Below are 57671 nucleotides of genomic sequence, written 5' to 3'. Positions count from 1 at the left end.
ATCCGTTTGGTAGCAGAAGTCTTGGAATCAAACGGTTCTTCTTCACAAGCCTCTATCTGTGCGGGGACACTTGCCCTTATGGCTGGTGGTGTGCCAATCAAGGCGCCAGTAGCTGGTATTGCTATGGGTCTTATCTCAGATGGAAACAACTATACAGTATTGACAGATATCCAAGGTTTGGAAGACCACTTTGGAGATATGGACTTCAAGGTTGCAGGTACTCGTGATGGGATTACAGCTCTTCAGATGGATATCAAGATCCAAGGAATTACTGCAGAAATCTTGACTGAAGCTCTTGCTCAAGCCAAGAAAGCTCGTTTTGAAATCCTTGATGTCATTGAAGCAACCATTCCAGAAGTTCGTCCAGAATTGGCTCCAACTGCTCCGAAAATTGATACCATCAAGATTGATGTGGACAAGATTAAGATTGTTATTGGTAAGGGTGGGGAAACCATCGATAAGATCATCGCTGAAACAGGCGTTAAGATTGATATCGACGAAGAAGGTAACGTTTCTATCTACTCTAGTGACCAAGCTGCCATTAACCGCGCTAAAGAAATCATTGCTGGTTTGGTTCGTGAAGCGAAAGTGGATGAAGTCTACCATGCCAAAGTTGTGCGTATCGAGAAATTCGGTGCCTTTGTCAACCTCTTTGACAAGACTGACGCTCTCGTTCACATCTCTGAAATGGCTTGGACTCGCACTAACCGTGTCGAAGACTTGGTAGCCATTGGTGATGAAGTGGATGTTAAGATTATCAAGATTGATGAAAAAGGTCGTGTAGATGCTTCGATGAAAGCACTCTTGCCACGTCCACCGAAACCTGAACATTCAGAAGATAAAGGTGAAAAGGGTCATCGTCATGGCGATCGTCCTCGTCACCACCACAAGGACCACAAACCTAAGAAAGAAACTACAGAAACACCAAAAGACTCAGAATAAGAAAAGGAGAATTGTATGGGATGGTGGCGTGAAACCATTGATATCGTAAAAGAAAATGATCCAGCGGCTCGCACCACTTTGGAGGTTCTTTTGACCTATCCTGGTGTCAAAGCCTTAGCTGCCCACCGTCTCTCTCATTTTCTCTGGGAGAATGGCTTTAAGCTCTTAGCTCGTATGCACAGCCAGTTTTGGCGCTTTTGGACACAAATCGAGATTCATCCGGGTGCTCAGATTGACTCAGGTGTCTTCATCGACCACGGTTCTGGTCTTGTGATTGGGGAAACAGCTATCGTTGAAAAAGGGGTTCTTCTCTACCACGGGGTAACTCTTGGTGGGACAGGGAAGGATGTTGGCAAACGCCATCCGACCGTGCGTAAGGGAGCTCTCATATCTGCACATGCCCAAGTTATCGGGCCTGTAGAAATCGGTGAAAATGCCAAAGTCGGTGCTGCAGCAGTTGTTGTGGCAGATGTTCCTAGCGATGTGACGGTTGTCGGTATTCCTGCCAAGATTGTTCGAGTACATGGACAAAAGGATGAACCCACCATTCATGAAGTTGAAGGAAAACGGGAATACTACGTCAATAAACTCGAGCAAGCGAGAGATGCTAGTCATAGATCGTCTGGGCTGTAGAGGATATCTGTATGATTCAAGTAAGAAATAAGTTAAGCCAAGAGGAGTTATTTGAAGCGAAAAAACTAATTAACTGTTGTCAAGCCTATGATGGAACTTATCGTGATCCTTATCTTTCTAACATGCTTAATTTTGACCTAAACATGCCCGCCTTTTTCCTTTTTTACGAAAAAAGCGAACTTGTTGGTTTGTTAACTGTCTATGCTGATGACCAAGATGTGGAAGTGACGATACTGGTTCATCCCAATCATCGCCGTCAGGGAATTGCACGTGCTTTATTTACTAGCTTTGAGAAAGAAACGACTTCTTTCCCTATTCGTTCAGTGACTTTTCAGACAGAACGTATTTTTCTAGACCGTCATCCTGGTTTTGTCAGCAACTGGGGACTAATTGAGGATGAAGAGACAGAAACCTGGTTAGGACGTGATCGAACTGCTTATGCATTAGATTCCCGTTCGGATGTCGATGTGCTCTTGGCAGAACCTTCTTATCTTGAAGCCATTGCCCAGCTCCACCACCAAACCTTTTCAGATGAAGTGGAAGCACCGGAAGTGAGCCACAGATACATTTCGGAGGCCTTGGAGGATCCTGATAGTCTGCTTTACATATTACTCAAAGAAGGTCAAGTGATTGGCGTTTGTACGGTCGATGTGTCTGGAAAATGCAATTACCTTTATGGACTTGCGATTGCTGAAGTCAATCGTGGAAAAGGTTATGGAAGCTATTTAGCAAAATCCCTCGTCAACCAACTGATTGAGCAAAATGATAAGGAATTTCAGATTGCAGTAGAGGACAGCAACGTCGGTGCCAAACGCTTATATGAAAAGATTGGCTTTGTCAAACAAACCCAAGTGGTTTATCTGAATGCGAAAGAGTAATAAATGCTATTAGAAGAATTTGAAAATGTACCTGCTGTTATCGAGCCAACTGATCGAAGCCTCCTTAGTGGTGGAGAAGTTTGTGATACCATTATCTTGTCTTTTAATGGAGAAATCCTTGAACGAGTAAAGCAGATAGATGGTGTCTACGAAGGTGGCTATCTTACCAATCTAAATGGCAAACTACCATGGTATATCTATGAAAAAGGTGGGAGTAAGGTAGCAGTTGCTATGGCTACGATTGGTGCTCCAATGATTGTTGGACTCTTAGAAGAACTCAAAGCAAGAGGATTTAAGAACTTTATTGTTTTGGGATCTTGCGGAGTTCTGGACCAGTCTATTCAAGCAGATAAGATTATCCTACCAAGCTCGGCTTTACGTGATGAAGGTACTAGTTATCACTATGCTCCAGCGAGTGATGAAATAGCTTATGAGCGATCTCTACTCTTAACTATGGAAAAAGCCTTGGATAAAGCTGGTATTGAGCACATTCGTACCAAGTCTTGGACCACAGATGCCTTCTATCGTGAGACAGCCGCTAAGGTCAAACGAAGACTAGCAGCAGGAGCTAGAGTTGTAGATATGGAAGCTTCAGCTATCATGGCCTGGGCCCAATATCGACAAGCCAATGTCTATCAATTTTTCTACACAGCTGACTATGTCGACCATCACAATCACGAATGGGATGCTAGACGCGAGGATAGAAAAGCGGATTCTATGACTTTCTTTGAGATTGCCCTAGTCATTGCTCAAGAGTTAGTTTAGACTAGTCTTTACGATAAATTCGAAACAAGAAAGGAAGGGAGCCTAACGGAAAACATAGCAATAAAACTTCCGTAGTGACTCCCTTCATCTTTTTACTTCATTCTTCTTTTATGTTTAGAAAGGAGCAAGGAAATCCGATTTGTGACAGGTAATCGGACTAAAATTTCGTTGAACAGTTAGTTATGAAAATATCTGTTTATGAATTTTAGCTTTCCTGACTATTATTTTATGATTAAAATCTATGACACTATGTCGCGTGATTTGCGAGAATTTGTGCCCATTGAAGAGGGCAAGGTTCGCATGTATGTCTGTGGGCCGACAGTTTATAACTATATCCACGTGGGGAATGCCCGCTCAACAGTAGCCTTCGATACCATTCGTCGCTACTTTGAGTACCGTGGTTATGAGGTTGCCTACATTTCAAACTTTACCGATGTGGATGATAAGATTATCAACCGTGCCAAGGAAGAAGGTATCACACCTCAGGAAGTAGCGGACAAGTATATCGCTGCCTTTCGTGAAGATGTGACGGCTTTGGGTGTGAAACCTGCGACTCGTCATCCACGTGTTGTAGAGTTTATGGCTGACATCATCCGTTTTGTAGAAGACTTGATTGAAAAGGGCTATGCTTATGAGAGTCAAGGGGATGTCTATTTCCGTGTAGAAAAATCCCACAACTATGCTAAATTGGCCAATAAAACCCTAGAAGACTTGGAACTAGGTGCTTCAGGTCGAACGGATGAAGAAACAGCTCGCAAGGAAAATCCTGTGGACTTTGCCCTTTGGAAAGCTGCCAAACCAGGTGAGATTTCTTGGGAGAGTCCTTGGGGACCAGGTCGTCCAGGCTGGCATATCGAGTGTTCGGTCATGTCAACTGAGATTTTAGGCGATACCATCGATATTCACGGTGGTGGAGCTGACCTTGAGTTTCCACACCACACCAACGAAATTGCCCAGTCAGAAGCTAAAACAGGCAAGACCTTCGCTAACTACTGGATGCACAATGGCTTTGTCAATATCGATAATGTCAAGATGTCTAAGTCCTTGGGTAATTTTATCACTGTACACGATGCCCTCGAAACGATTGATGGGCAAGTGCTACGTTTCTTTTTTGCCACTCAGCACTACCGCAAGCCTATCAATTTTACGGAAAAAGCAGTGCGTGATGCAGAGACTAATCTCAAGTATTTGAAGAACACTTACGAGCAACCATTCTCTGGAACTGTAGATGCTCAAGAGTTACAGGTTTTTAAAGATAAGTTTGTAGCGGCCATGGATGAGGATTTCAATACAGCTAACGGAATCACAGTTGTCTTTGAAATGGCCAAATGGATCAACTCAGGCAACTATGATGAATCTGTTAAGGAAGCCCTTGCAGCCATGTTAGAAGTCTTTGGAGTGGTCTTTGTTGAGGAAGTTTTGGATGAAGAGATTGAAGCCTTGATTCAAAAACGCCAAGAAGCGCGTGCTAATAAAGACTTTGCGACAGCTGACCAAATCCGTGACCAACTAGCTGCACAAGGGATTAAGTTGCTTGATACCAAGGATGGAGTGAGGTGGACTCGTGATTGATGTCAATCTCATTAACGGGATTGCGTTAGCCTTTGAAGGGGATGCGGTGTATTCTATGTATATTCGCCGTCATCTCATTCTCAAAGGTATGACCAAGCCCAATAAACTCCACCAAGAGGCAACCAAGTATGTATCAGCTAAGGCTCAGGCACATTTGATTTCCCTCATGCTGGAAGAAGAAGTCCTAACGGAAAAAGAAGAAGAAATCTATAAACGGGGTCGCAACACCAACAGCCATACCAAGGCTAAGAATGCGGATGTGGTAACCTACCGTATGTCTACTGGTTTTGAAGCGGTCATGGGCTATCTTCATATGACTGAAAATGTGGAACGCCTAGAAACCTTGATTTCTTGGTGCATCCAAAAAGTGGAGGGCTAGAAATGATTGCAAAAGAACTACTGGATTGGTTTCCTGATGGTAAAATCTTAGATCAGCCAGTTGATAAAGAGGGTTATCTAAGTCTACCTCTGTCAAATTATCAGTGGCTTTTGCTTGAGGAAGCTAGTCTTAGCGAGCGTGAAAAACAACTGGTGGCTCTCTTAACCAAACAGGAGCAAACCATTTCCCTCAATCCTTGGTATACTTATCTGATCGAAGGTAAGGGACAGGCACCGCAAAACTTTAAAAAGTTGCAGCTTGTTTATTGCCACCTTTCCTATTTCCAACAGGAGAATTTGACGTCTTGGTTGGAGATGATGGGAACCCTCTTTCCAAATTGTCAAACAGTGCTTCAGGTGGGAGCGCAGGATTACATTTTTGTTCTCCAACAGGACAAATACACCTCTGTTCGTTCTATCTTGATGGATACCTTGGAAGCAGTAGAATATGACTTTGGAGTACGTTTATCCATCATGTTAGGTCAGGTCTGGTCACAGACAGGACATCAGGCTCTGTCAGACCTCATCAAAGCAGAACGTGACTTGTTCAAAAACTGGTGGCGACAAGGGCATCAAGGTTTCCATACTTTTTCTCAACTCTATCTGTGGAGTATGGGTGAAAGAATTGTGGATCTTCGAGTGATCAAGGAATATCTGCATCGGATGATTGTGGACCAGGATCAGATTCAGGAAATCATCCTTTCACTGTGGGAAAACAGTGCAGTCCTGACCAAAACAGCTCAACAACTGTATCTGCATCGCAATTCTCTCCAGTACAAGATTGATAAATGGGAAGAATTGACAGGGCTTCAGTTGAAAGAATTGACTGACCTCACCTTGTGTTATCAGTTGATTTTACCAGGTATAATCTAAAGTTTTGTGCAAGTTGCACAGAACTTTTTTATTTTTTTGGTCACTTTGCCATAGAAAAGTAAAACGTTTTCATCTATAATAAAACTATCAAATGACAAAAGGAGTTCTCCACAATGGTAGAATTAAATCTTAAAAATATTTACAAAAAATATCCAAACAGCGAACACTATTCAGTTGAAGATTTCAACTTGAACATCAAAGACAAAGAGTTTATCGTTTTCGTAGGACCTTCAGGATGTGGTAAATCAACTACTCTTCGTATGATTGCTGGTCTTGAAGACATCACAGAAGGTACTGCATCTATCGATGGCGTGGTTGTCAATGACGTAGCTCCAAAAGACCGTGACATCGCCATGGTATTCCAAAACTACGCTCTTTACCCACACATGACTGTATACGATAACATGGCCTTCGGTTTGAAATTGCGTAAATACAGCAAAGAAGATATTGACAAACGTGTACAAGAAGCAGCAGAAATTCTTGGTTTGAAAGAATTCTTGGATCGTAAACCAGCTGACCTTTCAGGGGGTCAACGTCAACGTGTTGCCATGGGTCGTGCAATCGTCCGTGATGCCAAAGTATTCTTGATGGACGAACCTTTGTCAAACTTGGATGCTAAACTTCGTGTATCAATGCGTGCTGAAATCGCTAAAATCCACCGTCGTATCGGAGCTACAACTATCTACGTAACTCACGACCAAACAGAAGCGATGACACTTGCAGACCGTATCGTTATCATGTCAGCAACTAAGAACCCTGCTGGTACAGGTACTATCGGACGTGTTGAACAAATCGGTACTCCTCAAGAAGTTTACAAAAACCCAGTTAACAAATTTGTAGCAGGATTTATCGGAAGCCCAGCTATGAACTTCATCAACGTTAAATTGAACGGTGATCGCATTGTTGCTGACGGATTTACTTTGAAAGTACCAGAAGGTGCTTTGAAAGTTCTTCGTGAAAAAGGTTACGAAGGTAAAGAATTGATCTTCGGTATCCGTCCAGAAGACGTAAATGCTGAACCTGCTTTCCTTGAAACATTCCCAGAATCAGTTGTGAAAGCAACGATCTCTGTATCAGAATTGCTTGGTTCAGAATCTCACCTATACTGCCAAGTTGGTAAAGATGAGTTCGTTGCAAAAGTTGACGCTCGTGACTACTTGCAAGCAGGTGCAACAGTTGAACTTGGATTTGACTTGAACAAAGCACACTTCTTCGACGTAGAAACTGAAAGAACAGTTTACTAAGATAGATTTTAATCAATGAGCACTACTAGAGTTTTTCTAGTAGTGTTTTTTATCAAGTTTAGCAAACTCTTACAGAATGGGCTTTACTAGTTTTCATATCCTCAAAAAAGTGTTAAAATGGTAGGAAGAATTGGAGAGTATGCATGCCGAAAGAAGTAATTTATTCAGGCGATGAAGTCGTCGCTTTAACGCAAAAATATTTATCGAAAGAAGATGTGGCTTTTGTACACAAGGCCTTGGTTTACGCTGTAGAATGCCATAGTGGCCAATATCGTAAATCAGGTGAGCCTTACATTATCCACCCTATTCAGGTAGCAGGTATCTTGGCTAAACTCAAGCTAGATGCTGTCACTGTTGCCTGTGGTTTTTTGCATGACGTGGTAGAAGACACAGATGCTACTTTAGATGACTTAGAACGCGAATTTGGTCATGATGTCCGAGTGATTGTAGACGGTGTTACCAAGCTTGGTAAGGTTGAGTACAAGTCTATCGAGGAGCAGCTGGCTGAGAATCACCGTAAGATGCTCATGGCTATGTCAGAGGATATCCGTGTTATCTTGGTCAAACTTTCTGACCGTCTGCATAATATGCGCACCCTCAAGCACCTTCGTAAGGACAAGCAGGAGCGTATTTCCAGAGAAACCATGGAAATCTATGCACCACTAGCTCACCGTCTGGGGATTTCAAGTGTGAAGTGGGAACTGGAAGATCTCTCTTTCCGCTATCTCAATCCAACTGAATTTTACAAGATTAGTCACATGATGAAGGAAAAACGTCAAGAGCGTGAAGCCTTGGTTGATGAAGTTGTGACGAAACTCGAGGAATACTCATCTGAGCGCCACCTTACAGGGAAAATCTATGGCCGTCCAAAGCATATCTACTCTATCTATCGCAAGATGCAGGACAAGAAAAAACGCTTTGAAGAGATCTATGACCTGATTGCTATTCGTTGTATCCTAGACACTCAGAGTGATGTCTATGCGATGTTGGGCTACGTTCATGAGCTTTGGAAACCAATGCCGGGACGTTTTAAAGATTATATTGCCAATCGTAAGGCCAATGGTTACCAGTCTATCCATACGACTGTTTATGGACCAAAAGGGCCGATTGAGTTCCAGATTCGTACTAAGGAGATGCACGAGGTTGCTGAGTACGGGGTTGCGGCTCACTGGGCCTACAAAAAAGGAATCAAGGGGCAAGTTAATAGCAAGGAATCTGCTATTGGAATGAACTGGATCAAGGAGATGATGGAACTCCAAGATCAAGCAGATGATGCCAAGGAGTTTGTGGATACGGTCAAAGAAAACTATCTGGCTGAGGAGATTTATGTCTTTACTCCAGATGGGGCGGTTCGTTCACTTCCAAAGGATTCTGGACCGATTGACTTTGCTTATGAAATTCATACAAAGATTGGGGAAAAAGCGACTGGTGCCAAGGTTAATGGTCGTATGGTTCCCTTGACGACCAAGTTAAAAACGGGTGACCAGGTTGAAATCATCACTAATCCAAATTCATTTGGACCAAGCCGTGACTGGCTTAATATGGTCAAGACCAGCAAGGCTCGTAACAAAATTCGTCAGTTCTTTAAAAACCAAGATAAAGAATTGTCTATCAATAAAGGTCGTGAATTGCTGATTAGTCAGCTCCAAGAAAATGGCTATGTGGCCAATAGATTTATGGACAAACGCCACATGGATGAAGTCCTTCAAAAAACCAGCTATAAGACTGAAGAAGCTCTCTTTGCTGCGATTGGTTTTGGAGAAATCGGAGCTATTACTGTCTTTAACCGTTTGACAGAGAAAGAACGTCGTGAAGAAGAGCGTGCCAAGGCTAAGGCAGAAGCAGAAGAACTGGTTAAGGGTGGCGAAGTCAAGGTGGAGAACAAGGACACGCTTAAGGTTAAGCATGAGGGTGGAGTAGTCATCCAAGGTGCTTCTGGGCTCTTGATCCGGATTGCCAAATGTTGTAATCCTGTTCCAGGTGATGATATCGTCGGCTATATTACCAAAGGACGTGGAGTTGCCATCCACCGTGTGGACTGTATGAACCTTCGTTCACAGGAAAATTACGAACAACGTCTACTCGATGTTGAATGGGAAGACCAATTCTCAAGTAAGGAGTATATGGCTCACATCGATATCTACGGGCTCAACCGTTCTGGTCTATTGAATGATATCTTGCAAGTCTTATCAAATACAACTAAAAATATCTCAACAGTTAATGCCCAACCAACCAAGGATATGAAATTTGCCAATATCCATGTTTCCTTTGGAATTTCAAACCTTTCAATGCTGACCACCGTGGTTGATAAGATTAAGAGTGTACCAGAAGTCTACTCAGTCAAACGGACCAATGGTTAAGTTGGCTTGATATCATCAGAAAGGATTGCTATGAGAATTATCGTTCAGCGTGTCAAGAAAGCTCAAGTTTCTATTGAAGGTCAAGTATATGGGAAAATCCAGCAGGGACTCTTACTCTTAGTAGGTGTTGGACCTGAGGATCAGCAGGAAGATTTGGATTATGCAGTCAGAAAACTTGTCAATATGCGAATTTTCTCAGATGCTGAAGGCAAGATGAACCTATCTGTTAAGGATATCCAAGGCGAAATCCTCTCCATCTCTCAGTTTACTCTGTTTGCAGATACCAAAAAGGGAAATCGTCCAGCCTTTATAGGCGCTGCTAAACCGGATATGGCGGAAGCTTTCTATCAAGAATTTAACCAAGAACTAGCCAAGGAAGTTCCTGTTGAGACAGGAGTCTTTGGAGCAGATATGCAGGTGGAACTGGTCAATGATGGCCCAGTAACCATCATCCTTGACACCAAAAATAGATAAGAAAAACCAAGCCCAGTCAGCTTGGTTTTTCTTATCAATCACAAAATATTCCAAAATGAAATGGGTTCTTGATAGGCTTGGGGGAAGTCTCTTTTCAGGCTTTGGCAGGTGCGATAGGAAGAGATGAGATATCTTAGGATGAGGAGACTTCCCTGAAGGAAAGGTGGGATACCACTTAAAAACAGCAAGGAGAGAATTATCAGGTTATCCCATAGGAGGATTTGTAAGGCAAAACGCCAGAATCTCGGTCTAATCTGGGAATAGAGTTGACTAAAGTGGTCACAAAGTTGGTTGGAAAGATAGGTAAACAGCACAGGGTGAAAGAAGATGAGCCAACCGCTGTAAATCAAAATCCAATCCCAGGTAATACTCTTCGAAAATCAAATTCAAACCACGTCAGCTTCACCTTGCCGTACTCAAGTACAGCCTGCGGCTAGCTTCCTAGTTTGCTCTTTGATTTTCATTGAGTATAAGTCCCTCTTTAAATGTCAAAAATGCCAGCATGATTCCATCGATGATGAGGAGTTGAATGGTTTTGATGTAGATGATTTTTTTCATGATAAAACCTTTTTTTCCTTAGAGACACTCCCACAAAGAGATATGTTTGTCATAAAAGTCTGGATAGTTTTCTCTTAGGTGGCTAGCCGTTATATAATAAAAAGTAGAATGACAGGAAGTAAAGACTGGAGTAAGAGAGTAAAAATGTTGAGGGCCAGTGATGGCTAAAAAGACAAATAATAGTAGGTCAGCGGAGAGAATCTCTAAGTAGTAAAGGCGAATTTTTTTGTTCATCTGAGGATAAATCTCAGAGAAATGTTTTTTGAGTCGATTGACCAAGTGAAATAGCAGTAGTCCTTGAGCAAGGATGAAAATGAAGCAAAAAATCAGGCCTCTCTCCAAAGAAAGTTCGTATCGGGGTCTGAAAGTTACCAACAGTAGCAAATCGCTGACTACGATGGCTGTAAAATGGATTCTAAAGAGATTTTTCATAAGATGACCTCCCTCTTTTATCTAGCTTCATTCTACTCCAAAAGAATGGGAGTTACAAGTAAAATGATAAAAAATTTTAGTAAGGAGATTCTATTAAGTCGGCTTGCTTTCTTTATTTGAGTTTCCTTCTATTTTTCCACTTCTTCATCATTCCAGACAAATAAAGCTCCGATTGCATTGAGGATATAAAAGATGTATTTTCCGATATTGGCAAAGTTTCCTTGAATGCCAGCCTTTGTCAGCTGAACGAAATTGTAAATCAACCAAAATCCCCACTGAGTTGTCAGTTTCAATGCATTCAAAGCATTGGCAATGAGAGACAGTGCGAAGGCAATAGTTGTTACGTAGGCAAGGAGATTCATCTTTCCTCCATAGCCGATATAGTTGGTCGCAAAGGCAAAGAGGAAGGCGATGATGGAAATGATGATGGCCGCCAATTTTAGTTGTTTTTGGCTCATTTGGTTGGGTCTGCCTTCTTGCGAAGCTTCCCATTTCTTAATAGCAAAGGTATAAATGAGGAAGGTGACAGGATAGGTGATAATGGCCGCCTTATTTCCAAGTATATAGTCAATGGTGCCGGACAAAATCGTATTGACAATGCCAAAGTAATTTCCCCATTTGCTTAATTTTCCCGTGAAACGAGTGGACAACATGGAAATCCCAACGTTGGTTACGGAAATCAATCCAAAGGGGACAAGGGCAGTCCATGGGCCCCAGTCTACGAATTTATCGAGACGGGAGTTGAAGTAACCAGATGCGATCGCAATTCCAACGACCAGAGCAACCCCAAAGAGGTCAAACCATTTGGATGTCGCAAAAATTTTTAGTGATTTTTTCATAGGTTAAAATATCTTTCTTTTTTTTACAAACATTCTACAACAAAATGAGAGTAACATCAAATGCTAGAAATAAAACCCTGAAAATCAAGCTTTCAGGGTTGGTAGGGGACTTGAGAAATTAGTTCATTTTTTCAACGTAAAGTTGCTTGGCGATTTCTAGGCTGACTTGGAGTTCTTCATTCTTGTGAATCAGAGTGAAGGTATTAGAGAAGCCATCAAACTGCTTGACTTGGAGTTGTTCTCCAATATGGATGGCATGTTTTTCCAAATATTGGAGAAGTTCAAAGCTATCATGAACTCTTGTCAAAAGATAGGTTCCCGCTGTCTTGATATCAGAGAGTGGCAGGTTATTAACCTCAACTAGAAGCTCACCCTTGGCAGGAATGGTTCCACCATGGGGACAGATCTTTGGAAAGCCTAACATAGTTTCTAGTCGCTCCACAAAAAGGTCTGAAACTGTATGCTCTAATACCTCAGCCTCATCGTGAATCTGATTGCTGGTATAGTCTAGATGGTGAACTAGGAAAACCTCAATGAGACGATGTTTACGATAAAGGTCAGAGACCAACTTTAAGCCAATATCCGTTAGTATATAGCCATTTTCTTTATTTTTTAATATAAGATTTTCGGATTGCATGCGCTTGATCATCTCAGTTACAGCTGGAGGTGATACCTGCATCCGAGCAGCGATTTCCTTATTGGTAATCTTAGGAACTTCTATGCCAATCTCATAAATACATTTTAAGTAATCTTCTTTATTTGGTGTCATTCGCATTTCCTTGTTTATTATCTCCATCTAGTATACCAAAAAAAGCTAGATTTCTCTAGCTTTCTGCCCTGTTACAAGTGGGGTTTCTTTTAGTCAAGCGACTTTGCTACTTCAATGGCTGCTTCAAAGTTTGGCTCGGAATTGATATTGTCCACATACTCAACATAACGGATAATATTGTCAGCATCAAGGACAAAGACCGCGCGAGCAAGTAAGTGCCACTCATTGATTAAGAGGGCGTAATCACGTCCAAAGGAATGGTCGAAATAGTCTGAGAGCATGATGGCATTTTCAATGCCTTCAGCACCGCACCAACGTTTTTGGGCAAAAGGTAGGTCCATGGAAACAGTCAAGACAACCGTATTATCCAGTCCAGCCAGTTCTTCATTAAAACGACGCGTTTGAGTTGAGCAGATACCTGTATCGATAGAAGGCACGACACTCAAGACTTTTTTCTTACCGTCAAAATCAGCCAGAGATTTTTTAGAAAGGTCTGTTGTAGTGAGAGAAAAATCAAGTGCCTTGTCGCCCACTTGTAGTTGTTTTCCTGTAAACGTAACAGGGTTTCCAAGGAATGTAGTCATAAGCTACTCCAATCTTTTTTCTTTCATTTTACATTAAATGTTCAGACTCTTCCAATAATTTGACCGGATTTTGAATCAAAAAAAACGCCAATTCAAGGTGACTGACGTTTTTAAAATGATTATTTAGCTAAACCTTCAGCAATCTTGTCAAGGTTGTATTTCATCATGTTGTAATAGCTATCGCCTTCTTTACCTTCTTCAGCGATTGAGTCCGTAAAGATTTGAGCATAGATTGGGATGTTTGTGTCTTTTGAAACAGTCTTCATTGGACGATCATCGACACTGGACTCAACAAATAGTGATGGGACTTTCATTTGGCGAAGTTTTTCAACCAAGGTCTTGATTTGGTCAGGAGTTCCTTCTTCTTCAGTATTGATTTCCCAAATATAGGCACTTGGGACACCGTAGGCTTTAGAGAAGTATTTGAAGCATCCTTCACTGGTTACGATGAGTTTTTTCTCAGCAGGAATATTGTCGAATTTAGCTTTAGCTTCCTTGTCAAGTTTGTCTAGCTTATCAGTATATTCTTTGAGATTTTTTTCGTAAAATTCTTTGTTGCTAGGGTCTTTAGCGATGAGTTGCTTAGCAATATTTTGAGCAAAGATGATCCCATTTTCAAGGTTGAGCCAAGCGTGTGGGTCTTCTTTGCCTTTTTCGTTTTGACCTTCAAGGTAGATAACATCAACGCCTTCGCTGACTGCAAAGTAGTCTTTGTTTTCAGTTTTCTTGGCATTTTCTACCAATTTTGTAAACCAAGCATTTCCACCTGTTTCAAGGTTGATACCGTTATAGAAAATCAAATCAGCTTGAGAAGTTTTCTTGACGTCTTCAGGTAGTGGTTCGTATTCGTGTGGGTCTTGACCAACAGGAACGATACTGTGAAGATCAATCTTGTCACCAGCAATATTTTTAGTAATATCAGCGATGATTGAGTTTGTGGCAACAACTTTTAGTTTTTGACCAGAAGCTGCATCTTTTTTTCCGCTAGCACATGCTACAAGAGCAATTACGGAAAGAAAAAGAACGAACAATGTACCTAATTTTTTCATTAGATCCTCCAATTTATTGGGGCTTTGCCCCTTATTTTAACAAATGTTTATTTTTCAGTTTCAAATATCGTTGTTTTGGAGCGATAAAGAAGCTAATGAGAAAGAAACTAGCAGCTGTAAGCACGATACTAGAACCTGCCGCAACGTTAAAGCTATAGCCGATAAAGAGTCCCAAAACTGAAGCTGTAGCTCCAAAGGTTGAGGAAAGGAAAATCATACTTTTCAGGCTATTAGCATACAGATAAGCAGTTGCAGCTGGGGTAATCAGCATGGCTACAATCAGGATAGTTCCGACACTTTGCATGGCTGTCACAGACACGAGAGTTAGGAGTACCATGAGTAAGTAGTGATAGAAATTGACAGGCATTCCCATGGCTTTAGCCAAGAGTTCATCAAAGGACGTTATCAAGAGTTGCTTGAAGAAAATCCAGATTAACAAGAGAATGGCTGCCCCTACACCCATAGTAATAAACATATCTGTATCTTGAACAGCAAGAATATTACCAAAAAGGATATGGAAAAGGTCAGTCGAGCTTTTAGCCACGCTAATCAAGATGATACCTAGAGCCAAGAAAGATGAAAAGGTAATCCCAATGGCGGTATCGCTTTTGACAATCGAGTTTCCCTTGATGTAGGTAATGATGATAGCAGCTAGCAGTCCAAAGACAATGGCTCCGATAAAGAAGTCAATGCCCAAGATGAAGGAGAGGGCTACACCTGGTAAGACAGCATGTGAAATGGCATCTCCCATGAGTGACATCCCACGTAGAATGATGAAACATCCTACAGCTCCAGCTACGACCCCGATAACAATAGCTGTTATCAAGGCATTTTGTAAGAAATGGAATTTTTGCAATCCATCGATAAATTCTGCAATCATAGGTCACCTCCATTGAAAAAGAGTCGATTACCGTAAGCTTCTTTGAGATTGGCTTGGGTAAAGGTTTCTTTGGTCGGACCAAAAGCAATCACTTCTCGATTGACAAGCAAGACTTGATCGAAGTAGTTGGGAACCTTGCTGAGGTCGTGGTGGACGATGAGAACCGTCTTCCCAGCTTTTTTCAGATCTCTCAGCGTATTCATGATGATTTCCTCACTGACTGAGTCAATCCCAACAAAGGGTTCATCTAAGAGGATATAGTCGGCTTCCTGCACCAAACATCTGGCAATCAAGACCCGCTGGAACTGACCTCCAGACAGTTGACTGATTTGACGTTCAGCGTAGTCAGCTAGGTCGACGATTTCAAGGGCCTCTTGCACTTTCTTCCAATGTTTAGCATTTAAACTTCGAAAGAGAGGAATAGAGGGAAATAGTCCTAACGAGACGCATTCCTTGACCTTGATGGGAAAGTTGTAGTCAATATGAATTTTTTGCTCGACATAGGCAACTCGATGTAAGGATTTTTTAACTTCCTTGTCATCGAGAAATGCCTGACCTTGATGTGGGATAATTCCCAGCATACCTTTTAATAATGTTGATTTCCCAGCGCCGTTTGGACCGATGATTCCGGTAATCGTTGGTCCTTGGAGCACTAGTGAAATATCCTTTAGTGCCAACGTTTCTTTGTAGGAGACACTGAGGTTTTCGATACGTATCATAAAGTTGTATTCCTCCTGGATTTTAATATACCTTAATTTTATTTTTAAGTCAAGTTAATTTTGGTAAAAATTTAAAATATTAATGATGAAATCAAATAGGAGGAGGCGGCATTTTTAATTGCATTCCCCAGGGATTTTTGCTAAGCTAAGAATAAGTGAAATTAGGAAAGCGAGAACAAGATGACACGTTATCAAGATGATTTTTATGATGCCATAAATGGTGAGTGGGAAAAGACTGCTGTTATTCCAGCAGATAAATCGAGAACAGGTGGTTTTATCGACCTTGACGAAGAAATTGAAGAGTTGATGCTAACGACGACAGACAAGTGGTTGGCAGGAGAAGATGTGCCAGAAGATGCTATCTTGGCAAATTTTGTCAAGTACCATAGTATGGTCAGAGATTTCGATAAGCGAGAAGCAGATGGAATTGAACCAGTCCTTCCTTTATTGAAGGAATACCAGAATTTAGAAAGTTTTGCGGATTTCGCAAGTAAACTAGCAGCATTTGAATTAGCTGGTAAACCAAACTTCCTTCCATTTGGAGTATCACCAGACTTTATGGATGCTAGAACCAATGTTCTCTGGGCTAGTGCTCCAGGAACTATCTTGCCTGACACAACCTACTATGCGGAAGACCATCCTCAGCGTGAGGAATTATTGAATCTTTGGAAAGAAAGTACTTCTAATCTCCTCAAAGCCTATAACTTCTCAGATGAAGAAATCGAAGACTTGCTAGAGAAACGATTGGAATTGGACCGCCGTATCGCAGCAGTAGTCCTCTCTAATGAAGAAAGTTCAGAATATGCTAAACTCTACCATCCATATTCTTATGAAGATTTCAAAAAGTTTGCTCCTGCACTTCCTTTAGATGATTTTTTCCAAGCGGTGATTGGACAAACACCAGACAAGATTATCGTAGATGAAGAACGTTTCTGGCAAGCAGCAGAGCAATTCTATAGTGAAGAAGCTTGGCCTTTGCTCAAGGCAGGCTTGATCTTAGGTGTAGTCAATCTTTCAACGAGCTATTTGACAGATGAGATTCGTATCTTGTCAGGTGCCTACGGACGAGCTCTTTCAGGAGTTCCAGAGGCTCAAGACAAACGCAAGGCAGCTTACCACTTAGCTCAAGGACCATTCAAACAAGCCCTTGGTCTTTGGTATGCCCACGAAAAATTCTCTCCAGAAGCCAAGGCAGACGTAGAGAAAAAAGTAGCGACCATGATTGACGTTTATAAGGAACGTTTGGCTAAAAATGACTGGCTGACTCCTGAAACTCGAGAAAAAGCTATCGTCAAACTCAATGTCATCAAGCCTTATATTGGTTATCCAGAAGAACTGCCAGCTCGCTATAAGGACAAGGTAGTGGATGAATCTGCTAGTCTCTTTGAGAATGCTCTAGCCTTTGCGCGTGTTGAAATCAAGCACAGCTGGAGCAAGTGGAACCAGCCAGTTGACTATAAGGAGTGGGGAATGCCTGCTCATATGGTGAATGCCTACTACAATCCACAAAAGAACTTGATTGTCTTCCCAGCTGCTATTTTACAGGCTCCATTCTATGATTTGCACCAGTCATCTTCTGCCAACTATGGTGGGATTGGTGCGGTTATTGCCCATGAAATTTCTCACGCCTTTGATACTAATGGAGCTTCCTTTGATGAAAATGGTAGCCTCAAGGATTGGTGGACTGAGAGCGACTATGCAGCCTTCAAAGAGAAAACTCAGAAGGTTATCGACCAGTTTGACGGCCAAGAATCTTACGGCGCAACGATTAACGGTAAATTGACCGTATCAGAAAATGTTGCTGACCTAGGAGGAATCGCTGCAGCGCTAGAAGCTGCTAAGAGAGAGCCAGACTTCTCAGCTGAAGAATTCTTCCATAACTTTGCGCGTATTTGGCGAATGAAAGGCCGTCCAGAGTTGATGAAACTGATGGCTAGCGTTGATGTGCACGCCCCAGCTAAACTCCGTGTTAACATCCAAGTGCCAAACTTTGATGACTTCTTTACAACCTATGATGTCAAAGAAGGCGACGGCATGTGGCGTTCACCAGAGGACCGTGTGATTATTTGGTAATACAAAAACCAAGGATGATTGTCCTTGGTTTTTATGTTTTAGAAAAATGGATTAAAGGTTTTTTCGTGAGCGATGGTAGTAGCAGGTCCGTGCCCTGGATAGACATCGTAGTTTGGGAGAGTAAAGAGCTGGGTTTGGATACTATGAAGGAGTTGTTCCATACTACCAGTTGGCAAATCTGTTCGACCAATGGTTTCTCGGAAAAGGGCATCACCCGTTAAGACCAAGTGCCCATCTGGAAAAACAAATGAAACTCCTCCGATAGAGTGGCCTGGAGTTGGTAATACAGTGAAGCGGAACTCCTCAATCTGGTATTCTTCATGAAAGACAAAGGTGTGTTCAGCCGGTTTGCAGATGACATCCGCCATATCGTCGTGTCGAGGAAGGCCAGAAAGATTGTCGACAGGAGTAAAGAGCCAAGCAGCTTCGCTTTCTGCCACATATACGGGAGGATTTCCGAAAGTATCTCTGACCAAGTCTAGACTCATAATATGGTCGTAGTGGGTATGGGTCAAGAGGATAGCGCAGACTGGTTTATTGATGGTCTCGATAGTCTTGCGAATAGCCTCCCAATGGTTACCCGGATCAACAACAATCAGGTGTTGGTCTCCTTCAAGATAATAAGTATTTTCATAGGCAACAGGGTTCACAGTTTTGTGGATTTTCATAGGATTTCCTCTTTCAAAGCATTTACTCCTACTAGTATAACACAGAAGAATAAAATAAGAAATCAATAAAAAAGTCCCTTCAGAGAAGAGACCTTGTTCTTGATTAAAAATGATTTTTCCAGGCATGGAAACGAGCATCCAGTAGGAGTTGTGTCAGATTTTTTAAGATTTCAACTTGCTCAGGCTCTAGAGTCTGAGCTTGAGAAACAAGTTGTCGAACATGGTCAATAGCATTTTTAGAAGACAGTTCATTAATGGAGCTGATTCCAGATTCTAGAATGGTACCAAAGAAGAGATCAAAGTAGAGTTCTAGTTCTTCATCGGGCACACTATCCACCCATTCTTTGAGAGTGTCTTTGATTTGGAGACTTTCGCTACTGATGGCCTCTAGTTGGACAAAGTGGTGTCCCTCTGTCAGCCAACTAAAGGTACTGTGTTGGGCGATACCGCCGAGAGCTGTAGACTTGACGACGATAGGTGTATCAGGGACTTCTAGCATCATGCCAATGACAGATCCCTGTGGGACATAGCGGCGAATTTTTGGAATAACATCTTGATAACCAGTGGTTTCAGTCAGATGAGCCTGCAAACCAGGGGCATCGTAGGTATAAATCGCAGATATCTTTTCCTGCAATTCAGGTAGGATTTGACTAGCAGCATAGATGGCTAGATTCCCACCTTTAGAATGTCCAGCAAGCATGACTTTTTGTTTTGGATGTTGGGTAAAGAAATCTTCCAAGTATTCAAGAGCATCCTTTTGGGCAGGGATTTCCTTCATGTAGGTCATATGGAAATCTTCCTTCCAACCAATAATACTGTCGTCTGTGCCACGAAAGACAATCAGATAAGTATCTAAATCAAGGCGATAGGTCATAGCAGCGAACTGTTTCTGTTGCTCCGTATCAACCTCGTTTACAAAGTTAGAGAGTTTGCTATTTTTAAAACGTTTGTGCTGGGATAACTGATCGAGGAGCTGGAGACGTTCTTTATTGGTCAACATGTTAGTCTCACGAGGGACACGTGTTGCGACATCGCTTAAACGATTGACAGGCTGTTCCAATAAGTTATCAAAAGGAAGATAAGTCAGCTCTGTAAAAGCAAGTATATCCAGTTCATTCAAGGGAAGATCGTAAAAAGAATCGTATTGAACGTCAGTTAGGTAGTCGAAAATATTGGACATGGGAACTCCTTTCTTTACTTTTATCTTATCAGATTTGCATCAATTTCGCTAGTAGTGAGAAGAATTTTGCTATAATATAGAAAAAGGAGGAGCAGATGCACAAGATTTTACTAGTAGAAGATGATCCAGTTATTCGTCAGCAAGTTGGGAAAATGCTCTCCGAATGGGGTTTTGAAGTAGTTATGGTAGAAGACTTTATGGAAGTTCTGACACTATTTGTTCAATCTCAACCTCATCTGGTTCTCATGGATATCGGCTTGCCTCTCTTTAATGGTTATCACTGGTGCCAGGAGATTCGCAAGATTTCCAAAGTTCCTATTATGTTTCTGTCTTCAAGAGACCAGGCTATGGACATCGTTATGGCTATTAACATGGGGGCAGATGATTTTGTGACCAAGCCTTTTGACCAGCAGGTACTTTTAGCTAAGGTACAAGGATTATTGCGCCGCTCTTATGAGTTTGGACGGGATGAGAGTCTCCTAGAGTATGCTGGAGTTATCCTCAATACCAAATCTATGGATGTGCATGTCAATGGCAAAGCTATCAGTTTAACAAAGAATGAATTTCAGATTTTACGTGTTTTATTTGAACATGCGGGAAATATCGTAGCGCGTGATGACTTGATGCGTGAACTCTGGAACAGTGACTTTTTTATTGACGACAATACCTTGTCTGTTAATGTCGCTCGTTTGCGTAAGAAATTGGAGGAAGAAGGTTTGATTGGTTTTATTGAAACCAAGAAAGGAATAGGGTACGGATTGAAACATGCTTGAACTTAAAAGTTTTTTTCTAGCTTATGTCCGTTCGCGTAGCCGTTTTTTTGCTTTTATTCTGTTATTGACGGGTCTCATCTTTCTTTTTGATGTCCTATTTGTTAGTCAAGGACCTTACTTTAACTATTTCTTCTTTCTATCTACATTTTTGACATTTTTGTTTTTGGTATTTGATTTCTTGATAGAATTGCAACGTTATCGTAAGGAATTGCTCTATGGCGAAAGAAAAGCTAAGTCACCAATGGAAGTCCTTCTAACTGAAAAATTAGAGAAAAGCGAATCTGAACTCTATCAAAAGAAATCAGATGCTGAAAACCGCTATAATGATTTGGTGGACTACTATACACTCTGGGTTCATCAGATAAAAACACCAATTGCAGCCAGTAAACTCCTTGTAAGTGAGGTGGCAGATCGCCAACTGAAACAACAGTTGGAGCAGGAAATTTTTAAGATTGATTCCTATACCAATCTCGTACTCCAATATCTACGCTTAGAAAGCTTCCATGATGATTTGGTGTTGAAGAAAGAAAATATAGAAAATTTGGTCAAGGAAGTCATTCGCAAATATGCCCTTTTCTTTATCCAGAAAGGTCTAAGTATTAATCTGCATGACTTAGACAGGAGCATTGTGACGGATAAGAAGTGGCTGTTGGTAGTTATTGAACAAATCCTTTCAAATAGCCTCAAGTACACAAATGTAGGTGGAATTGAAATCTACATGGAAGGTCAGGAACTTTGCATCAAAGATACTGGGATTGGTATCAAAAATAGTGATCGGTTGCGAGTCTTTGAACGTGGATTTTCAGGCTATAATGGTCGAATGACCCAGCAGTCATCTGGACTTGGGCTCTATCTAACCCAGAAAATCAGCCAAGAATTAGGACATCAAATTCAAATAGAATCCGAGCTTGGGCAAGGAACAACTGTGAGGATTAAGTTCTCTGAAGTGAATTTACTGATTGAATGAAAAGAATTGTGAAGAGCTTGGAAGAAACCTTTCAGGCTCTTCTTTAGACCTTGATATGTTGAGAAAAAAGGCTTCAATTAGATAAAAAATGTAATCTTACAAAAATGTAAGATTAAAGGCCTCTTTTGTAAGGTTATGTTATGGCAAGCCCTCTTTTTTTGGAGTAAACTTATAGCATAAAGAAAAAGGAGAGAAACCATGAAAACAATTTTACAAAAGAAACAAACAAGTAAGCCGAGTCCAAAGGATATCGAGCGAGTTCAGCTTGGCATCGAAATGATGCAAGCTCAGTTTCAATTAATGGGATATTAAAAAGGAGAAGTTAAAATGACACTATTAGATGTAAAACACGTTCAAAAGATTTATAAAACTCGCTTTCAAGGCAACCAAGTAGAAGCCCTGAAAGATATTCACTTTACCGTTGAAAAAGGCGACTACGTTGCTATCATGGGTGAGTCTGGTTCTGGTAAATCAACCCTACTTAATATTCTTGCTATGCTTGACAAGCCAACGCGTGGGCAGGTCTTCCTAAACGGAACTGACACAGCTACCATTAAAAATTCTGAAGCATCAAGCTTCCGTCGTGAAAAATTAGGCTTTGTCTTCCAAGACTTCAATTTGTTAGATACGCTTTCTGTTAAAGACAATATCTTACTCCCTTTGGTATTGTCTAGAAAGCCTATTACAGAAATGATGAAAAAATTGGTCGTGACGGCCGAAAATCTTGGCATCAATCAATTGCAGGAGAAGTACCCTTATGAAATCTCTGGAGGGCAAAAACAACGGGTTGCAGTTGCACGGGCTATCATCACAGAACCAGAAATTCTCCTCGCTGATGAGCCAACAGGAGCCCTAGACTCTAAGTCATCTGCAGCACTGCTAGATGTCTTCGATGAGATTAACGAGCGAGGTCAAACCATTCTCATGGTAACCCACTCAACAGCTGCAGCCAGCCGTGCTAAACGTGTCATTTTCATCAAGGACGGCATTCTCTACAATCAAATCTACCGTGGTGAAAAGACTGAACGTCAGATGTTCCAAGAAATCTCTGACACCTTGACTGTTATGGCAAGTGAGGTGAACTAATATGTTTCGACTAACCAATAAGTTGGCCATCTCCAACTTAATCAAAAACCGCAAACTCTATTACCCTTTTGCACTAGCAGTTCTCCTTGCAGTTACTATCAGCTATCTATTTTATTCATTAACTTTTAATCCTAAAATGGTAGAAATGCGGGGTGGATCTTCTATTCAATTTACCCTTCAACTAGGTCTGATCGTAGTGACACTTGCATCTGCCATTATCGTACTTTATGCCAATAGTTTTGTCATGAAAAATCGTTCCAAAGAACTGGGTATATATGGCATGTTGGGCTTAGAAAAACGCCATTTGATTGGTATGACCTTTAAGGAACTCTTGATATTTGGGCTAGTAACAGTCACTGCAGGGATTGGAATTGGTGCCCTCTTTGATAATCTGATTTTCGCTTTATTGCTCAAACTTTCAAAGATGAAAGTGGAGTTAGTAGCCACATTCCAATGGTCCGTAGTCCTTTCCATCCTTCTGGTATTTGGTTTTATCTTTTTAGTCATTGTCATCCTAAATGCTATCCGCATTATCCGTATGGATGCTCTCCAACTATCTCGTGAGAAAGCAAAAGGTGAGAAGAAGGGTCGTTTCCTAGTGTTTCAGACAATCTTGGGACTACTCTCTTTAGGTAGTGGCTATTATCTAGCTCAAAGCGTAACAAATGCTCTATTAGCTATTTCTACCTTCTTTTTAGCTGTAATACTGGTCATTTTAGGAACCTATCTCTTGTTCAATGCTGGGATTACAGTTTTCTTGAAAATGCTCAAGAAAAACAAGAAATATTACTACAAACCTAATAATCTCATCTCTGTTTCTAACCTCATTTTCCGTATGAAGAAAAATGCGGTTGGTTTAGCGACTATTGCCATCCTTTCCACCATGGTTTTGGTCACCATGTCAGCAGCAACCAGTATCTACAATGGTTCTGAAAATATTAAAAAACTCCTGTATCCTCACGATATGTCAATTTCAGGACAAAATGTAGAAGTTGAGGATTTAGACAAGCTTTTGACTCAATACGCTAGCGAAAAGAACCTAACAATCAGCACTAAGGATGTTCTTAGCTATGCAAGTTTCGGCCTTTCTAGTCAAGATGGTACCAAATTAACCACCTTTGAAAAAGGTCAAAATAGTGTTATGCCCAAGACAGTTTTCCTAGTCTTTGATCAAAAGGATTATGAAAAAATGACTGGACAAAAGCTGAACCTTACGAATAATGAGGTGGGACTATTCGCTAAGAACGATGGCCTTAAAGGTCAAAAAGCATTCAGTCTTAACAATCATAACTATACGATCAAGCAAGAAATTCAGCAAGATTTCCTCAGAGACCATGTTGCTAACCAGTATGTACTTTTGATCTCAGATTATAACTACCTTGTTGTCTCAAATTTGCAGGACTTTTTAGATAAATACCAGGATTCTGCTATCTACACTCAGCTATATGGTGGAATGGATGTGACGGCAAGTAAAGAGGAACAACTCAAACTTGCAGATGATTTTGAAAACTACTCTGATAATTTCAGTCACAATCTCAAGAACGAGAATGGTATGGTTTACGGTGCAAACATTGCGAGTGAGTCAACTGTCGAAATGAACGCTCTCTTTGGTGGAGTCCTCTTTATCGGTATTTTTCTCTCTATCATCTTTATGGTAGGTACTGTACTCGTTATCTACTATAAACAAATTTCAGAAGGTTATGAAGACCGTGAACGCTTTGTCATCCTGCAAAAAGTTGGCTTGGATCAAAAACAAATCAAGCAAACCATTAATAAACAAGTCTTGACTGTTTTCTTCCTACCTCTGGCCTTTGCCTTTCTTCATCTGGCCTTTGCTTATCATATGCTGAGCCTGATTCTCAAGGTCGTTGGTGTTGTTGATTCAGCCATGATGTTAAGCGTAACTCTTTCTATCTGTGGTATCTTTGCTTTAGTCTATGTACTAATCTTTATGATTACTTCAAGAAGCTATCGTAGAATTGTTCAAATGTAAAAACAGAAACATCAAAAAAGAGAGTGGGACAGAAATCGTTAATTCGTTAGAATTCGATTTCGTCGTACCACCTCCGCACAGTTGAGTAGGGCTGTAAAAGCTGATGAAATCAGCGTAGTAGAGCCCACTCAACCACTGCGTCTTGCTCGACAATCCAAAGACAATTGAGAGGCTAGGATTTTTGTCCTAGCCTCTTTTTTAGTAGCTGGGATTTTGTACCAGGTTTTAACTTTTATTTCTCAACAGGTAATTAATTGGCGATATCAACTAAGATTGCTGCTACAAACTCATCATCTTTAAACATTAAAACGGTATCTACTTTCAGAGGAGATATCGTTTTTCTTCTTCTTCGGATAAGGATACAATAATTTCTTCCTTTCTCTATCTTTTAAATTAATTGATTTCTTCAGAGAAAGACTGTAAAATTTTTGATATAATATGTAGGATGGACTGATGGATATTTAAAAGATAATGATCAAAAGAATCACAGCTAAGAATTAAAAACATGTCAGTTTGGACAGAAGTCTCTCTACCATCATCCATGCAGAAACAAGATTATATGAAATAAAAGGAGTAACCAATGTCCGGAAACTATTCAACACGTGAATTCCGCGAAAAACTATATGATGACCTTCATGTTCGATTAAGAGATACAGTGATTTTGATGTGTGCGATTTTTATTGCCTCTATAGGTCTAAATATGAATTCAACAGCTGTCATTATTGGAGCCATGCTGATTTCCCCTCTTATGACACCGATTGTTGGACTGGGGTTTGGTTTAGCTATTTTTGATACGCGTTTAATCAAACAATCTCTAGAAGTTTTATTTACTCAAGTATTGGTCAGTTTGCTTGTATCGACTCTGTATTTCTGGATTTCTCCCTTATCTTATGCAAGTAGCGAGTTGATTGCACGAACCTCTCCAACCATTTGGGATGTTCTCATTGCTATTGCTGGTGGGATAGCAGGTTTTATTGGTTCAAGGAAAAAAGAAGCAAACAATATCGTACCAGGAGTAGCCATCGCAACAGCTCTGATGCCACCTATCTGCACTGCAGGATATGGTTTAGCTAATGGAAATGTACGATTTTTATTTGGGGCTCTTTATCTTTTCTTGATCAACTGTGTCTTTATCATGCTAATCAACCTTGTTGGAACAAGAATTATGATGAGAAAATCTCCCTTAAGTTCATTTAAAGAGCTAAACATTACAATGAGAATTGGGTTGATCTCCTTGATTGTATTATTGGTTCTTCCAGCCAGCTATTCAGCAGTCACTCTGACGATGGATCAAGCACGAAAAGAAGGGATAAAACAATTTGTAGGAAAAGAGTTCGCCAATTATACGATCATTAATCAAGTCTACAAGTCAAGTAGCAATGAATTGGTCTTGACAGTTGTTGGAGATCCGATTTCAGAAGAAGAATTAGAAACAATCCGCCAAAAACAAGCCTCTTACGGTATTCAATCTGTTCAATTAAAAGTCAATCAAGTCCATAATTCGACAAAATTAGATAGTGAGACGACCAAGGAATTTTACGAAACCATTAACCAGTATATCGATCAAAAACTCTCTGAAAAAGATTCACAAAAAGATCTCGTAAAAGAAAATGAGGCAGACAAGGACTGAGGATAGTCAACTTATCTAACTCATGGAAGCAAATCTTGGGAGGATATCCTATATCCAAAAGTTAATGGATAAAAGGATTGTTGATGAGGATACTATTTGTGGTGGTTTGACCAATCACTACTAACTCAGGTAAAACAAAATATAAAAAGCAACAACGTTTTCAGTTGTTGCTTTTTTATTTAGCTAGAATTTTTATCCCAGGTTTTATCGTTTATTTTTCAACTCGTGATTTGTTAGCGATGTCTGTAAGAATCAATTCTACAAATGCATCTACCGGCATAGTTTCAGTTTCTTTTTGACCATAACGGCGAACGTTTACAGCCTTCTCTTCCATTTCCTTGTCTCCAACGATTAATTGGTAAGGAATCTTTTGAGTTTGAGACGCACGAATTTTGAACTGCATTTTTTCATTGCGTTCATCCACATCAGCACGGACACCACGGTCACGGAGCTTCTTAGCCACTTCCCAAGCGTAGTCCACATGTTTCTCGTTAGATACTGGGATGAGAGTTACTTGGTGTGGTGCAAGCCATGTTGGGAAGGCACCCTTGTAGTTCTCAATCAAGATAGCTGTGAAGCGTTCCATAGTTGAGATAACCCCACGGTGAATCATAACTGGACGGTGTTCTTCACCATCAGCTCCGATATATTTAAGGTCGAAGCGTTCTGGGAGCAAGAAGTCAAGCTGGATAGTAGAGAGGGTTTCTTCTTTTCCAAGAGCTGTCTTCACTTGGATATCCAATTTTGGTCCGTAGAAGGCTGCTTCCCCTTCAGCTTCAAAGTAGTCAAGTCCCATGTCATCCATAGCTGATTTCAACATACGTTGAGCATTTTCCCACATCTCATCATTATCAAAATATTTGTGAGTATCTTTAGGGTCGCGGTATGATAAACGGAAACGATAGTCAGTTAAGTTGAAATCTTCGTAAACATCGATAATCAATTGAAGCGTACGTTGGAACTCATCTTTGATTTGTTCAGGTGTTACGAAAGTATGACCATCATTAAGTGACATTTCACGTACACGTTGAAGCCCTGTGAGAGCACCAGATTTTTCATAGCGGTGCATCATACCGATTTCAGCAATACGGATTGGCAATTCACGGTAAGAGTGAACGTGGTGTTTAAAGACTTCGATATGGTGTGGACAGTTCATTGGACGAAGAACGAATTCTTCCCCATCACCCATATCCATAGTTGGGAACATATCTTCACGGTAGTGATCCCAGTGACCAGAAGTCTTGTAAAGTTCTACTGAGGCAATTGGTGGAGTGTAGACGTGTTGGTAACCAGCAGCGATTTCCTTGTCGACGATGTAGCGTTCCAATTCACGACGGATAGTCGCACCATTTGGCAACCAGAATGGAAGCCCTTGTCCGACTTCTTGAGAAATCATGAAGAGGTCAAGCTCTTTACCAAGTTTACGGTGGTCACGTTCTTTGGCTTCTTCACGCATTTGAAGGTAGTTTTTCAAGTCTTTCTTGTCGAACCAAGCTGTACCGTAAATACGTTGCATCATAGCATTGTCGCTATTTCCACGCCAGTAAGCACCAGCTACGTTAAGAAGGTGGAAGATTTGGATACGACCAGTTGAAGGGACGTGTGGGCCACGGCAGAGATCCACATATTCACCTTGACGGTAGATGGTCAAACCACCTTCGTCTTCTGAGTGTTCTTCAATCAATTCTAACTTGTATGGGTCGTTTTTGAAAATTTCACGCGCTTCATCTTTAGTCACTTCCTCACGAATAGATGGGAAGTTTTCTTTAACGATTTTTTGCATTTCTTCTTCGATACGAGGGAGGTCTTCGTTAGAGATTTGACCAGCTTGGTTGTCTGTATCGTAGTAGAAACCATCTTCGATAGCTGGACCGACACCCAAGTGAATGTCTGGGAAAAGGCGGCGAGCGGCTTGAGCAAACAAGTGAGCAGCTGAGTGACGCAAGATTGGAAGGGCATCTTCGTGATCAGGTGTCACGATTTCGATGCTTCCGTCTTCAGTAATAGCACGAGTAGTATCGATGAGTTTACCGTTAAATTTACCAGCAAGAGCTTTTTTAGCTAGGGAATTGCTGATAGATTGGGCAATTTCAAAAGTTGTAACGCCAGATTCGAATTCACGAACAGCGCCATCTGGGAAAGTAATTTTAATCATGGTTTTCTCCTTTTTTATATTTCATAGTTTCTAAGCATTGACTTTTTATTATGAGACTACTTCCTAGTCTTAATGTTCAACTGCTTTTCTTTATCAGAGAGGAAGTTTTCCATTTCCGTCAGGATGTCTATATCCAAACGTTGAGAAAGTTCTACTAGCCACCAGATATTTTCTGAAAGTTTATGTTCCAGTGTGTAGGGTGTTTCATCATAGTAGCGTCCTTGCTTGGTCATCACTAATCGTTGGAAATTTCCAATATCATTCGATAAAGCCAAGAGGTCTTCTTCTACCGTCCACTTGGAATCATGATGCTTAACTTCCAGATCGTGATAAGCTTGTCGGATTGCCCAACTGCGCTCCACTAATTCTTGCAACTCTATAGTTAGTCTCCTCATAAAAAATTGCGACATCCTAAAAAGGACGTCGCAACGTGGTTCCACCTTCATTTATGTTCCTCAAAAAAGAGGGACACCTCTGATTGGCTCTAACGTGGCCACCGTTTTATGTTTGCATAAAAGTCAGTAGAGTAGTATCAGTATAGTCTTCCTATGCGTTCACAGCAACCACGCACTCTCTGGTAGAAAGGGGCTAAGTGACTTGTCTCTATGCATTATTATAGCATGATTGTGAGATTTTTCAAGGATTTTGTGAAAGTTTTTTGCTTTTCAGTTTTTGCACTAGATTCTTAATAGCGGCACCAATAACTGTACCTAGTAGAATAAGAATTTCATAGGCTAGGAAATAAACAATAATAAATTCTCTGAAAGGAATAATAGTAAAACAATAGAGCAAGCAGCTACCTAGAAGCCAATGCAGTGAAAAACCAAATCGATAACTATAAAGAAGAGAAACTATAAAAACTACAACAGGCGAAATGATGAATATATTTAAAAGATAGAGCTCCGTTAGTTTTGGATTCTGTAATAGTAGTATAAATAATCCATAAAGTGGCCAATAAAAGAAAAATACGACCAGATAGTAGGGGAGATATTTGAGAAATTTACGCATGGTAATCACCTCACTTTCCAAGCTGTCTACTTAGATATCCTTCCTATAACTATTATAGCATATTTGTGGCATGGATAGTAAATCAGTTGACAAAGAACTTAGTTATTGGTAGAATAGAAATTGTCGTAAAGACAAATAACTTCTTCTTGGTTACAGGCATGCCAACCTGTCACTCGGATGAAGCCAAATAAAAAGGAGAAACATCATGGCAATCTCAAAAGAGAAAAAAAATGAAATCATTGCACAATATGCACGTCACGAAGGTGATACAGGTTCAGTAGAGGTTCAAGTTGCTGTCCTTACTTGGGAAATCAACCACCTTAACGAACACATCAAACAACACAAAAAAGACCACGCTACTTACCGTGGATTGATGAAGAAAATCGGTCGCCGTCGTAACTTGCTTGCATACTTGCGTAAAAACGACGTTAACCGTTACCGTGAGTTGATTAACTCTCTTGGACTTCGTCGCTAATCTGCTTTATTTTCCACTTACATTGTGTTGTCACCTTACCTCGATATACTCAAGTATAATCTTCGGTTACGGTTCCTAGCACTGTAAGGTAAAATAAACCAGAATGATCTCCCTTCGGGGAGATTTTTTGTTTCACTAACATTTTTGTACAATCTTCGGCTTGCCGTCTAGTCTATAAACGTTTTATCCAGCAAGAATCATGATGCTAAGGGCGTAAGAAATCCGTATGAAAATAGGGAAACGACACCGTGTTCGATGAACACAAGGAGTTTCATCTTTTTCACTAGGATTTTAGCCCGAGCTCAAATCAGCTCTCTGACTTTAGAGGGCTTTTTTATTTTTGTCACTTACCTCGATATACTCAAGTATGATCTTCGGTTACGGTTCCTAGTACTGTAAGGTAAAATAAACCAGAAAGGTCTCTCTTCGGGGAGATTTTTTTGTTCACTAGGATTTTAGCCTGAGCTCAAATCAGCTCTCTGACTTCAGAGGGCTTTTTTTGTGCATTTTTCTAGCCTTGTTCCCGCCTTGGAAATGTGGTATACTATTTATGAAAATTGTCTAAATTTTTAATTTTATTAAGGGAGAGTTTTATGATTTCCAAATCTTCTGGAAGCCATCAAAACCTGCGGTATGTTTTTCTCCTATCTCTGTTGCTGGGAGCTTTGGGAGTTTCTCTATTTTTGGCTGTTTCTATGGGTTCAGTTCAAATTAGCTTGAGTGATACTTATCGGATTATTTTGAGTAAGATGAGGGCCCCTCTGGATATAGGAGACCTTTCGAAGTCTACACTTGCTATTGTTTGGAATATGAGATTGCCACGGGTTTTTCTTGGTTTGATAGTTGGTGCTGGTCTTTCCATGTGTGGCAGTGTCATGCAGTCCACAGTCAATAATCCAATCGCAGAGCCCTATGTGTTAGGAATTTCAGCTGGGGCAACCTTTGGAGCAACTTTGAGTATTATTCTTGGATTTAAAGTTTTGATTGGTCTAGGTTCTTTCCTAGGAGCGATTTTAGCAACAGTTGCAGTCCTTCTGATTGCTTCCATTCAAGGCAGGATGACAACTTCCAGCCTGATTTTATCAGGAACGGTCGTGAATGCACTATTTTTGGCTTTTTCAAACTTTATTATCTCTATTGGTGCCAATGCTGATAGCGTTATGACTATCAAGTTTTGGACCATGGGTTCCTTAGCGGGGACCTCCTGGGCTCACTTAACTTTGCCAACAGTAGTAGTGGGAATAGCTTTCTTATTTTTCTCTACCCAATATCGTGTTTTTAATGCCATGATGATGGGAGATGAAGCGGCTTTGACCTTGGGAATTCCCTTGCGTTTTTACTGGTATCTCTATGTGACGATTGTGGCTATAATGACAGCAATCTTGGTATCGACCTGTGGGATTATTGGTTTTGTTGGCCTTATCACACCTCATCTAGCCCGAAGTTTGGTTGGGACAAATTACAGAAGGCTATTTCCGATAGCTACTTTACTAGGTGCCCTCTTTGTTGTTTGGGCAGATGTTCTTGCTCGTGTCTTGATTCAGAATGCTGAACTTCCGATTGGTATCTTCACAGCCTTAGTAGGTGCACCTTTCTTTATCTACATGGTTGGAAGTAGACGAAGGGAGGTGAGGGTCTGATATGGACTTAATGTGTCAGGATATTCACTTTGGAATCGGAGAGAAAAAAATTCTCAAAGGAGTCTCACTTAAACTTGAGGGCAACCAATTTCATACCATTTTAGGACCAAATGGCAGTGGGAAGACTAGCTTGCTGAAACTCCTCTATCGACAGGAAAAGCCTGATCAGGGCTTGATTTCTCTAGATGGAAAGCCACTGGAACAATTGAGCGTCAAGGAAACGGCAAAGCAGATGGCAGTCGTCACACAGTTTAATCAGTTACAATTTGATTGTACGGTTGAGGAAATTGTCATGCTGGGCAGAACACCCCATCTCTCTTTCTTACAAAAGGAAAAAGACAGTGATTTTGCTCTGGTTGAGGATGCTCTGGTCAAGGTAGATATGCTCGAAAAGAGAAATCGACTTTACTCTTCTTTGTCAGGAGGAGAGAAGCAGCGAGTTTTGTTGGCACGTGCCTTGGCACAAGAACCGACTCTCCTGCTCTTAGACGAACCAACCAATCATTTAGATATCAAGTACCAGCTAGACTTGTTAACCATTGTCAAACATCTCAATATCAATGTGCTAGCTGTCTTGCATGATATTCAGCTAGCTTGTCGCTATTCAGACTATCTCTACCTAATGAAAGAAGGGGAGATTGTTTACCAAGGAACTCCAAAAGAGACCATCACACCCGAGTCATTGCAGGCTATCTATGACGTCCAAAGTAAGGTAACTTGGACAGAAGATCAGCAAGCTATGATTCACTATTTATAAAAAATGAAAAGGAAAACAAAACATGAAAAAATCACTTAGTATATTGCTCCTAACAGTAGCTACCTTAACTTTAGCAGCTTGTGGAAATAGTGCAACAGAAAAAGCTACCACACAATCAAGCACAGAGACAAGTCAAAAGGCTAGTACAGAAACCAGCTATCCTGTAACCATCAAAACTTATGACGCTAAAGGAAATGAAGTCGAACAAGTATTTGAAAAGGCACCTGAAAAGGTCATTACCAACAATCTTTCAACAACTGAAATCCTACTTGAACTCGGTTTGAAGGATAAAATTGCTGGCATGCTCAATCCTGATAATGCCGTAACTGGTAAATACAAGGAAGCGATTGAAGCCATCCCTCATATTGGTGATAAAAAATCAGTCTCACAAGAAACTGTTCTTTCTTATGAACCAGATGCCTTGATGGGCCGCAACATGATGTTTTCTGAAAAGTCAATGGGAACCATTAGTGCTTGGAATGAAAACAAAATCCCTGTTTATACGCAAAAAGCTTCACTTTCAAATATCCAACAGGATTTAGGAAATATCGTAGAAGATGTGAAGAATCTTGGTACCATTTTCAATGTCCAAGACAAGGCTAATCAATACGCAGAGCAATTGCAAGCTAAAATCGATGCGGTTAAAAAAGCTAACCCAGAAACACAAGGTGAAAAGAAAAAGGCTTTGATTATGGTGGCCTACAATGACGAAACCTTTGGTGCCTACAAGTCAGCCCTTCAAGAAAGTTTGCTCAACCAACTTGGTTACACAAATGTCGCAACAGGAACATCTGGTTTGACCTTGGAAAACTTAGTATCAATGGAACCAGAGTTGATTATCTATGTAACCAGCGACCGCAATCAAAAGTTGGATGAAAAAGCAGTGGATTTGATGAAGGCAAATGCTGTTTTGGAAAATGTCCCAGCAATCAAGAACCAAAAAATCATGACTATCTCTTACGATGAGTTGATGGATTACGGTCCTGCAGTGATTGATTCCCTTGAAAAAATCAATGACTTTATCAAGAAATAAGGAGTTTAACTGGGAAGGGATTCAGGTTAGGGTCAGCCTTCCTTCAACCTATGACTCTAAACAAGCCTACCCAGTTGTGCTCTTAAACGATGGGGAACTGGATTATTTATCAGACCTATCCCAATCTGTGATTTTGGTGGGCTTGATTCCAGAAAATCGTCTGGATGACTTTACACCTTGGCAAGCTAGTGCTTTGAAAGAAGGGGGCTCAGACTTTGGTGGAAGACTAGACCGATACCATCAAAAGCTCTTTCAAGGGATTCTAACAACTCTGCAAAAGGACTACTTGATTGATGAAAGTCGAATTGCCTATGGTGGCTATTCACTTGGCGGTCTTGCTGCTGTTTATAGTCTCTATAGTAGCTATCTTCCTTTGAGCTGTATTTTCTCTATCTGTGGTTCCTTCTGGTATCCAGACTTTATAGATTTTTGTAGGGAACATGACTTGATACAGAGCCAAAGCCTTATTTATCTACAAAATGGTCAGACAGAAGGTGCTAATCATTCCAACCGTTTGTCTAAGGCTCCTATTTTTGCTAGAAACATTCATGATCTGATTTCAGAAGCAGTTCCCTCAACTTATTCTACTTTTGATGCTTATGGGCATCATGAAGCTCTTGAGCAACGCTATCATCATTTTTGTGATTGGCTGAGAGAAGAGTGGAATCTTAAGTAAAAATCTAATACTCTTTGTTTATGATGGACAGAGAGTATTTTTCTTGTCTTTATTCGTGTATATTTTGAAATTTCCGTGGGTTTGTCTAAATCGAAAGTTTAACTGTAATGCATCAAAATGTGGTATAATGAGTAGATAGATAGAATCGAGGATATTATGTCATTTACGAAATTTAAGTTTAAAAAATATATAGATGAAGCTTTGGAGGAGTTGAAGTTTACGACTCCTACCGAGGTTCAGGAAAAGTTAATTCCTATTGTCCTAGCAGGTCGTGACTTGGTCGGTGAATCCAAAACAGGTTCAGGGAAGACTCATACCTTCTTGTTACCGATTTTCCAACAATTGGATGAAGAGGGCGACAGTGTGCAGGCAGTTATCACAGCTCCGAGTCGTGAGTTGGCAACTCAGATTTACCAAGCAGCCCGCCAGATTGCAGGACACTCAGAAGTAGAGATTCGTGTCGTTAACTATGTGGGTGGTACGGACAAGGCCCGTCAGATTGAAAAATTGGCAAGCAATCAGCCCCATATTGTTATCGGAACGCCAGGTCGTATCTATGACTTGGTAAAATCAGGTGATTTGGCTATTCATAAGGCTAAGACCTTTGTAGTTGATGAAGCCGACATGACCTTGGATATGGGATTCTTGGAAACAGTTGATAAGATTGCAGGCAGTCTTCCGAAAGACTTACAGTTTATGGTCTTTTCAGCAACCATTCCTCAAAAACTGCAACCATTCTTGAAAAAATACTTGTCAAATCCTGTCATGGAGAAAATCAAGACCAAAACAGTTATCTCTGACACTATTGATAACTGGTTGATTTCGACTAAGGGTCGAGATAAGAACGCCCAGATTTATGAGTTAACTCAAGTTATGCAGCCATACTTAGCCATGATTTTTGTCAATACTAAGACGCGGGCAGATGAATTGCATACCTACCTAACAGCTCAAGGATTAAAGGTGGCTAAGATTCATGGGGATATTGCTCCTCGTGAACGCAAACGCATCATGAATCAAGTCAAGAATCTTGATTTTGAGTATATCGTAGCAACAGATTTAGCTGCGCGTGGGATTGATATTGAAGGTGTCAGCCATGTCATTAATGATGCCATTCCTCAAGACTTGTCCTTCTTTGTCCATCGTGTTGGACGAACTGGACGTAATGGTCTACCAGGTACAGCCATTACCCTTTACCAGCCAAGTGATGACTCTGATATTCGTGAGTTGGAGAAATTAGGAATCAAGTTTGTACCTAAGGTGGTTAAAGACGGAGAATTCCAGGACACTTATGACCGTGATCGTCGTGCCAATCGTGAGAAGAAACAAGAAAAACTGGATATCGAAATGATTGGTCTGGTTAAAAAGAAAAAGAAAAAAGTCAAACCAGGCTACAAGAAAAAAATCCAGTGGGCCGTCGATGAAAAACGCCGTAAAACCAAGCGAGCAGAAGGTCGTGCTCGCGGACGAGCAGAGCGAAAAGCCAAACGCCAGACATTTTAAAAATGAAACAGTAGAACCAAGTCGGTTTTACTGTATTTTTATAGTTCTACACTGGGATTGACAGAATTCATAAGTAGATGATATTGGGAAAATTAACATTTAATCTGACCATTCTTTTAATTTTCTGAAGTTTATCATATACTTAAATTAAAAGTAGATTGTAGGAGAAGTTAAATGAAAGATTTTAAAGATTTTATTGCTGGGATTGGTGAAATAAATGTTATTGTTTATTTGATATATGTGTGTACTGGTCTCGCTCCTCTCTTTCATATATTGATTATTGGTTCAGAAGTGACTACTGGAAAAATAGTTTTAACTATCTTAGGCATACTTTATGCTATCTTTTTAACGATTGCTAGAATTTATCGAAAGTTTTTCTGGTAAGAATTATCATGAATTATTAAAATCCCATCAGAAATTTGAACTGCACCCCAAAAGTTAGACAGAAAAAATCTAACTTTTGGGGTGTTTTATTATGAAATTGAATTATGAAGATAAAGTTCAGATTTATGAACTAAGAAAGCAAGGACAAAGTTTCAAACAGCTTTCGAAAAGATTTAGTGTGGATGTTTCTGGTCTAAAGTACATGATGAAATTAATTGACCGTTATGGCATAGATATCGTAAAGAAAGGGATGAATCGTTATTATTCTCCAGAACTAAAACAACAAACGAATTAAAGTCAAACTAAAAGGACTTAGCCCTGTGGCAATACAGAACTAAATCCTTTCAATAATTATTTGTCCAACTTTTGGGGGTCAGTACAGCTTTCCTTTTTGGTATAAAATATATGCTTTCTATGACTAGGCAATTTTCTTAATCGAAAAATTACGAAATAGAAAGAGAGATTTCAAATCCATGCATCCATTCGGATTTTACTACGATGTCGATTTTTAAAGCATCTGCTAATTGTTTGACAAGATAGAGACCCATGCCTGTTGATTTTTTCCTTGTCTCTCCTGAATCACCTGTAAATCCTTTTTCAAAGATATGAGGGAGGTCGCAAGCTTTAACTCCACACCCATTATCCCTAATAATCAGGGTTTTGCGCCCCTTGTCACTTGACATAGAAATCTTGAGTTCTGGTTTGTCAGAGCTATATTTAAGGGCGTTGGCTAGTATTTGAGACAGGATAAATACAAAACTTCGTTGATCGGTGTAGCAGATTCCTTGTATGTTCTCTAACTTAATCGTAAAATTCTTTTCTTTGAGCAAGGGATCAAAGTTCTCTAAAAGATCTTGGATACACTCTTCTAGGTCAAGGTCTTCAAATAGAAAATCATTTTTCTCACTTTTCACCCTGTAGTAGAATAGGATCTGTGATACATTTCCTTGGATTTGATTTTTCACATAGTCCAATTTAAAAGCAGTATCCTCAGGTAGTTGGTCACTTTGATTGTCTAAAAGGAGGGAAAGAAGCGATAAAGGAAGTTTAATCTCATGCGCCCATTTTTCAACATAGTCCTCGTACTCGGCTAGTAATGAGTTGAGTTTTCCTATTTGAGCCTGCTTTTGATAAAGTGTATCTGCTATTTTTTCAATGCCTTCTTTCTCTGAGGCACTTGATAAATTCAATAATTCAAGCTCAGTATCGATCTTAGGATTGGCTATGAAGGATTTATAGGCAGCGGCTTTTTTTCTTTCTGTTCTTATAAGTAAGAATGATAGGATGAAAAAAAGCAGGACGGTGGCTAAAATATAGAGAAGGATGAGAGCTTGAAACATTCTCACATCTGAAAGCCAAAGCAGGACAGCTGTAAATAGATCAAATGCTAAGAGAACAAGTAACCAAGGCAGATAACTAGCTAGATATTTTAGATTATGTTTCATCTGGACTTACCTCTTCTAGCTTGTAACCAATACCTCTGACGGACCTGACTTTAAGGGCAATGCCAGCCTGTTTCATCACCTTTTTCAGCCTTGCAATGTTTACTTGTAGGGCATTTTCATCGATGAACTCAGTTGTACTCCACAGTTTCATGCTTAGTTCTTCTTTTGTGACGACAGAATCAGTTGCCACTAATAAGGTTTCTAACAATTTCCCTTGATTTTGAGGGAGTAAAATCGAATGTCCGTTGATATAAAGAGTATAGGTATTTCTATCCAGCAGGAAATTATCTTTTTCAAGCAAATTTTGTCTACCTTCATAGCGTTTCAAGATGTTTTCTATACGAGCCAAGAATCTTTCTTTCTTGAAAGGTTTTGTTAAGTACTCGTCAGCCCCTAATTTTAGGGCGTAAATCTCATCTTTTAGTTGTTCACGGGAGGTGAGAACCAATATGGGCACAGAGCGTTTGGACTTGAGATTTTTACAAATTTGAAAACCTGTTTCTCCTGGTAAATTCAAATCCAGTATGATTAAATCCGTATCGTATTGCAATACTTGCTGGCTTGTATCTTTGAAGTCCGTCAACTTATCAACTTGATAACCCGCCTTCTCTAACAAAATGACAATTTCATCTCGAATCAAGGCTTCATCTTCAATTACCAGAATATGCTTCATATCGGCTCCTCCTTTTCCTATTTTATTCTACCTTATTCATCTCTTTTGGGTTCCATTAATGACAACAAGTACTTGTTGCTATTTTTCTTTACAATTCTTATATAGATGACTTCAAATCCAGCTAACAGTAGTATTATCAGCATGGCTGTGATAAATTTCTGCCCCATGGCCATTCTTGCACTGGCTGGTACTATTCCTGTGAGGAGGGAGCTCACTCCGAAGCTACTACTGATAAGTGCAAGAGCTATTGGCAGACCAAAATACCAATTGATTTGCTTTTCTGAAGATTTACAAAGAGTTTCGTAGTTTGCTCCAAGATGGATTAAGGTCTGGTATCGTCTGTAGGATTGTCTTTGTCCCATCAAAAACTGAACGCCGATAATTGTATTTGCGACAACAAGGAAGATGATAGCCAGATAGATGGTGATATAGCTGGCAGAGATAATGTAAAATAATTGTCTTCCCATATTTTGTATATAACTTTCATAGCCAAGAGGGCTTTGATTCAGCTTTTTATTGGTATCTGAGATAGCTTTCATCAGGCCTTTTTTCTTGACCAGCTCAGGAGCCAAGATACCACTAACATAATTTGAATACCGACCATCTGTATAGCTCATAAAGGTCTCATCTGGGACTATGAGGGCTACAGAAATGGTTATTTCACGATCCGTTACAATCGGTAAAGACTGAACCTCTCCAATCAATTTTACATCATTTCCCATGACTTTGATTTGAGGATTTGTTTTCAGAACGGAGTTAACTAGATTCTCATCCGGGAGAAAATCTTTTCCCATATACAAGTAGGCTTCCTTGTTTGTTAATTCTAGAGGAGGGAGGCTGGCAGCCTTTCTAAGCTCATTGTATTCAGAGAGTGGCAAAAGGTGGCAACTTATATACTTCTGGAAATTATGGACTAAGACTTCCTTGTTTTTACTTTCTTTTTGCTCTTTCAATACCTTGATGAACTGTTCAAAGGACACGGACTCGAGTTCTTTCGGTTTGCCCACTTTGATTTGTAGAATCTTTGAAAACTGTGATGCCAGTCCAGCAGCTTCAAGCTCTTTTTTAACTGTATTTACATCAAGATTTTCATCTGTTTCCTGCTTGCTATCTCTAAATGTATAATCCAATACGTGGGTTTGATTGCCTGAATTGCCGCTTGCAATGGCCACACCTGCTCCAAAGAGGCACAAGGCAGAGAAGATTAAGAGGGAGCAGATAGCCAGTATAGTTGAGCGCTGGATAACTAATTCCTGAATCTGTCTAAAATTATAGGTGTGGAGTTTTCGATTGCTTCCAAGCTTGACCAAAAAGTCTATAAACAAACGCATACCAAAGAAGAGTAGTATAGTTCCTAGAGTCCCCAAGAGAACAGTGATGCCCATTGTTATGACATTTTCCCAAGCTCGTCCACTCATCCCCAAGTAATAGGCTGTTCCTAGAAGCAAAATTCCGAGGACAGAAGCAAGAAGGTACACACCCTTGGGGAGTAGTTTCTTCATGCCAGAAGGAGAATAGGATAGCAGATCTCCGATTTCCTTATTGGCTGTTTTTGCACTTAAAAGAATAAAGACAGTTAATTTTACGGCTAGGAAACCGATGATTGTATAGAATAGAGCGGTAGTAGATAGAGAAAATTGATGTTCAATAATCCCTAGCCCAACAATTTTAGCGGTTATTAGGCTAATCAGTTCTGAAATCAAGATTGAAATTGGAAGACCTATTCCAAGAGCAAGGATACTGTTTCTAAAATCCTCGAGTAGGAGCAACAAGAACAGTTTGCTTCTTCGCATCCCTAGCGTTAGATAGACACCAAATTCATGTTTTCTCCTTTCCATCTGCATACTGCTTGCGAAGTAGACTAGAAAAAAGAGAATAATGAGGGTTGCTACATAAAGAATGGGAATCATGCTAAAGAGTTTATTTACAGCGTCACTCTCTATTTGTTTGAGAAAGATCATCACATCTTGATGGGACAAAGAAAGGATGATGTAAAAGGAGATAATAGAAAGAACCATAGAACTAAAATACAAGCCATTATTCTTTCGATCTCTCTTGCTATTTCTTGAGACTAATTTAGAAAACATTGCCATCACCTCCAGCCAGAGCTGCCATGACCTTTAGTATTCTGTGGTAGAAGTCTTCTTGACTTTCTCTTGGATAGTCGCGACGGATTTCATGGAATAGTTTTCCGTCTTGGATAAACAAGATGCGGTTGCAAAAGCTGGCAGCTACCGAGTCGTGGGTAACCATGAGAATGGTGGTTTCTTCCACTTGATTCATTTCGGATAATTTTTGCATCAAAATGGTCGCATTTTTAGAGTCCAAAGCCCCAGTGGGCTCATCTGCAAATACAATCTTAGGGTCTAAAATCAAGGCACGAGCAGCAGCTACCCTTTGTCGTTGACCACCTGATAATTGAGATGGGAACTTATCCAGAAGTTCAGAAATATCTAGATATTGGGAAAGCAATTTTAACCGAACCTTGCTTTCGTTGGCATCGACCTTGTGCAAAGACAAGGGGAGTAAAATATTTTCTTTGGCTGTCAAATTGTCCAAAAGCTCAAAATTTTGAAAGAGGTAACCAATTTCCTTGCCACGATAATCAGCTAACTGACTACCTTTTAACTGACCTAAATCTTTTTCTTGCATTTGAATGGAGCCATCAGTTGGTTTGATGATAGTAGCGAGACAGTTAAGAAGGGTTGTTTTCCCAGAACCACTGCTCCCCATAATCCCTAAGAACTCACCTTTGACAACTTGAAAAGATATACCGTTCAAGGCTTTGGTGATATTCGGCTCTTTTCCATAATGCTTTTTTAATGATTCTACTCGTAAAATTGTTTCCATGTGAAACACCTCCATCTTTTGTTACTTTCATTATAATATGAATCAGAGTAGAATAACACTTACGGATGATGTAAGAAATCTTTATCATTAGGTTATTGGAGCTATACTTACTATATTATAGCATGGTTTCAAGGATTTAAAAAGAGGAGTTGAGAGTCGAGAAATTTTCCTATTATTGAAATTATAAAAAATAATACCACTGTAGTCCATGCTCCAGCAGTATTATTTATTATTTTATAGGAAACTTTACTCCCACTCAACGGTTGCAGGTGGTTTACTTGTGATATCGTAGACGATACGGTTAACGTGGTCAACTTCGTTCACGATGCGCACAGAGATTTTTTGGAGGACTTCCCAAGGGATCTTAGCGAAGTCAGCTGTCATTCCATCGATAGAAGTGATGGCACGGATAGCAATTGTATAGTCATAAGTACGACCGTCCCCCATAACACCTACTGAACGAACGCCAGTGTTAACAGTGAAATATTGCCAGATATCGCGGTCAAGACCTGCTTTGGCAATTTCTTCACGAAGGATAGCGTCTGATTCGCGAACTGTTTCAAGTTTCTCTTCAGTGATTTCCCCCATAACACGGATAGCAAGTCCTGGACCTGGGAATGGTTGGCGCCATACGATGTGGTCTGGCATGCCAAGTTCAGTACCAAGGGCACGAACTTCATCCTTGTAAAGAGTATTGAGTGGCTCGATCAGTTCAAACTGCATATCTTCAGGAAGTCCACCCACGTTGTGATGAGACTTGATAGTTTGAGCAGTATCCGTACCAGACTCAATCACGTCAGTATAAAGAGTTCCTTGAGCAAGGAATTTCACATCTGTTAGTTTGCTTGCTTCGTCATCAAAGACATAAACAAACTCGTTACCGATAATCTTCCGTTTTTGTTCAGGATCAGATACACCAGCCAATTTATCAAGGAAACGTTTAGCAGCATCTGCTTTGACAATGTTCAAACCAAACTTACCACCAAGCATATCCATAACTTGGTCAGCTTCACCTTTACGGAGAAGACCGTGGTCTACAAAGATACAGATCAATTGATCCCCGATGGCTTTTTGGAGAAGAACCCCAACAACAGAAGAGTCAACACCACCAGAAAGTCCGAGGAGAACACGTTTGTCTCCAACTTTCTCACGGATTTGTTTGATTTGCATCTCGATGAAGTTATCCATAGTCCAGTCGCCTTTGGCACCACAGATGTTCAAGGCAAAGTTACGGAGGATATCATAACCGTGTACTGAGTGGCGAACTTCAGGGTGGAATTGGATACCATAGATTTTCTTGTCTGAATTTTCAATAGATGCGTAAGGACAGTCAGCAGAAGTTCCAGTACGGACAAAATCAGCAGGAATTTCTGTAACAGCATCCCCATGGCTCATCAAGACAAGTTGCTCATCTGGAGTACCCGCAAAAAGAGCTGATTCTGTGTGAGTCAATGTTGATTGACCGTATTCACGGTTACCAGCATCGCCTGCAGGAACAACCTTACCACCAAGCTTGTGAGTCAATAGCTGCATACCATAGCAGATTCCCAAAATCGGAATTCCAAGTTCAAAAATCTCTGGATCAATATCAAACGATCCTTCTTCGTAAACAGAGTTTGGACCACCTGAAAGTACAATCCCGATAGGATTGATAGCACGGACTTCGTCAGCCGAAATCTTGTGACTTTTTAGTTCTGAAAAGACACCAATCTCACGGATACGACGTGAGATGAGTTGGTTGTATTGGCTACCATAGTCCAGTACGATGATCTTTTCGACATCTTGCAAATCAGTTGAAATGTTGCTCATCTTTTCCCTTTCTTAAAAGAAATATCTTCTTGAATATTCTATCATAAAAGGGTTAGAATTACCAACCAAACAAGTGCAGTTTGACTTTTCCCTATGAGATAGGGTACAATGGAAAAAATAAAGAAAAGAAGTGAGCAAGCATGTTACCAGCTTATATGAAAATCCACGACCAAATCAAGAAAGACATTGATGAGGGAAGTTGGAAAATTGGGGAAAGACTTCCAAGTGAGCGAGATTTAGCTGAGGAATTTGAAGTTAGTCGTATGACCCTGCGTCAAGCCATCTCTCTTTTGGTCGAGGAGGGAGTTTTGGAGCGTCGTGTGGGCAGTGGGACCTTTGTTTCTAGTACTCGTGTTCAGGAAAAAATGCGTGGAACAACTAGTTTTACGGAGATTGTAAAAGCTCAGGGTAAAACACCATCGAGTCATCTGATTTCCTATCGTCGAACGATCCCTAATGAGCAAGAAGTTGAAAAATTAGGGATTAAGGCTACTGAAAATATTATCCGGATGGAACGTGTTCGTTATGCAGATCAAGTTCCTGTAGTCTACGAGGTAGCTTCTATACCTGAGAAATTTATCAAGAATTTCAAGAAAGAAGAAGTAACCAAGCACTTCTTTCAAACCTTGCAGAAACATGGTTATCGGATTGGTAAATCTCACCAGACTATATATGCTCGCTTAGCCAAGGAAAAAATTGCTCATTATCTGGAAGTGGAAAAGGGGCATGCAATTTTAGGGCTTACTCAAGTTTCTTACTTTGATGATGGTACAGCTTTCGAGTATGTAAAGAGCCAATACGTCGGAGAACGTTTTGAGTTTTATCTAGAAAATAATTAGTTTTAACAATACTCTTGGAGTAAAATCAGATCTACTTTAAGAGTTTTTTTTATTTGGTTTGGATTAGAAAATGTTTTCCTTCTGAGAAAAATAGTAATCATACGAGTATTTTTCAAAGATTCGTGTTATAATAGTTAGGTTATATGGTCCCGATAAGGTGGTAGTGAAGGTCGTTTATCGATTCTCTACCAGTACTTTGTAACTCTATAACGAATATTTTTTAAGGGGGGACATTTTTATGTCAGAACGTAAATTATTCACGTCTGAATCTGTATCTGAGGGGCATCCAGATAAGATTGCAGACCAAATTTCAGATGCTATCTTGGATGCTATTTTAGAGCAGGATCCAGAAGCCCACGTTGCTGCTGAAACAGCTGTTTATACTGGTTCAGTTCATGTTTTTGGTGAAATTTCGACCAATGCCTATGTAGATATTAACCGTGTGGTACGTGATACGATTGCAGAGATCGGTTATACCAATACTGAGTATGGATTCTCAGCTGAAACAGTAGGAGTTCACCCATCATTGGTAGAACAATCTCCTGATATCGCCCAAGGTGTTAATGAAGCCTTGGAAGTTCGTGGAAATGCTGATCAAGATCCACTTGATTTGATTGGAGCTGGAGACCAAGGTCTCATGTTTGGTTTTGCGGTTAATGAAACTGAAGAACTTATGCCGCTTCCAATCTCACTCAGTCACAAGTTGGTTCGTCGTTTAGCAGAGCTTCGTAAGTCTGGTGAAATTAGCTATCTTCGTCCAGATGCTAAATCTCAAGTTACTGTTGAATATGATGAAAATGACCAGCCAGTGCGCGTGGATACAGTCGTTATTTCAACTCAACACGATCCAGAAGTTAGCAATGAACAAATTCATGAAGATGTGATTAACAAGGTTATCAAAGAAGTCATTCCAGCTTCTTATCTTGATGATGAGACTAAATTCTTCATCAATCCAACTGGTCGTTTCGTTATCGGAGGACCTCAAGGAGACTCAGGTTTGACTGGTCGTAAGATCATCGTGGATACTTATGGTGGATACTCACGTCATGGTGGTGGTGCCTTCTCTGGTAAAGATGCGACTAAGGTTGACCGTTCAGCTTCTTATGCAGCTCGCTACATTGCAAAAAACATCGTTGCAGCAGGACTTGCTAAGAAAGCAGAAGTTCAATTGGCTTATGCAATCGGTGTAGCTCAACCTGTATCTGTTCGTATTGATACCTTCGGTACTGGTACAGTAGCGGAAAGCAAGCTTGAAAAAGCAGCACGTCAAATCTTTGACCTTCGTCCAGCAGGAATCATCCAAATGCTTGATCTCAAACGTCCAATCTACCGTCAAACAGCGGCTTATGGACACATGGGACGTACAGATATCGATCTTCCATGGGAACGCTTGGATAAGGTTGATGCCTTGAAAGAAGCAGTTAAATAAAGTAAAAAGGAGTTGATTTCAACTCCTTTTTTAGTTATTTATTGATAGTCTTTAAAAAAGCCCAGTTCCCAATGGACTTAGTCCCGTACTCTAACTCCATAAAATCTAGCAATACATAATCATTCTTTTTATAGAATGGAACATTTTTTTCTGTACTGGTAATGAGCCCTAAGCGCTTGCAACCCTTGGATTTGACATAAGGCTCGACTGCATCTCTAAGAAAAGCACTGCCCACTCCTTGCCCTTTAACGGATGGATTGACCGCAAGGAGCATCAAATACCAGTCAAAGCTATTTGATTTTTTCAAATGTTCTTCGGAACGGTCTACTAAATCAAGATACTTCAAAAAATTTCGAGGGCTAATGTAGCGAAACAGTTTTATGACACCATTTAGCAAGTAAGATAGGATAGAAAAATCATTTTGTTGTAATAAGGCGACAGCTAGGATTTCTCCGTCTTGTTCAGCTACTAAGCAGGTCTCTTCTTTGATATAGAGGCGAGTCAGGAGACTTTCCAATAGTTCTAAAAAAGCAGGATAGTTTTCAGGTTTCTTGAGATCATCTATGATTAGAGTTAAAAATGGATAGTCAAAGAAGCTGTCGGCTACAACTTTTCCAATTTTTTGGTATTCGTCTATCCTTGCTTTTCTGTATATTAATTTTTCCATTTATGAACTCCTTTTTTAATGTTACAAAACAATGATAGTAGAATTTGCTATTTTTTTGATTAAAGTACCGAGTTATTACAAAAATAGTACCCAATTTAGTAAGTTGAAGGATTGTTAGAAAACTCTTTCTGTAACACTGAATCTGATTCTAGAATATCGGATTAAACAGACAAAGAACACTCTAAAAAGTTAGAATTTTTAGAGTGTAGCTCAAATATTGTTAAGTTTTATTTTGTAGGGATTGAGATTTCAATCAATTTTTCAGAGTAGAGGGTCTTGATATTAGCTTCATCGATATTTTGCTTGTCAATCTTGCGATTCAAGAAAAATTCTTGGATTTTCTCCATTTCTTGTTCGCGGATAGCACGATGTTTATTGGAAATGAGGATTTCATAATGAAGCGGTGCCTGAGTAAAGATAACATCAGTGTTGCCTGCAGAGTAGACTTCTACGAGTGTAGCGTCGGTACTCTCCAGTTGGCTTTTAACAAGGTTTGAGTGAGAATTAGTAGTGTTGATGAGCTTCATAGGCTTTCCTCCTGTGTTTCTATGTCTATTATAGCACTTTTTGGAAAAATTGGAAAAGTTAATTTAAACTTGATGCTGTTTTTTCCAAGCTTCAATTGCCCATTTATGACTGCCACGTTTTAAATTTGTAATAGCTTCATCAATTGGGAACCAAGCTAGGTGATTGAAGTCCTCTAAAGGTTTTTGGATTTCTTGATAAGAAGTAGCTTCATAGAGATAGGCTGGATTGTAGTAGTAGGTATCGCGATGGCTGGAATAGAAATACTCATCTGCTTGTCCATAATAAGTACCAATCTCAGCTGTAAAACCTAATTCTTCAATCAGTTCTCGTTTTAAAGCTTCAAAATGATCTTCACCTGCTTCAATCTCGCCACCAGGCAAGAACCATGCACCATTTGGAGCTTGAACGAGGATAATCTTTTCATGTGCTGAGTCAGGAATGACTGCATAAACACCATATCTGGTTTTGTAGGTTACACCCTCTTTTTTTTCTCCAAAGGTTGGATTTGTCATAAATTTCTCCTTTATGTGTGCGCTTTCTTACTATAATAGTAAAGAATGCTCTTACTGTCAAGTAAGAACATTCTTTTAGTATGTGGAATTAGTCATTTGAGTCAACTGTTTCCAATTTATTTTTTGATTTAATCATGATTTTACCATTGCTAGTCATGACGGCTTTGAGGTTTTTCTCGCTTGGATTTTCAAGGTAGTAGTCTGTAATCGCATCTTCGATATAGTCTTGAATTGTACGACGGAGTGGGCGAGCTCCCATTTTTGGATCATAACCAAGGTCTACAAGTTTCTCCTTAACCTTATCTGTCACATCTAAATGGATGTTATTACTTGAGAGTCGTTTATTGACATCATCTAACATGAGGTCAACGATTTGAAGGAGATTTTCCTTGCTGAGAGCCTTGAATTCGATAATGCCATCAAAACGGTTCATGAATTCTGGACTAAAGAAGTTGCCTAATTCCCCAAGGACAGAGTTAGTACGGCCTTCTCTAGCAGCACCAAATCCAACACTAGCTTCTGCCTTACCTGTACCTGCATTTGAGGTCATGATAATGATGGCGTCCTTGAAGCTAACTGTACGTCCTTGACCATCCGTTAAACGACCATCATCCAAGACTTGGAGGAACATATGCATAACATCTGGATGGGCTTTTTCAACCTCGTCTAGGAGGATCAGTGAGTAGGGGTTACGACGAACTTTTTCAGTCAATTGTCCAGCTTCATCATAGCCTACGTATCCCGGAGGGGCACCAACGAGTTTAGCAACGCTGTGTTTTTCCATGTATTCGCTCATATCAAAGCGAATCATGCTATCAGCAGAACCAAAGAGTTCGATGGCCAGTTGTTTAGAAAGTTCTGTCTTACCGACACCGGTAGGACCAACAAAGAGGAAGCTACCAATTGGACGGTTTGGAGTACCTAAACCAACACGGTTACGACGGATAGCCTTAGCAATCTTATCTACAGCATCGTCTTGTCCAATAACATGAGCCTTGAGGTCATCTGCTAGATTGATCAGTTGAGACTGTTCTTTTTCTTTCAAATCACCAACTGGAATATTAGTCTTTTGCTCGATGATGTGTTCGATTGTCTTTTCGCTGATGATTGGGGTATCCTGATCCGTTACCTTGGTCTTTTGCATTTCCTTATATTTGGCAATCTGGTCACGGAAGTAGGCTGCTTTTTCAAAATCTTCATCGCGGGTTGCTTGGGCCTTGAGATTTTCTGCTTCGATTAAGCGTTGGTCGATGACCTTAGGATCTACAAAATTCAAAGTTAAGTTCATTTTAGAACCAGCCTCATCTAGGAGGTCAATAGCCTTATCTGGCAAGAAACGATCTTGGATGTAGCGGTTAGAAAGAGTAGCAGCAGCTTCGATAGCCCCATCTGTATAATGAACGTGGTGGTAATCTTCGTATTTCTTTTGGATACCTTTGAGGATAATAATAGTCTCTTCCACAGTTGGTTCATCAACTTTAACAGGTTGCATACGGCGCTCAAGGGCGGCGTCTTTTTCGATGATGCGGTATTCATTGAGGGTAGTAGCACCTACTAACTGGAGTTCGCCACGAGCAAGAGCTGGTTTTAGGATATTTCCTGCATCCATATTCCCTTCTCCTGCTGAACCAGCACCGACAATCTCATGAATTTCGTCGATAAAGAGGATAACATCCTCGCGATCACGAATTTCTTCCATGAGTTTTTGCATGCGCTCTTCAAATTGACCTCGGATACCTGTTCCTTGAACAAGACTCACGACGTCTAAGCGGATGACTTCTTTCCCTTGAAGTTTGTGGGGAACATCACCGTCAACAATTTTCTGAGCTAAACCTTCGACAACTGCTGTCTTACCAACACCGGGTTCACCGATGAGGACAGGGTTGTTTTTGGTTCTGCGGTTGAGGATTTCAATGACACGGATAATCTCTTCATCACGGCCAATTACAGGGTCAATATTTCCACGACGGGCAATCTCAGTGACATTGATACCATATTCATCCAAGAGTCCTTTTTCCTGGATTGGTGGTGGGGTTTGGGCAGGACCACGATTTTGGGAACCATAGCCACCATTTCCACCGTATCCACCCCCTGACTGGGTTGGGGGGATATTGTTGTTATTAGAAGAAGGTCTAAAGTTGTTGAGATCGTTAAAGAAGTCTCCAAAGGGATCAAAATCACGGTTGTTTAAATCTGTAATGCCCTTGAATAAGCTATTGTTAGGATCTGTTTTGATAATTTTGTAGCAATTTTGGCAAAGATCGATTTGCTTTTGTTGTCCATTGAGATTGGTATAAAGATGAATTGTTGAGTCATTGATTTTACAGTTTTGACAGAGCATACCGCCACCTCATTTCTTTCTTAGTCTTGACTAAATCCAAAAGGTCAAAAATAGTCAAACAAGTATATAATTTAATTATATCATGATTATTGGGCAATTCAAGTAAAAAGATTGGATACTAGCACTATAAATAGTAGAGCGCTAATCATGAGAAAATCTTGATAGTAAGAAAAAAATCCTATTTGTCATACAAAAAGGATTCTCGTTGGTGAAAGGCGGTGGGACAGAAATCGATAGACAAAGTCTCGATTTCGTAGTCCCAGCCCCGCGAAGATGATTAGGAGTTTTGGGAGTCTAAAAGACGAACGAAAAGTCCAATCAGCTACCGCGTCGAAGTTTGATTGCTAATAAAAAGTGAGGTCGGAATCTTTTGTCCCAACCTCTGTATATCTATTATTAGTATAGAAGTTCGTAAATTTCCATCGCAATCAAGTCGATGCTGTCAAAAGTATATGTTTCACGAGCTTCAACATCACGAAGTGTAAAGATTGGGCCATTTTCTTCATCATGGTTAAAAGCAACTTCAGCTACAACAACTCCCTCGCGCTCAAAGTTACGTTTTAAGTTACCACCATCTTTTGTCATTGCTTCCAGGCGGTTGATGATTCTAACCAAATGTGATTCCATTTTGATTCTCCTCCATTTCTTATCGTTACTATTTTACCATAAAGAGTATCCAATTGACTAGAAAAAACTAAGATTTCTCGCTATTTCTCTTTTCTTCCAAATTTTATTGAAAATATCAGGAAGAATTATTGAATTTTTATTCAAAATATGTTATACTCATACAAGTTTTAAGTTAGAAATTAGAAAGTAGTGGATTTATGAATTTTTCTTTTTTACCTAAATATCTGCCATATTTTAACTATGGTGCTCTCGTAACAGTCTTGATCTCTGTTTTGGTTGTCTTTTTAGGGACAATTTTAGGGGTGGTTTTGGCTTTTGCTCAACGTTCGAAAATGAAGCCCATAGTTTGGCTTGCCAATGTTTATGTTTGGATTTTCCGTGGAACACCGATGATGGTACAGATCATGATTGCTTTTGCTCTTATGCATATCAATGCTCCGACAATTCAGATTGGAGTTTTGGGAGTTGATTTTTCACGTTTGATTCCAGGGATTATCATCATCTCTATGAATAGTGGTGCCTATGTATCAGAAACAGTTCGTGCTGGTATCAATGCGGTACCTAAAGGGCAATTAGAGGCGGCTTACTCTCTAGGGATTCGTCCTCAAAATGCTATGCGCTATGTCATCTTGCCACAGGCTATCAAGAATATCTTGCCAGCCTTGGGGAACGAGTTTATTACCATTATCAAAGATAGCTCGCTCTTGTCAGCAATCGGTGTTATGGAGTTGTGGAATGGAGCTACTACGGTATCAACAACCACTTACTTACCGTTAACTCCACTCTTATTTGCAGCCTTTTACTATTTGATTATGACCTCTATCTTGACACTAGCCTTGAAAGCTTTTGAAAATCGTATGGGACAAGGAGAGAAAAAATAATGACTGAAACGCTTATAAAAATTGAAAACCTTCATAAAAACTTTGGGAAAAATGAAGTTTTAAAAGGAATTGATCTGGAGATTAAAAAGGGAGAAGTTGTGGTGATTATCGGACCGTCAGGTAGCGGGAAGTCAACCCTCCTTCGCTCCATGAATCTCCTCGAAGAAGCGACAAAAGGCAAGGTCATCTTTGAAGGAGTGGATATTACGGATAAGAAAAATGACCTCTTTGCCATGCGTGAAAAGATGGGAATGGTATTCCAACAGTTCAATCTCTTCCCCAATATGACAGTGAAGGAAAACATCACGCTTTCTCCTATCAAGACCAAAGGGGAAAGTAAGGAAGTTGCTGAGAAGAGAGCGCATGATCTCTTGGAAAAGGTTGGTTTACCAGATAAGGCAGATGCTTATCCACAAAGTTTGTCTGGTGGACAGCAACAACGTATCGCTATCGCTCGTGGTCTTGCCATGGAACCAGATGTCCTACTCTTTGATGAACCGACTTCCGCCTTAGACCCAGAAATGGTAGGGGAAGTACTAGCAGTTATGCAAGAACTTGCTAAGTCAGGAATGACCATGGTCATCGTGACGCACGAGATGGGCTTTGCTCGTGAGGTGGCAGATCGTGTCATCTTTATGGCTGACGGTGTTATTGTCGAAGACGGTACTCCAGAGCAAGTCTTTGAACAAACCCAAGAACAAAGAACCAAGGAGTTCTTGAGTAAGGTTTTGTAAGAATATCGTAATTTAGAGAGAGTGGGACAGAAATCGGTAATTCGTTAGAATTCGATTTCGTCGTCCCACCTCCGCACAGTTGAGTAGGGCTGTAAAAGCTGATGAAATCAGCGTGGTAGAGCCCACTCAACCACTGCGTCTTGCTCGACAATCCAAAGACAATTGAGAGGCTAGGACTTTTGTCCCAGCTTCTTTCTTATAGTTTCAAACTATAAGGTGTCTTAGGTAAGAAGTGTTAGAGGGACAAGTATATTTTTGATATAATAGAAGATATTTGTTAGAAAAGAGAAAACACATGACACAGATTATTGATGGGAAGGCCTTGGCGGCCAAGTTACAGGGACAATTGGCTGAAAAGACGTCTAAACTAAAAGAAGAGACGGGATTGGTGCCTGGTTTGGTCGTTATTTTAGTCGGAGAAAATCCAGCCAGCCAAGTTTACGTTCGTAACAAGGAACGTTCAGCTATTGCATCAGGATTCCAGAGTGAAGTTGTGCGAGTTCCTGAAACAATTACCCAAGAGGAATTATTGGATTTGATTGCCAAATACAATCAAGATCCAGCTTGGCATGGGATTTTGGTTCAATTGCCTTTACCAAAACACATCGATGAAGAGGCTGTTCTACTAGCCATTGATCCAGAAAAGGACGTGGATGGTTTTCATCCGCTCAACATGGGGCGTCTTTGGTCTGGTCATCCAGTTATGATCCCTTCAACTCCAGCTGGTATTATGGAAATGTTTCATGAGTATGGGATTGAACTAGAAGGTAAGAATGCAGTTGTTATTGGTCGTTCTAATATTGTCGGTAAACCAATGGCCCAGTTGTTATTAGCTAAGAATGCAACTGTAACCTTAACCCACTCACGAACACACAATCTTGCCAAGGTAGCTTCTAAGGCGGATATTCTTGTCGTAGCAATCGGTCGTGCTAAGTTTGTGACTGCTGATTTTGTCAAACCTGGGGCTGTTGTCATTGATGTGGGGATGAACCGAGATGAAAATGGCAAGCTCTGTGGCGATGTTGACTATGATGCTGTTGCGCCAATCGCTAGCCATATCACACCTGTACCTGGTGGAGTTGGACCTATGACCATTACTATGTTGATGGAGCAGACTTATCAGGCTGCATTGCGTAGTTTGGTTAGATAATACAAGCATTGATTTTATATAGTGAAGAAACAAGTTCTAAAAAATGAACTTGTTTTTTTCTTGCACTTCTTTTAATAAAATTACAGTAAAACTTCTACAAATTATTGAAAAAACTCTACTATTTTGATATATTAAAAGCATCAATATTTATATGGATAAAATAAGTAAGCGTCTAGAGGGAGGTTTATTTTTTGGAGTAAAATGTAATCGCTTACTAGAACATTGGAAAGGAACAATAATGGATAAGAGATTTTTTGAAAGACGGTGTCATTATAGTATTCGTAAATTTGCCATTGGTGCGGCTTCAGTTATGATTGGAGCTAGTATATTTGGTCTTCAGGTGGCTCAAGCAGCTGAAACCGAAACAGCAAGTCCCAGTGAGGAAACAATTCATCAAGTTCAACCTTTAGATAAGCTTCCAGATGAGGTTGCTGCAGCTATTGCAAAAGCTGAGCAAAATGGCCCACAAGATTCAGCTACTGGAGAAGAAAATGATGCGGTTGAATCCGCAAAACCAGCAACTGAAGAAAAGGTGACTGAGGCAACAAGTCCTAAGGTAGAAAAGGAAGCAGAAGTAGTCAGCCCTAAAGAAGACAAAGTTGAAAAAACTGAAAAACCTGCTGCTGAAGCGAATGGGAAAGAGTCTACAGTTTCAGAAGCAAGTGCTGAAAAGCCAGTAGTTCGAGAAGAACATACAGATACAACTAACCAGAATAAACCTGTAACGGACGATAAAAGCAAGGAAGAAAAAGCTTCTGCAAGTGAATCACCTCAAGCTACAAAAGAGAAGGAAAAAGAAAATCAGCTCCTTGAAGAAAGAAAACAAAATTTCAACAAAGACTGGTATTTTAAACTAAACGCTCAAGGTGACTTTTCTAAGAAAGATGTGGATGTTCATGACTGGTCTAAGTTGAACCTTCCTCATGACTGGAGTATCTATTTTGATTTTGACCACAAGTCTCCTGCCCGAAATGAAGGTGGTCAATTAAACGGGGGTACTGCCTGGTATCGCAAGACCTTCACGGTTGACGAAGCTGCTAAGGATAAGGATGTTCGGATCAACTTTGATGGTGTCTACATGGACTCCAAAGTCTATGTAAATGGTAAATTTGTAGGTCATTATCCAAGTGGTTACAATCATTTTTCATACGATATTACTGAATTTTTAAATAAAGATGGTAGTGAAAATACCATTGCTGTCCAAGTTACCAATAAGCAACCAAGTAGTCGTTGGTACTCAGGAAGTGGTATCTATCGCGATGTAACTCTGAGCTACCGCGACAAGGTGCAGGTAGCTGAAAATGGAAATCATATCACAACTCCAAAACTAGCTGAACAAAAAGATGGCAACGTTGAAACACAAATCCAAAGCAAGATCAAAAATACTGCCAAAACTTTAGCCAAGGTATTTGTGGAGCAACAGATTTTTACTAAGGAAGGTAAGGCTGTTTCAGATTTGGTTCGTTCTGTAACTAAGAGTCTAGCAGGAAATGAGACAGCTGACTTTAAGCAAACAATTTTGGTTAATAAGCCAACCCTCTGGACAACCAAAAGCTACCATCCTCAGCTCTATGTTCTGAAAACCAAGGTTTATAAAGATGGTCAGCTAGTTGATGTGACAGAAGATACTTTTGGTTATCGTTATTTCAACTGGACAGCCAAAGAAGGATTCTCTTTGAACGGTGAGAGAATGAAATTCCATGGAGTTAGTATCCACCATGACAACGGTGCCTTGGGGGCAGAAGAAAACTATAAGGCAACCTATCGTAAATTAAAACTCCTGAAAGATATGGGAGTTAACTCTATCCGTACAACCCACAATCCAGCAAGTCCACAGTTGCTCGACGCTGCAGCAAATCTAGGACTTTTGGTGCAAGAAGAAGCCTTTGATACTTGGTATCGTGGCAAGAAAACGTATGACTATGGACGTTTCTTTGACCAAGATGCAACTCACCCAGAAGCTAAAAAGGGTGAAAAGTGGTCTGATTTTGATCTTAGAACCATGGTCGAACGTGATAAAAATAATCCTTCAATCATCATGTGGTCACTCGGTAATGAGGTAGATGAGGCTGATGGTGGTGCTCGTTCACTAGAAATAGCCAAGCGTTTGAAAGCTGTCATCAAAGCTATCGATACAGAACGCTATGTGACCATGGGTGAAAACAAATTCAGTAGTAGATCTACAGGCTTGTTCTTAGAATTAGCAGCAATCATGGATGCTGTTGGTATGAACTATGGGGAACGGAATTATGATGCGGTTCGTAAGGAACATCCAGATTGGTTGATTTATGGTTCTGAAACCTCTTCAGCGACTCGAACTCGAGATTCTTATTTTGATCCTGCTCATTTACTTTGGCACGACAATCGCCCAAATCGTCACTATGAACAATCAGACTATGGTAATGACCGTGTAGCCTGGGGTAGAACAGCTACTGAATCTTGGACTTTTGACCGTGATCGTGCTGGCTATGCAGGTCAGTTCATCTGGACTGGTTTTGACTATATCGGTGAACCTACACCATGGCATAACCAAGATAATACACCAGTAAAAAGCTCTTATTTTGGTATCATTGATACGGCAGGCTTACCTAAGAATGATTTCTATCTCTATCGTAGTGAATGGTATAGTGCCGAAGAAAAACCAACTGTTCGTATCATGCCTCACTGGAATTGGACTGAAGAAACGCTCAAGGAACGTAATATGCTGGTCAATGGTAAGGTTCCAGTTCGGACCTTCTCAAATGCCGCTAGTGTAGAATTGTTCTTGAACAATGAGTCCCTCGGTAAGAAAGAATTTGTTAAGAAAACAACTGAAGATGGTCGCCCTTATCACGAGGGAGCTAAACCAAGTGAATTGTATCTTGAGTGGTTGGTGGACTATAAACCAGGTACCTTAACAGCTATTGCTCGCGATGAAAATGGCAAAGAGATTGCGCGTGATAGTGTGACAACAGCAGGGGAGCCAGCTAGAGTTCGACTCACCAAGGAAGAACATGTCATCACTGCAGACGGAAAAGATTTGTCTTATATCCATTATGAAATCGTTGATGAAGATGGCAATGTTGTTCCAACAGCTAACAATCTTGTTCATTTCAATCTTCATGGACAAGGACAAATTGTCGGTGTGGACAATGGAGAACAAGCTAGCCGTGAACGCTATAAAGCTCAGAAAGATGGCACATGGCAAAGAAAAGCCTTCAATGGTAAAGGTGTTGTTATTGTTAAATCCACTGAAAAAGAAGGGAAATTTACTCTATATGCGGATTCTGCAGGTTTAGCTTCTGATCAGGCGACGGTTACAACCGTTTCAGGCAAAAAAGAAAATCGTCACTTTGTCGCTTTTGCCCCTGTTAAGGCGACTACTGATGTCAGCGAAAATCCTAAATTGCCGGAAACTGTGACAGCTATTTATAGCGATGGTAGTGTCGAAGAAAAAGCTGTGGTTTGGGCAATCCCGGATGATCTCCTTACAAGTGCTGGTGAGAAAAAAGTTCTTGGTAGTGTGGAAGGTCTCGAAGCTAAGTCTGAAGCCCTTGTTAAGGTCATTGCACTTGATAAGTGGTTACCTAAAATTGCAACTGTTCCAGTTGGTACAGCAGCAGAAGATTTGGATAAAACGGTAACGGCAGTTTTATCAGATGGTAATTTGGTTGATGCGGATGTCGTTTCTTGGACCTTGAAAGATCCTTCTGCCTTGACAAAAGAAGGTGGACGTACTGAAGCAACTGGTAAATTAGTTGGAAATGACTATGAGGTGACAGCAACCTTTATTGCAAGTAATCAGGAAACCGAAAGTACTGTTACAGGACTCACGGTTGGAGCTAAGTCTCTTGAAAACTTTGAGCCTGGAAAGACCTATTACCGAGTAACCATCCCTTACAGTGCTGAGATTCCAAGTGTTGGTGCACAAACTACTGGCTATCAGGTAACAGTTCAACAAGCTTCAGCAGCAAATGATTATCAGGCTTCTGTATTCTTGAGTGATCAGAAGGGTGACTTGGTTAAAACTTACTTGATTCAATTTGTGAAAGAAGCTCCTGCCTTGACACGCTTGGAAGTAAGTGTAGAAGGTAAAGAAAATGCAACAGAAGATCAAGTCCTCCCTTATCATGTCATTGGACATTACGAAGATGGTTCACAGACTGAATTTTCAGCGTCAGATATCCATTTGGAAGCTAAGTCAGCTGATGGTGCTCATCTGGAGGTGAATGGTCAGAACTTGCTTCTTTACAAGAAAGGTAGTGTAACCCTCACTCCTCGTATTGACAATCAAACTGATAAGACTCAGTCTGTAGCAACTGAACTGGTCATCAAAGAAAATACAGTAGACAAGAAAATTGTCAAACTTCATCCTGTTTCTATCTCTACAGATATCAATCAGCAACCGAATTTGCCTAGTCAAGTTGGAGCAGATTTTGATAAGGGCTTGCCTCGTAAGGTAGCTGTAACTTGGGACAAGGTAGATGCCAAAGAACTTGGTTACTATCATAGCTTTACCCTTAAAGGTCATGTCGAAGGTACAGATATTGAAGCTTTAGCAAATGTAACTGTTGAAGGTTTGCAGGTTGCAGAAGAAATCAGTTTAACACTACCTAAGGGTGAAACTGTTCAATTGCCAGCTAACGTACGTGCCTACCATTCTAATGGAACAACTGTCTATAAAGATGTCCTTTGGGACAAGGTTCCTGAGAACTTTAGTCAGACTGAAGGCATCTATGAAATCAAGGGTCAATTAGTGGGTAGCCATCTGACTACTAAGGCCCATGTCCGTATTTCTAGTCAAGTTGTTGCTGGAAATAATATCTCTAAACAGTGGACTGGTTCTCAATTGCCAGCTGCTATTGTATCCAATACGGGTGGTGATGATTCGGCTAATACTTTGAACGACTTGACAGTTTCAAGAGCCAATACAGATGTTAAGAATCGATGGACTACATGGCAAACAGGTACAGATAATGATTGGGCGTCTATCTTGTTTGGTAATTCAGGTGATTTGACCAAACGATTTGTCGATAATCTTTCCGTTGATTTCTATACAGATGGTGCAATCGGACTTCCAAAAGAATATGTCATTGAATATTATGTTGGTCAAGAAGTTCCAGATCTTCCAAACGATGTCAATCATGCTCAAGGAGATACCAAGCATCCATTCAACAATGCTGCCAACTGGAAGGAAGTTGAACATCTCAAAGCTCCAGGACAATTATCCGCAAGCCAAACTAACCACTTTACATTTGAT

51 protein-coding genes and 1 pseudogene (2 of these 52 cut by a window edge) are annotated in these 57671 nt (G+C 40.3%); 30 read left to right on the top strand and 22 right to left on the bottom strand.

Features of this window, described 5'->3' with window-relative positions; all coding sequences use genetic code 11:
• From pnp to dtd, 10 genes are all read left to right on the top strand, one after another.
• A protein-coding gene (gene pnp, locus ACESOD_RS05665; protein ID WP_373094458.1) for a polyribonucleotide nucleotidyltransferase crosses the window boundary here: on the top strand, positions 1–942 show its 3' end. 1281 nt of this gene lie to the left of the window's left edge; 942 of the gene's 2223 nt are visible here — the last part of the coding sequence; its start codon lies off the left edge, out of view; its stop codon occupies positions 940–942.
• Positions 943–957: 15 nt separating this feature from the next.
• Complete coding sequence (cysE, locus tag ACESOD_RS05660) at positions 958–1575, top strand: serine O-acetyltransferase (RefSeq protein ID WP_373094457.1); 618 nt, start codon at positions 958–960, stop codon at positions 1573–1575.
• A gap of 11 nt (positions 1576–1586) precedes the next feature.
• Positions 1587–2453: a GNAT family N-acetyltransferase gene (locus ACESOD_RS05655; RefSeq protein ID WP_373094456.1), complete on the top strand. Its 867-nt coding sequence runs from the start codon at positions 1587–1589 to the stop codon at positions 2451–2453.
• Positions 2454–2456: 3 nt separating this feature from the next.
• Positions 2457–3218, top strand: a complete 762-nt coding sequence (locus ACESOD_RS05650) for a nucleoside phosphorylase (RefSeq protein WP_373094455.1) — start codon at positions 2457–2459, stop codon at positions 3216–3218.
• A gap of 228 nt (positions 3219–3446) precedes the next feature.
• Complete coding sequence (gene cysS, locus ACESOD_RS05645) at positions 3447–4790, top strand: cysteine--tRNA ligase (protein ID WP_373094454.1); 1344 nt, start codon at positions 3447–3449, stop codon at positions 4788–4790.
• Complete coding sequence (locus tag ACESOD_RS05640; protein WP_045763483.1) at positions 4783–5169, top strand: Mini-ribonuclease 3; 387 nt, start codon at positions 4783–4785, stop codon at positions 5167–5169. Before cysS ends, ACESOD_RS05640 begins: the two co-directional genes overlap by 8 nt.
• Before the next feature lie 2 nt (positions 5170–5171).
• Positions 5172–6041 carry a helix-turn-helix domain-containing protein gene (locus ACESOD_RS05635; protein WP_373094453.1) on the top strand — a complete coding sequence of 290 codons (870 nt, stop codon included), beginning with the start codon at positions 5172–5174 and terminating at the stop codon, positions 6039–6041.
• 113 nt (positions 6042–6154) lie between these two features.
• Complete coding sequence (locus tag ACESOD_RS05630; protein ID WP_049504000.1) at positions 6155–7285, top strand: ABC transporter ATP-binding protein; 1131 nt, start codon at positions 6155–6157, stop codon at positions 7283–7285.
• A gap of 143 nt (positions 7286–7428) precedes the next feature.
• Positions 7429–9645: a RelA/SpoT family protein gene (locus ACESOD_RS05625; RefSeq protein WP_373094452.1), complete on the top strand. Its 2217-nt coding sequence runs from the start codon at positions 7429–7431 to the stop codon at positions 9643–9645.
• A gap of 30 nt (positions 9646–9675) precedes the next feature.
• A complete protein-coding gene (gene dtd / locus ACESOD_RS05620) occupies positions 9676–10119 on the top strand; it encodes a D-aminoacyl-tRNA deacylase (RefSeq protein WP_373094451.1) in 444 nt (147 codons plus the stop codon).
• 576 nt (positions 10120–10695) lie between these two features.
• Here dtd and ACESOD_RS05615 read toward each other — a convergent pair.
• From ACESOD_RS05615 to ACESOD_RS05585, 7 genes are all read right to left on the bottom strand, one after another.
• A complete protein-coding gene (locus tag ACESOD_RS05615; RefSeq protein ID WP_373094450.1) occupies positions 10696–11109 on the bottom strand; it encodes a hypothetical protein in 414 nt (137 codons plus the stop codon).
• 128 nt (positions 11110–11237) lie between these two features.
• Entirely contained in the window at positions 11238–11948 is a 711-nt protein-coding gene (locus ACESOD_RS05610) for a nicotinamide mononucleotide transporter (RefSeq protein WP_373094449.1), read from the bottom strand.
• A gap of 118 nt (positions 11949–12066) precedes the next feature.
• On the bottom strand, positions 12067–12717 hold the full coding sequence (locus ACESOD_RS05605) for a metal-dependent transcriptional regulator (protein WP_373094448.1): 651 nt from the start codon (positions 12715–12717) through the stop codon (positions 12067–12069).
• Positions 12718–12806: 89 nt separating this feature from the next.
• The gene (tpx, locus tag ACESOD_RS05600) at positions 12807–13301 is read right to left on the bottom strand and encodes a thiol peroxidase (protein WP_373094447.1); all 495 of its coding nucleotides are present in this window, start codon (positions 13299–13301) and stop codon (positions 12807–12809) included.
• 119 nt (positions 13302–13420) lie between these two features.
• Positions 13421–14350, bottom strand: a complete 930-nt coding sequence (locus tag ACESOD_RS05595) for a metal ABC transporter substrate-binding lipoprotein (RefSeq protein WP_373094446.1) — start codon at positions 14348–14350, stop codon at positions 13421–13423.
• A 31-nt stretch (positions 14351–14381) separates the two neighbouring features.
• Entirely contained in the window at positions 14382–15230 is an 849-nt protein-coding gene (locus tag ACESOD_RS05590) for a metal ABC transporter permease (RefSeq protein WP_006148893.1), read from the bottom strand.
• Positions 15227–15949 carry a metal ABC transporter ATP-binding protein gene (locus ACESOD_RS05585; protein ID WP_006148892.1) on the bottom strand — a complete coding sequence of 241 codons (723 nt, stop codon included), beginning with the start codon at positions 15947–15949 and terminating at the stop codon, positions 15227–15229. Before ACESOD_RS05585 ends, ACESOD_RS05590 begins: the two co-directional genes overlap by 4 nt.
• Before the next feature lie 180 nt (positions 15950–16129).
• On the opposite strand from ACESOD_RS05585, the gene ACESOD_RS05580 reads away from it, so the two are divergent.
• On the top strand, positions 16130–18022 hold the full coding sequence (locus ACESOD_RS05580) for a M13 family metallopeptidase (RefSeq protein ID WP_373094445.1): 1893 nt from the start codon (positions 16130–16132) through the stop codon (positions 18020–18022).
• A gap of 38 nt (positions 18023–18060) precedes the next feature.
• On the opposite strand, the gene ACESOD_RS05575 is transcribed toward ACESOD_RS05580, so the two are convergent.
• Positions 18061–18690 carry an MBL fold metallo-hydrolase gene (locus ACESOD_RS05575; RefSeq protein WP_060955487.1) on the bottom strand — a complete coding sequence of 210 codons (630 nt, stop codon included), beginning with the start codon at positions 18688–18690 and terminating at the stop codon, positions 18061–18063.
• 103 nt (positions 18691–18793) lie between these two features.
• Entirely contained in the window at positions 18794–19870 is a 1077-nt protein-coding gene (locus tag ACESOD_RS05570; protein WP_373094444.1) for a DUF2974 domain-containing protein, read from the bottom strand.
• Between the two features lie 95 nt (positions 19871–19965).
• On the opposite strand from ACESOD_RS05570, the gene ACESOD_RS05565 reads away from it, so the two are divergent.
• The 5 genes from ACESOD_RS05565 (at position 19966) to ACESOD_RS05545 (ending at position 26319) form a co-directional block, all read left to right on the top strand.
• Positions 19966–20643: a response regulator transcription factor gene (locus ACESOD_RS05565; RefSeq protein WP_049530959.1), complete on the top strand. Its 678-nt coding sequence runs from the start codon at positions 19966–19968 to the stop codon at positions 20641–20643.
• Positions 20636–21610, top strand: a complete 975-nt coding sequence (locus ACESOD_RS05560; protein ID WP_373094443.1) for a sensor histidine kinase — start codon at positions 20636–20638, stop codon at positions 21608–21610. The genes ACESOD_RS05565 and ACESOD_RS05560 overlap by 8 nt, the downstream gene beginning before the upstream one ends.
• Before the next feature lie 327 nt (positions 21611–21937).
• Complete coding sequence (locus ACESOD_RS05555; RefSeq protein WP_373094442.1) at positions 21938–22696, top strand: ABC transporter ATP-binding protein; 759 nt, start codon at positions 21938–21940, stop codon at positions 22694–22696.
• Position 22697: 1 nt separating this feature from the next.
• A complete protein-coding gene (locus ACESOD_RS05550; RefSeq protein WP_373094441.1) occupies positions 22698–24689 on the top strand; it encodes an ABC transporter permease in 1992 nt (663 codons plus the stop codon).
• 580 nt (positions 24690–25269) lie between these two features.
• Complete coding sequence (locus ACESOD_RS05545) at positions 25270–26319, top strand: DUF389 domain-containing protein (protein ID WP_373094440.1); 1050 nt, start codon at positions 25270–25272, stop codon at positions 26317–26319.
• A gap of 211 nt (positions 26320–26530) precedes the next feature.
• Here the strand turns inward: ACESOD_RS05545 and thrS are convergent, their stop codons facing one another.
• The 3 genes from thrS to ACESOD_RS05530 form a co-directional block, all read right to left on the bottom strand.
• Positions 26531–28474: a threonine--tRNA ligase gene (thrS, locus tag ACESOD_RS05540; protein WP_373094439.1), complete on the bottom strand. Its 1944-nt coding sequence runs from the start codon at positions 28472–28474 to the stop codon at positions 26531–26533.
• A gap of 56 nt (positions 28475–28530) precedes the next feature.
• Positions 28531–28854: a MazG-like protein gene (locus tag ACESOD_RS05535; RefSeq protein WP_004251229.1), complete on the bottom strand. Its 324-nt coding sequence runs from the start codon at positions 28852–28854 to the stop codon at positions 28531–28533.
• 256 nt (positions 28855–29110) lie between these two features.
• The gene (locus tag ACESOD_RS05530) at positions 29111–29482 is read right to left on the bottom strand and encodes a hypothetical protein (protein ID WP_373094438.1); all 372 of its coding nucleotides are present in this window, start codon (positions 29480–29482) and stop codon (positions 29111–29113) included.
• A 205-nt stretch (positions 29483–29687) separates the two neighbouring features.
• On the opposite strand from ACESOD_RS05530, the gene rpsO reads away from it, so the two are divergent.
• The 8 genes and pseudogenes from rpsO to ACESOD_RS05490 all read left to right on the top strand — a co-directional run.
• Entirely contained in the window at positions 29688–29957 is a 270-nt protein-coding gene (gene rpsO, locus ACESOD_RS05525; RefSeq protein ID WP_001018251.1) for a 30S ribosomal protein S15, read from the top strand.
• Between the two features lie 593 nt (positions 29958–30550).
• Positions 30551–31597 (top strand): FecCD family ABC transporter permease, encoded by a 1047-nt coding sequence (locus tag ACESOD_RS05520; RefSeq protein ID WP_373094437.1) that lies wholly within the window; start codon positions 30551–30553, stop codon positions 31595–31597.
• Position 31598: 1 nt separating this feature from the next.
• Positions 31599–32354, top strand: a complete 756-nt coding sequence (locus ACESOD_RS05515) for an ABC transporter ATP-binding protein (RefSeq protein ID WP_373094436.1) — start codon at positions 31599–31601, stop codon at positions 32352–32354.
• Between the two features lie 22 nt (positions 32355–32376).
• A complete protein-coding gene (locus ACESOD_RS05510; protein ID WP_060955497.1) occupies positions 32377–33387 on the top strand; it encodes an ABC transporter substrate-binding protein in 1011 nt (336 codons plus the stop codon).
• The gene (locus ACESOD_RS05505) at positions 33368–34063 is read left to right on the top strand and encodes an alpha/beta hydrolase-fold protein (RefSeq protein ID WP_373094435.1); all 696 of its coding nucleotides are present in this window, start codon (positions 33368–33370) and stop codon (positions 34061–34063) included. Before ACESOD_RS05510 ends, ACESOD_RS05505 begins: the two co-directional genes overlap by 20 nt.
• 156 nt (positions 34064–34219) lie before the next feature.
• On the top strand, positions 34220–35563 hold the full coding sequence (locus ACESOD_RS05500; protein WP_373094434.1) for a DEAD/DEAH box helicase: 1344 nt from the start codon (positions 34220–34222) through the stop codon (positions 35561–35563).
• 174 nt (positions 35564–35737) lie between these two features.
• Entirely contained in the window at positions 35738–35947 is a 210-nt protein-coding gene (locus tag ACESOD_RS05495) for a hypothetical protein (RefSeq protein ID WP_373094433.1), read from the top strand.
• Positions 35948–36038: 91 nt separating this feature from the next.
• A pseudogene (locus ACESOD_RS05490) lies at positions 36039–36233 on the top strand (IS3 family transposase); the annotation flags it as partial.
• Between the two features lie 157 nt (positions 36234–36390).
• Here ACESOD_RS05490 and ACESOD_RS05485 read toward each other — a convergent pair.
• From ACESOD_RS05485 to guaA, 5 genes are all read right to left on the bottom strand, one after another.
• The gene (locus ACESOD_RS05485; protein WP_373094432.1) at positions 36391–37392 is read right to left on the bottom strand and encodes a sensor histidine kinase; all 1002 of its coding nucleotides are present in this window, start codon (positions 37390–37392) and stop codon (positions 36391–36393) included.
• Positions 37382–38065: a response regulator transcription factor gene (locus ACESOD_RS05480; protein ID WP_373094431.1), complete on the bottom strand. Its 684-nt coding sequence runs from the start codon at positions 38063–38065 to the stop codon at positions 37382–37384. The genes ACESOD_RS05485 and ACESOD_RS05480 overlap by 11 nt, the downstream gene beginning before the upstream one ends.
• Positions 38066–38097: 32 nt before the next feature.
• Positions 38098–40152, bottom strand: coding sequence for an FtsX-like permease family protein (locus tag ACESOD_RS05475; RefSeq protein ID WP_373094430.1), 2055 nt, complete (start codon positions 40150–40152; stop codon positions 38098–38100).
• Complete coding sequence (locus ACESOD_RS05470; protein ID WP_373094429.1) at positions 40142–40915, bottom strand: ABC transporter ATP-binding protein; 774 nt, start codon at positions 40913–40915, stop codon at positions 40142–40144. The genes ACESOD_RS05475 and ACESOD_RS05470 overlap by 11 nt, the downstream gene beginning before the upstream one ends.
• A 246-nt stretch (positions 40916–41161) precedes the next feature.
• A complete protein-coding gene (gene guaA, locus ACESOD_RS05465) occupies positions 41162–42724 on the bottom strand; it encodes a glutamine-hydrolyzing GMP synthase (protein WP_373094428.1) in 1563 nt (520 codons plus the stop codon).
• 140 nt (positions 42725–42864) lie between these two features.
• Here guaA and ACESOD_RS05460 point away from each other — a divergent pair, with 140 nt between their 5' ends.
• Positions 42865–43563, top strand: coding sequence for a GntR family transcriptional regulator (locus ACESOD_RS05460; protein WP_000936171.1), 699 nt, complete (start codon positions 42865–42867; stop codon positions 43561–43563).
• A gap of 238 nt (positions 43564–43801) precedes the next feature.
• Positions 43802–44992 carry a methionine adenosyltransferase gene (gene metK / locus ACESOD_RS05455; protein ID WP_000003967.1) on the top strand — a complete coding sequence of 397 codons (1191 nt, stop codon included), beginning with the start codon at positions 43802–43804 and terminating at the stop codon, positions 44990–44992.
• A 34-nt stretch (positions 44993–45026) separates the two neighbouring features.
• Here metK and ACESOD_RS05450 read toward each other — a convergent pair whose 3' ends face one another.
• The 5 genes from ACESOD_RS05450 to ACESOD_RS05430 all read right to left on the bottom strand — a co-directional run bounded on the left by ACESOD_RS05450 (position 45027) and on the right by ACESOD_RS05430 (position 49667).
• Positions 45027–45659 (bottom strand): GNAT family N-acetyltransferase, encoded by a 633-nt coding sequence (locus ACESOD_RS05450; protein ID WP_373094427.1) that lies wholly within the window; start codon positions 45657–45659, stop codon positions 45027–45029.
• 227 nt (positions 45660–45886) lie between these two features.
• Positions 45887–46186 (bottom strand): DUF1827 family protein, encoded by a 300-nt coding sequence (locus ACESOD_RS05445; protein WP_060955508.1) that lies wholly within the window; start codon positions 46184–46186, stop codon positions 45887–45889.
• Positions 46187–46249: 63 nt separating this feature from the next.
• Positions 46250–46699: an NUDIX hydrolase gene (locus tag ACESOD_RS05440; RefSeq protein ID WP_223140763.1), complete on the bottom strand. Its 450-nt coding sequence runs from the start codon at positions 46697–46699 to the stop codon at positions 46250–46252.
• Between the two features lie 88 nt (positions 46700–46787).
• Positions 46788–49040, bottom strand: coding sequence for an ATP-dependent Clp protease ATP-binding subunit (locus tag ACESOD_RS05435; RefSeq protein WP_373094426.1), 2253 nt, complete (start codon positions 49038–49040; stop codon positions 46788–46790).
• 396 nt (positions 49041–49436) lie between these two features.
• A complete protein-coding gene (locus tag ACESOD_RS05430) occupies positions 49437–49667 on the bottom strand; it encodes a DUF1797 family protein (protein WP_000443576.1) in 231 nt (76 codons plus the stop codon).
• Positions 49668–49864: 197 nt separating this feature from the next.
• Here ACESOD_RS05430 and ACESOD_RS05425 point away from each other — a divergent pair, with 197 nt between their 5' ends.
• The 4 genes from ACESOD_RS05425 to ACESOD_RS05410 all read left to right on the top strand — a co-directional run.
• Positions 49865–50548 (top strand): amino acid ABC transporter permease, encoded by a 684-nt coding sequence (locus ACESOD_RS05425; protein ID WP_373094425.1) that lies wholly within the window; start codon positions 49865–49867, stop codon positions 50546–50548.
• Complete coding sequence (locus ACESOD_RS05420; protein WP_373094424.1) at positions 50548–51282, top strand: amino acid ABC transporter ATP-binding protein; 735 nt, start codon at positions 50548–50550, stop codon at positions 51280–51282. Before ACESOD_RS05425 ends, ACESOD_RS05420 begins: the two co-directional genes overlap by 1 nt.
• A 295-nt stretch (positions 51283–51577) precedes the next feature.
• Positions 51578–52432: a bifunctional methylenetetrahydrofolate dehydrogenase/methenyltetrahydrofolate cyclohydrolase gene (locus ACESOD_RS05415; RefSeq protein WP_373094423.1), complete on the top strand. Its 855-nt coding sequence runs from the start codon at positions 51578–51580 to the stop codon at positions 52430–52432.
• Between the two features lie 238 nt (positions 52433–52670).
• Positions 52671–57671, top strand: partial view of an SIALI-17 repeat-containing surface protein gene (locus ACESOD_RS05410; RefSeq protein ID WP_373094422.1) — the 5' portion only. 2838 nt of this gene lie beyond the right edge of the window; the window shows 5001 of its 7839 coding nt (coding positions 1–5001); the start codon lies at positions 52671–52673; its stop codon lies off the right edge, out of view.

Origin of the sequence: Streptococcus oralis, from assembly GCF_964238205.1 — a bacterium.
GTDB lineage: Bacteria > Bacillota > Bacilli > Lactobacillales > Streptococcaceae > Streptococcus > Streptococcus oralis_CZ.
This window is presented reverse-complemented; position numbering and strand designations above follow the sequence as displayed.

Coding starts and splice junctions, on each gene's coding strand:
- cysE (WP_373094457.1), top strand. CDS start 958: ATGGGATGGTGGCGTGAAACCATTGATATCGTAAAAGAAAATGATCCA.
- ACESOD_RS05500 (WP_373094434.1), top strand. CDS start 34,220: ATGTCATTTACGAAATTTAAGTTTAAAAAATATATAGATGAAGCTTTG.
- ACESOD_RS05565 (WP_049530959.1), top strand. CDS start 19,966: ATGCACAAGATTTTACTAGTAGAAGATGATCCAGTTATTCGTCAGCAA.
- ACESOD_RS05420 (WP_373094424.1), top strand. CDS start 50,548: ATGACTGAAACGCTTATAAAAATTGAAAACCTTCATAAAAACTTTGGG.
- metK (WP_000003967.1), top strand. CDS start 43,802: ATGTCAGAACGTAAATTATTCACGTCTGAATCTGTATCTGAGGGGCAT.
- ACESOD_RS05475 (WP_373094430.1), bottom strand. CDS start 40,152: ATGTTTTCTAAATTAGTCTCAAGAAATAGCAAGAGAGATCGAAAGAAT.
- ACESOD_RS05515 (WP_373094436.1), top strand. CDS start 31,599: ATGGACTTAATGTGTCAGGATATTCACTTTGGAATCGGAGAGAAAAAA.
- ACESOD_RS05605 (WP_373094448.1), bottom strand. CDS start 12,717: ATGACACCAAATAAAGAAGATTACTTAAAATGTATTTATGAGATTGGC.
- ACESOD_RS05570 (WP_373094444.1), bottom strand. CDS start 19,870: ATGTCCAATATTTTCGACTACCTAACTGACGTTCAATACGATTCTTTT.
- ACESOD_RS05440 (WP_223140763.1), bottom strand. CDS start 46,699: ATGACAAATCCAACCTTTGGAGAAAAAAAAGAGGGTGTAACCTACAAA.
- ACESOD_RS05505 (WP_373094435.1), top strand. CDS start 33,368: ATGACTTTATCAAGAAATAAGGAGTTTAACTGGGAAGGGATTCAGGTT.
- ACESOD_RS05625 (WP_373094452.1), top strand. CDS start 7,429: ATGCCGAAAGAAGTAATTTATTCAGGCGATGAAGTCGTCGCTTTAACG.
- ACESOD_RS05630 (WP_049504000.1), top strand. CDS start 6,155: ATGGTAGAATTAAATCTTAAAAATATTTACAAAAAATATCCAAACAGC.
- ACESOD_RS05575 (WP_060955487.1), bottom strand. CDS start 18,690: ATGAAAATCCACAAAACTGTGAACCCTGTTGCCTATGAAAATACTTAT.
- ACESOD_RS05425 (WP_373094425.1), top strand. CDS start 49,865: ATGAATTTTTCTTTTTTACCTAAATATCTGCCATATTTTAACTATGGT.
- ACESOD_RS05655 (WP_373094456.1), top strand. CDS start 1,587: ATGATTCAAGTAAGAAATAAGTTAAGCCAAGAGGAGTTATTTGAAGCG.
- ACESOD_RS05520 (WP_373094437.1), top strand. CDS start 30,551: ATGATTTCCAAATCTTCTGGAAGCCATCAAAACCTGCGGTATGTTTTT.
- ACESOD_RS05545 (WP_373094440.1), top strand. CDS start 25,270: ATGTCCGGAAACTATTCAACACGTGAATTCCGCGAAAAACTATATGAT.
- dtd (WP_373094451.1), top strand. CDS start 9,676: ATGAGAATTATCGTTCAGCGTGTCAAGAAAGCTCAAGTTTCTATTGAA.
- ACESOD_RS05480 (WP_373094431.1), bottom strand. CDS start 38,065: ATGAAGCATATTCTGGTAATTGAAGATGAAGCCTTGATTCGAGATGAA.
- cysS (WP_373094454.1), top strand. CDS start 3,447: ATGATTAAAATCTATGACACTATGTCGCGTGATTTGCGAGAATTTGTG.
- ACESOD_RS05495 (WP_373094433.1), top strand. CDS start 35,738: ATGAAAGATTTTAAAGATTTTATTGCTGGGATTGGTGAAATAAATGTT.
- ACESOD_RS05590 (WP_006148893.1), bottom strand. CDS start 15,230: ATGATTGCAGAATTTATCGATGGATTGCAAAAATTCCATTTCTTACAA.
- ACESOD_RS05415 (WP_373094423.1), top strand. CDS start 51,578: ATGACACAGATTATTGATGGGAAGGCCTTGGCGGCCAAGTTACAGGGA.
- ACESOD_RS05585 (WP_006148892.1), bottom strand. CDS start 15,949: ATGATACGTATCGAAAACCTCAGTGTCTCCTACAAAGAAACGTTGGCA.
- ACESOD_RS05555 (WP_373094442.1), top strand. CDS start 21,938: ATGACACTATTAGATGTAAAACACGTTCAAAAGATTTATAAAACTCGC.
- ACESOD_RS05650 (WP_373094455.1), top strand. CDS start 2,457: ATGCTATTAGAAGAATTTGAAAATGTACCTGCTGTTATCGAGCCAACT.
- ACESOD_RS05610 (WP_373094449.1), bottom strand. CDS start 11,948: ATGAAAAAATCACTAAAAATTTTTGCGACATCCAAATGGTTTGACCTC.
- ACESOD_RS05615 (WP_373094450.1), bottom strand. CDS start 11,109: ATGAAAAATCTCTTTAGAATCCATTTTACAGCCATCGTAGTCAGCGAT.
- ACESOD_RS05580 (WP_373094445.1), top strand. CDS start 16,130: ATGACACGTTATCAAGATGATTTTTATGATGCCATAAATGGTGAGTGG.
- ACESOD_RS05430 (WP_000443576.1), bottom strand. CDS start 49,667: ATGGAATCACATTTGGTTAGAATCATCAACCGCCTGGAAGCAATGACA.
- ACESOD_RS05595 (WP_373094446.1), bottom strand. CDS start 14,350: ATGAAAAAATTAGGTACATTGTTCGTTCTTTTTCTTTCCGTAATTGCT.
- ACESOD_RS05460 (WP_000936171.1), top strand. CDS start 42,865: ATGTTACCAGCTTATATGAAAATCCACGACCAAATCAAGAAAGACATT.
- ACESOD_RS05635 (WP_373094453.1), top strand. CDS start 5,172: ATGATTGCAAAAGAACTACTGGATTGGTTTCCTGATGGTAAAATCTTA.
- rpsO (WP_001018251.1), top strand. CDS start 29,688: ATGGCAATCTCAAAAGAGAAAAAAAATGAAATCATTGCACAATATGCA.
- ACESOD_RS05485 (WP_373094432.1), bottom strand. CDS start 37,392: ATGAAACATAATCTAAAATATCTAGCTAGTTATCTGCCTTGGTTACTT.
- ACESOD_RS05445 (WP_060955508.1), bottom strand. CDS start 46,186: ATGAAGCTCATCAACACTACTAATTCTCACTCAAACCTTGTTAAAAGC.
- ACESOD_RS05510 (WP_060955497.1), top strand. CDS start 32,377: ATGAAAAAATCACTTAGTATATTGCTCCTAACAGTAGCTACCTTAACT.
- ACESOD_RS05435 (WP_373094426.1), bottom strand. CDS start 49,040: ATGCTCTGTCAAAACTGTAAAATCAATGACTCAACAATTCATCTTTAT.
- ACESOD_RS05530 (WP_373094438.1), bottom strand. CDS start 29,482: ATGCGTAAATTTCTCAAATATCTCCCCTACTATCTGGTCGTATTTTTC.
- guaA (WP_373094428.1), bottom strand. CDS start 42,724: ATGAGCAACATTTCAACTGATTTGCAAGATGTCGAAAAGATCATCGTA.
- tpx (WP_373094447.1), bottom strand. CDS start 13,301: ATGACTACATTCCTTGGAAACCCTGTTACGTTTACAGGAAAACAACTA.
- ACESOD_RS05550 (WP_373094441.1), top strand. CDS start 22,698: ATGTTTCGACTAACCAATAAGTTGGCCATCTCCAACTTAATCAAAAAC.
- ACESOD_RS05560 (WP_373094443.1), top strand. CDS start 20,636: ATGCTTGAACTTAAAAGTTTTTTTCTAGCTTATGTCCGTTCGCGTAGC.
- ACESOD_RS05470 (WP_373094429.1), bottom strand. CDS start 40,915: ATGGAAACAATTTTACGAGTAGAATCATTAAAAAAGCATTATGGAAAA.
- thrS (WP_373094439.1), bottom strand. CDS start 28,474: ATGATTAAAATTACTTTCCCAGATGGCGCTGTTCGTGAATTCGAATCT.
- ACESOD_RS05450 (WP_373094427.1), bottom strand. CDS start 45,659: ATGGAAAAATTAATATACAGAAAAGCAAGGATAGACGAATACCAAAAA.